The organism is Streptomyces sp. NPDC107528 (genome assembly GCF_055639295.1).
This window is the reverse complement of sequence record NZ_JBVKAV010000012.1, coordinates 358,592-416,262: the sequence shown is the minus strand read 5'-3', so window position 1 is coordinate 416,262 and position 57,671 is coordinate 358,592. Positions and strand designations below refer to the sequence as shown.

The 57,671-nt window shown below is 71.8% G+C and carries 42 protein-coding genes and 1 pseudogene (1 of these 43 cut by a window edge); 16 read left to right on the top strand and 27 right to left on the bottom strand.

What is annotated here, in order from left to right:
• The first annotated feature begins 179 nt into the window (after positions 1 to 179).
• Positions 180 to 1,535, top strand: coding sequence for an FAD-dependent oxidoreductase (locus ACZ7L5_RS35175; RefSeq protein WP_471522045.1), 1,356 nt, complete (start codon positions 180 to 182; stop codon positions 1,533 to 1,535).
• 35 nt (positions 1,536 to 1,570) lie between these two features.
• Positions 1,571 to 3,007, top strand: a complete 1,437-nt coding sequence (locus ACZ7L5_RS35170) for a nucleobase:cation symporter-2 family protein (protein ID WP_471522043.1) — start codon at positions 1,571 to 1,573, stop codon at positions 3,005 to 3,007.
• Here ACZ7L5_RS35170 and ACZ7L5_RS35165 read toward each other — a convergent pair.
• On the bottom strand, positions 2,930 to 3,280 hold the full coding sequence (locus ACZ7L5_RS35165; protein WP_471522042.1) for an ArsR/SmtB family transcription factor: 351 nt from the start codon (positions 3,278 to 3,280) through the stop codon (positions 2,930 to 2,932). The genes ACZ7L5_RS35170 and ACZ7L5_RS35165 overlap by 78 nt on opposite strands.
• 158 nt (positions 3,281 to 3,438) lie before the next feature.
• Between ACZ7L5_RS35165 and ACZ7L5_RS35160 the strand changes: the two genes are divergently transcribed.
• A complete protein-coding gene (locus ACZ7L5_RS35160; RefSeq protein WP_471522040.1) occupies positions 3,439 to 4,518 on the top strand; it encodes an NADH:flavin oxidoreductase/NADH oxidase in 1,080 nt (359 codons plus the stop codon).
• On the opposite strand, the gene ACZ7L5_RS35155 is transcribed toward ACZ7L5_RS35160, so the two are convergent.
• Positions 4,519 to 8,895, bottom strand: coding sequence for an HAD-IC family P-type ATPase (locus ACZ7L5_RS35155; protein WP_471522038.1), 4,377 nt, complete (start codon positions 8,893 to 8,895; stop codon positions 4,519 to 4,521). It lies immediately after the preceding gene.
• A gap of 124 nt (positions 8,896 to 9,019) precedes the next feature.
• Positions 9,020 to 9,574 (bottom strand): annotated as a pseudogene (locus ACZ7L5_RS35150) (cellulose binding domain-containing protein); the annotation flags it as partial.
• A gap of 352 nt (positions 9,575 to 9,926) precedes the next feature.
• Between ACZ7L5_RS35150 and ACZ7L5_RS35145 the strand changes: the two are divergent.
• Together ACZ7L5_RS35145 and ACZ7L5_RS35140 are read left to right on the top strand one after the other, a co-directional pair.
• Positions 9,927 to 10,907 carry a pectate lyase family protein gene (locus ACZ7L5_RS35145; RefSeq protein ID WP_471522036.1) on the top strand — a complete coding sequence of 327 codons (981 nt, stop codon included), beginning with the start codon at positions 9,927 to 9,929 and terminating at the stop codon, positions 10,905 to 10,907.
• A 69-nt stretch (positions 10,908 to 10,976) separates the two neighbouring features.
• The gene (locus ACZ7L5_RS35140; RefSeq protein WP_471522035.1) at positions 10,977 to 11,759 is read left to right on the top strand and encodes a pectate lyase; all 783 of its coding nucleotides are present in this window, start codon (positions 10,977 to 10,979) and stop codon (positions 11,757 to 11,759) included.
• 87 nt (positions 11,760 to 11,846) lie between these two features.
• On the opposite strand, the gene ACZ7L5_RS35135 is transcribed toward ACZ7L5_RS35140, so the two are convergent.
• Positions 11,847 to 12,638, bottom strand: coding sequence for a PaaX family transcriptional regulator C-terminal domain-containing protein (locus ACZ7L5_RS35135; protein ID WP_471522033.1), 792 nt, complete (start codon positions 12,636 to 12,638; stop codon positions 11,847 to 11,849).
• Positions 12,639 to 12,712: 74 nt separating this feature from the next.
• Between ACZ7L5_RS35135 and ACZ7L5_RS35130 the strand changes: the two genes are divergently transcribed.
• Complete coding sequence (locus tag ACZ7L5_RS35130; RefSeq protein WP_471522031.1) at positions 12,713 to 14,410, top strand: DNA alkylation response protein; 1,698 nt, start codon at positions 12,713 to 12,715, stop codon at positions 14,408 to 14,410.
• Positions 14,411 to 14,682: 272 nt separating this feature from the next.
• Here ACZ7L5_RS35130 and ACZ7L5_RS35125 read toward each other — a convergent pair whose 3' ends face one another.
• Positions 14,683 to 15,270 carry an Rv1733c family protein gene (locus ACZ7L5_RS35125; protein WP_471522029.1) on the bottom strand — a complete coding sequence of 196 codons (588 nt, stop codon included), beginning with the start codon at positions 15,268 to 15,270 and terminating at the stop codon, positions 14,683 to 14,685.
• A gap of 278 nt (positions 15,271 to 15,548) precedes the next feature.
• Here ACZ7L5_RS35125 and ACZ7L5_RS35120 point away from each other — a divergent pair, with 278 nt between their 5' ends.
• From ACZ7L5_RS35120 to ACZ7L5_RS35105, 4 genes are all read left to right on the top strand, one after another.
• Positions 15,549 to 16,634 carry a WD40/YVTN/BNR-like repeat-containing protein gene (locus ACZ7L5_RS35120; RefSeq protein ID WP_471522027.1) on the top strand — a complete coding sequence of 362 codons (1,086 nt, stop codon included), beginning with the start codon at positions 15,549 to 15,551 and terminating at the stop codon, positions 16,632 to 16,634.
• Between the two features lie 72 nt (positions 16,635 to 16,706).
• Positions 16,707 to 17,384 carry a uracil-DNA glycosylase gene (locus tag ACZ7L5_RS35115; RefSeq protein ID WP_471522026.1) on the top strand — a complete coding sequence of 226 codons (678 nt, stop codon included), beginning with the start codon at positions 16,707 to 16,709 and terminating at the stop codon, positions 17,382 to 17,384.
• Positions 17,381 to 18,358: an N-acetylglucosamine kinase gene (locus tag ACZ7L5_RS35110; RefSeq protein ID WP_471522025.1), complete on the top strand. Its 978-nt coding sequence runs from the start codon at positions 17,381 to 17,383 to the stop codon at positions 18,356 to 18,358. Before ACZ7L5_RS35115 ends, ACZ7L5_RS35110 begins: the two co-directional genes overlap by 4 nt.
• Positions 18,359 to 18,478: 120 nt before the next feature.
• Complete coding sequence (locus ACZ7L5_RS35105; protein ID WP_471021644.1) at positions 18,479 to 19,402, top strand: sirohydrochlorin chelatase; 924 nt, start codon at positions 18,479 to 18,481, stop codon at positions 19,400 to 19,402.
• 95 nt (positions 19,403 to 19,497) lie between these two features.
• Here ACZ7L5_RS35105 and ACZ7L5_RS35100 read toward each other — a convergent pair whose 3' ends face one another.
• A complete protein-coding gene (locus ACZ7L5_RS35100; RefSeq protein ID WP_471522023.1) occupies positions 19,498 to 20,550 on the bottom strand; it encodes a lactonase family protein in 1,053 nt (350 codons plus the stop codon).
• Between the two features lie 408 nt (positions 20,551 to 20,958).
• On the bottom strand, positions 20,959 to 22,449 hold the full coding sequence (locus ACZ7L5_RS35095) for an FUSC family protein (RefSeq protein ID WP_365055153.1): 1,491 nt from the start codon (positions 22,447 to 22,449) through the stop codon (positions 20,959 to 20,961).
• A gap of 244 nt (positions 22,450 to 22,693) precedes the next feature.
• On the opposite strand from ACZ7L5_RS35095, the gene ACZ7L5_RS35090 reads away from it, so the two are divergent.
• The 4 genes from ACZ7L5_RS35090 to ACZ7L5_RS35075 all read left to right on the top strand — a co-directional run bounded on the left by ACZ7L5_RS35090 (position 22,694) and on the right by ACZ7L5_RS35075 (position 27,412).
• Positions 22,694 to 23,173 (top strand): Lrp/AsnC family transcriptional regulator, encoded by a 480-nt coding sequence (locus ACZ7L5_RS35090; RefSeq protein WP_328429426.1) that lies wholly within the window; start codon positions 22,694 to 22,696, stop codon positions 23,171 to 23,173.
• A gap of 19 nt (positions 23,174 to 23,192) precedes the next feature.
• Positions 23,193 to 23,879, top strand: coding sequence for an HAD family hydrolase (locus tag ACZ7L5_RS35085; protein ID WP_471522020.1), 687 nt, complete (start codon positions 23,193 to 23,195; stop codon positions 23,877 to 23,879).
• 193 nt (positions 23,880 to 24,072) lie between these two features.
• The gene (locus ACZ7L5_RS35080) at positions 24,073 to 26,901 is read left to right on the top strand and encodes a beta-L-arabinofuranosidase domain-containing protein (RefSeq protein ID WP_471522019.1); all 2,829 of its coding nucleotides are present in this window, start codon (positions 24,073 to 24,075) and stop codon (positions 26,899 to 26,901) included.
• Between the two features lie 58 nt (positions 26,902 to 26,959).
• Positions 26,960 to 27,412: an SRPBCC family protein gene (locus ACZ7L5_RS35075; RefSeq protein WP_471522017.1), complete on the top strand. Its 453-nt coding sequence runs from the start codon at positions 26,960 to 26,962 to the stop codon at positions 27,410 to 27,412.
• 27 nt (positions 27,413 to 27,439) lie between these two features.
• On the opposite strand, the gene ACZ7L5_RS35070 is transcribed toward ACZ7L5_RS35075, so the two are convergent.
• Positions 27,440 to 28,228: a LysR substrate-binding domain-containing protein gene (locus tag ACZ7L5_RS35070; protein WP_471522015.1), complete on the bottom strand. Its 789-nt coding sequence runs from the start codon at positions 28,226 to 28,228 to the stop codon at positions 27,440 to 27,442.
• A 58-nt stretch (positions 28,229 to 28,286) separates the two neighbouring features.
• Between ACZ7L5_RS35070 and ACZ7L5_RS35065 the strand changes: the two genes are divergently transcribed.
• Complete coding sequence (locus ACZ7L5_RS35065) at positions 28,287 to 28,679, top strand: DUF5997 family protein (protein WP_328883360.1); 393 nt, start codon at positions 28,287 to 28,289, stop codon at positions 28,677 to 28,679.
• 123 nt (positions 28,680 to 28,802) lie between these two features.
• Here the strand turns inward: ACZ7L5_RS35065 and ACZ7L5_RS35060 are convergent, their stop codons facing one another.
• Positions 28,803 to 29,756 carry a Dyp-type peroxidase gene (locus tag ACZ7L5_RS35060; RefSeq protein ID WP_363031896.1) on the bottom strand — a complete coding sequence of 318 codons (954 nt, stop codon included), beginning with the start codon at positions 29,754 to 29,756 and terminating at the stop codon, positions 28,803 to 28,805.
• A 168-nt stretch (positions 29,757 to 29,924) separates the two neighbouring features.
• On the opposite strand from ACZ7L5_RS35060, the gene ACZ7L5_RS35055 reads away from it, so the two are divergent.
• The gene (locus ACZ7L5_RS35055; protein ID WP_471522119.1) at positions 29,925 to 32,090 is read left to right on the top strand and encodes a TerD family protein; all 2,166 of its coding nucleotides are present in this window, start codon (positions 29,925 to 29,927) and stop codon (positions 32,088 to 32,090) included.
• A 96-nt stretch (positions 32,091 to 32,186) separates the two neighbouring features.
• Here the strand turns inward: ACZ7L5_RS35055 and paaE are convergent, their stop codons facing one another.
• The 18 genes from paaE to ACZ7L5_RS34965 form a co-directional block, all read right to left on the bottom strand.
• Positions 32,187 to 33,302, bottom strand: a complete 1,116-nt coding sequence (paaE, locus tag ACZ7L5_RS35050) for a 1,2-phenylacetyl-CoA epoxidase subunit PaaE (protein ID WP_471522014.1) — start codon at positions 33,300 to 33,302, stop codon at positions 32,187 to 32,189.
• Positions 33,303 to 33,815: a 1,2-phenylacetyl-CoA epoxidase subunit PaaD gene (paaD, locus tag ACZ7L5_RS35045; RefSeq protein ID WP_471522012.1), complete on the bottom strand. Its 513-nt coding sequence runs from the start codon at positions 33,813 to 33,815 to the stop codon at positions 33,303 to 33,305. It abuts the gene before it with no gap.
• Positions 33,809 to 34,636 carry a 1,2-phenylacetyl-CoA epoxidase subunit PaaC gene (gene paaC / locus ACZ7L5_RS35040; protein WP_471522010.1) on the bottom strand — a complete coding sequence of 276 codons (828 nt, stop codon included), beginning with the start codon at positions 34,634 to 34,636 and terminating at the stop codon, positions 33,809 to 33,811. Before paaC ends, paaD begins: the two co-directional genes overlap by 7 nt.
• A gap of 10 nt (positions 34,637 to 34,646) precedes the next feature.
• Positions 34,647 to 34,940 carry a 1,2-phenylacetyl-CoA epoxidase subunit PaaB gene (gene paaB / locus ACZ7L5_RS35035; RefSeq protein WP_383598858.1) on the bottom strand — a complete coding sequence of 98 codons (294 nt, stop codon included), beginning with the start codon at positions 34,938 to 34,940 and terminating at the stop codon, positions 34,647 to 34,649.
• Entirely contained in the window at positions 34,937 to 35,914 is a 978-nt protein-coding gene (gene paaA / locus ACZ7L5_RS35030; RefSeq protein WP_471522008.1) for a 1,2-phenylacetyl-CoA epoxidase subunit PaaA, read from the bottom strand. Before paaA ends, paaB begins: the two co-directional genes overlap by 4 nt.
• A gap of 144 nt (positions 35,915 to 36,058) precedes the next feature.
• A complete protein-coding gene (locus ACZ7L5_RS35025) occupies positions 36,059 to 36,943 on the bottom strand; it encodes a peptidoglycan-binding protein (RefSeq protein ID WP_471522007.1) in 885 nt (294 codons plus the stop codon).
• Positions 36,943 to 38,490: a DUF6519 domain-containing protein gene (locus tag ACZ7L5_RS35020; RefSeq protein ID WP_471522005.1), complete on the bottom strand. Its 1,548-nt coding sequence runs from the start codon at positions 38,488 to 38,490 to the stop codon at positions 36,943 to 36,945. Before ACZ7L5_RS35020 ends, ACZ7L5_RS35025 begins: the two co-directional genes overlap by 1 nt.
• Positions 38,491 to 38,592: 102 nt before the next feature.
• Entirely contained in the window at positions 38,593 to 40,779 is a 2,187-nt protein-coding gene (locus ACZ7L5_RS35015; protein ID WP_471522003.1) for a hypothetical protein, read from the bottom strand.
• Positions 40,779 to 44,567: a putative baseplate assembly protein gene (locus ACZ7L5_RS35010; RefSeq protein WP_471522002.1), complete on the bottom strand. Its 3,789-nt coding sequence runs from the start codon at positions 44,565 to 44,567 to the stop codon at positions 40,779 to 40,781. Before ACZ7L5_RS35010 ends, ACZ7L5_RS35015 begins: the two co-directional genes overlap by 1 nt.
• Complete coding sequence (locus ACZ7L5_RS35005; RefSeq protein ID WP_471522001.1) at positions 44,564 to 47,680, bottom strand: putative baseplate assembly protein; 3,117 nt, start codon at positions 47,678 to 47,680, stop codon at positions 44,564 to 44,566. Before ACZ7L5_RS35005 ends, ACZ7L5_RS35010 begins: the two co-directional genes overlap by 4 nt.
• Positions 47,677 to 48,072 (bottom strand): GPW/gp25 family protein, encoded by a 396-nt coding sequence (locus tag ACZ7L5_RS35000; RefSeq protein WP_471521999.1) that lies wholly within the window; start codon positions 48,070 to 48,072, stop codon positions 47,677 to 47,679. Before ACZ7L5_RS35000 ends, ACZ7L5_RS35005 begins: the two co-directional genes overlap by 4 nt.
• On the bottom strand, positions 48,069 to 48,404 hold the full coding sequence (locus ACZ7L5_RS34995; protein WP_328883348.1) for a hypothetical protein: 336 nt from the start codon (positions 48,402 to 48,404) through the stop codon (positions 48,069 to 48,071). The genes ACZ7L5_RS35000 and ACZ7L5_RS34995 overlap by 4 nt, the downstream gene beginning before the upstream one ends.
• A gap of 122 nt (positions 48,405 to 48,526) precedes the next feature.
• Positions 48,527 to 49,063 (bottom strand): phage baseplate assembly protein V, encoded by a 537-nt coding sequence (locus ACZ7L5_RS34990; protein WP_471521997.1) that lies wholly within the window; start codon positions 49,061 to 49,063, stop codon positions 48,527 to 48,529.
• Between the two features lie 81 nt (positions 49,064 to 49,144).
• Positions 49,145 to 50,284, bottom strand: a complete 1,140-nt coding sequence (locus ACZ7L5_RS34985; protein ID WP_328883346.1) for a hypothetical protein — start codon at positions 50,282 to 50,284, stop codon at positions 49,145 to 49,147.
• Complete coding sequence (locus ACZ7L5_RS34980; RefSeq protein WP_471521996.1) at positions 50,277 to 50,660, bottom strand: hypothetical protein; 384 nt, start codon at positions 50,658 to 50,660, stop codon at positions 50,277 to 50,279. The genes ACZ7L5_RS34985 and ACZ7L5_RS34980 overlap by 8 nt, the downstream gene beginning before the upstream one ends.
• A gap of 11 nt (positions 50,661 to 50,671) precedes the next feature.
• Complete coding sequence (locus ACZ7L5_RS34975; protein ID WP_471521994.1) at positions 50,672 to 51,388, bottom strand: hypothetical protein; 717 nt, start codon at positions 51,386 to 51,388, stop codon at positions 50,672 to 50,674.
• Positions 51,385 to 52,086, bottom strand: coding sequence for a hypothetical protein (locus tag ACZ7L5_RS34970; RefSeq protein WP_471521992.1), 702 nt, complete (start codon positions 52,084 to 52,086; stop codon positions 51,385 to 51,387). The genes ACZ7L5_RS34975 and ACZ7L5_RS34970 overlap by 4 nt, the downstream gene beginning before the upstream one ends.
• Positions 52,083 to 57,671: the 3' portion of an eCIS core domain-containing protein gene (locus tag ACZ7L5_RS34965; RefSeq protein ID WP_471521990.1), read on the bottom strand. 1,305 nt of this gene lie beyond the right edge of the window; only the last 5,589 of its 6,894 coding nucleotides appear in the window; the start codon falls outside the window, past its right edge — the gene reads right to left on this strand; the stop codon is at positions 52,083 to 52,085. Before ACZ7L5_RS34965 ends, ACZ7L5_RS34970 begins: the two co-directional genes overlap by 4 nt.

Here is a 57,671-nt window from a genome sequence, read left to right as displayed (position 1 = left end):
GATTAAGAAAGGATGCTTCCAGCACACACGCAACGTAACCGCATGATCACATTCCATACGAACGAACACGCGTCCCGTACGGCGCACAGCACCCTGTCAGCGGAGCGGAAGCGGTGCGATGCTGGAGTCGAGAGCGACTCCTGAAGACCCCGAAGGTCCCCCTGACAAGGAGTTCCGCCGTGCTGCATGTCGCCGTGGTCGGCTCCGGGCCGAGCGGGTGCTACACCGCCCAGGGCCTTGTACAGCAGGACCCCGACGTGGTCGTCGACGTCCTGGACCGGTTGCCGTGCCCGTACGGCCTGGTGCGCTACGGGGTGGCACCGGACCACGAGAAGATCAAGTCCCTGCAGAACAATCTGCGGACCGTCCTGGAGCACGAGCGGGTGCGGTTCCTCGGCGGCGTCCAGATCGGCCCGGACGGGGTGCCGACGGCCCGGTTGCGGGAGCTGTACCACGCCGTCGTGTACTGCGTGGGCGCCGCCACCGACCGGCACCTCGGGATTCCCGGCGAGGACCTGCCGGGCAGCTGGTCGGCGACCGAGTTCGTGTCCTGGTACAGCGCCCACCCGGACGCCATCGACGACGGTTTCGTCCTCGGCGCGCGCTCGGCGGTGGTCATCGGCGTCGGGAACGTCGCGGTCGACGTCACGCGGATGCTCGCGCGGGGCACGGCGGAGCTGAGCCCCACCGACATGCCGCAGGCCGCACTCACCGCCCTCGCCGCGAGCCGGGTGGCCGACATCAGCATGGTGGGCCGACGCGGCCCTTCGCAGGCCCGCTTCACCACCAAGGAGCTCCGCGAGCTGGGCACCCTGCCGGACACCGAAGTGACCGTGGATCCGCAGGAGCTGGCGTTGGATCCCGACTACGCCGACCCCTCCGCACTGCCCGCCGCGCAGCGCCGCAACGTCGAGGCGCTGCGCGCCTGGGCCGAGGCCCCGGCACAGGGCGCCGGCCATCGGATCGCGCTGCGCTTCTTCCTGCGCCCCGTCGAACTCCTCGCCGACGCCGGACGCGTGGGCGCGGTCCGTTTCGAGCGGACGGCGCCGGACGGACAGGGCGGGGTGACCGGCACGGGCCGGTACGAGGACATCGAGGCCCAGTTGGTGCTGCGTTCCGTCGGCTATCGCGGAGTCCCCCTGGAGGGCCTGCCGTTCGACCCCGCGACCGGCACGGTCCCGCATCTCGCGGGCCGCGTCCTGCGCGAGGGCCTCGTCGCGCAGGGCGAGTACGTCGCGGGCTGGATCAAGCGCGGTCCGACGGGCGTCATCGGCACGAACCGTCCGTGCGCGAAGGAGACGGTGACGTCGCTGCTGGAGGACGCCTCCGTGCTCGTACAGCGGGAGTTGCCCGAGGATCCGCTCACGGCACTGCGCGCCGAGGGGATCGACCCGGTCGAGTGGCAGGGCTGGTGCGCGATCGAGCGGGCGGAGGTGGCGCTGGGTGCGTCGCTGGGCAGGGGTGTGGTGAAGCTCCCCGACTGGGAGTCGCTGATGAACGCCGCGCACAGCAACGAAGCAGCAACACCACCGTAATCAACACTCTGTTCAAGGAGCCTACGGTCTCGCCCATGACAGCAACCGCACCCGCACCCGTGCACCCCGTCGACGAGATCCCGCCCAAGCGCCAGCTGGCCGCCTTCGGCCTCCAACACGTCCTCGCGATGTACGCCGGTGCCGTCGCCGTCCCCCTCATCGTCGGCGGCGCGATGAAGCTCCCGCCGGCGGACCTGGCGTATCTGATCACCGCCGACCTTCTGGTGTGCGGCATCGCGACGCTGATCCAGTGCATCGGCTTCTGGCGCTTCGGTGTGCGGTTGCCGATCATGCAGGGCTGCACGTTCGCCGCCGTGTCGCCGATGGTGCTCATCGGCACCACGGGTGGCGGACTCCCCGCGATCTACGGTTCGGTGATCGTCGCGGGCCTCGCGATCGTGCTGCTGGCCCCGGTCTTCGGAAGGCTGCTCCGATTCTTCCCGCCCCTCGTCACCGGCACCGTGATCCTGATCATCGGTCTGTCGCTGCTGCCGGTCGCGGGCAACTGGGCCGCGGGCGGGGCCGGTTCGGCGGACTTCGGGGAGCCGAAGAACCTCGCGCTGGCAGCATTCGTCCTGGCGGTGGTGCTCGGGGTGCAGCGGTTCGCGCCGGCGTTCCTGAGCCGGATCGCGGTACTGATCGGGATCGTGGTCGGGCTCGCGGTGGCGGTGCCGTTCGGGTTCACGGACTTCGGCGGAGTCGGGGACGCCGACTGGGTCGGGATCAGCACGCCGTTCCATTTCGGGGCGCCCACCTTCGAGTTCTCGGCCATCGTGTCGATGCTGGTGGTGGCGCTGGTGACGATGACCGAGACGACCGGTGACCTGATCGCGGTCGGCGAGATGACGGACCGCAAGGTCGAGCCGCGCTCCCTTGCGGACGGCCTGCGCGCCGACGGCCTGTCGACCGTGCTGGGCGGCGTCTTCAACACCTTCCCGTACACGGCGTACGCGCAGAACGTAGGCCTCGTCGGCCTGACCCGCGTGCGCAGCCGCTGGGTGGTCGCGACCGCGGGTGGGATCCTCGTGCTGCTCGGTCTGCTGCCCAAGCTGGGCGCGGTGGTGGCGGCGATACCGGCTCCGGTGCTGGGCGGTGCGGGCCTGGTGATGTTCGGGACCGTGGCCGCCAGCGGCCTCAGGACGCTCACCCAGGTGGACTTCAAGGGCAACAACAACCTGACGGTGGTGGCCGTTTCCGTGGCCATGGGCATGCTGCCGGTCGGTGTGCCGACGGTCTACGAGAAGTTCCCGGACTGGTTCCAGACGGTGATGAACAGTGGGATCAGCGCTGGCTGTCTGACGGCGATCGTGCTGAACCTGCTCTTCAACCACCTGCACGCGAAGGCCGATTCAGGCCGTGCGGATGGTTCAGTTGGTTCAGGTGGTTCAGCGGATTCAGGCGCCGAGCCGGACGGCCTGTCTGGCGGCGGCGTCGAGAAGGGCGTCGAGAAGTCCCGGGAAGAGGCCGTCTAGGTCGTCCTTGCGCAGGCCGTTCATCTTGGCCGTGCCCCGGTAGACCTGTTGGATCACACCGCTCTCGCGCAGCACCCGGAAGTGGTGCGTGGTGGTGGACTTGGTCACCGGCAGATCGAACTGCGAACAGGAGAGCTCGTCGCCGACGGCGGCGAGCTCTCGCACGATCTGCAGCCGCATCGGGTCGGACAGCGCATGCAGCACGCCTTCCAGGCGGATCTCCTGGCGCGCCGGGTGCGGGAGGTCACGGCTGCTCACAGCGGCGCTGGTCACGGCGGCTCCACTTCGTCGGGTTCCCGCACTCGGGATTCCCCGTGCTCGGGTGCTCGGTTTCCTCCATTGTACGAGAGCTCTCGTAGTTTGACACATGCCGTACTACGATGCCTATCGTACGAGTCGACCGCTGGTCCCCGTGACGAATGGAGTCCGCCGTGAGTGCGCTCTTCGAGACCTACACCCTGCGCGATGTGACGATCCCGAACCGGGTGTGGATGCCCCCGATGTGCCAGTACTCGGCCGCACCGGAGGGCCCCGACGCGGGGGCCCCCAACGACTGGCACTTCGCGCACTACGCGGCCCGCGCGGCCGGCGGCGCAGGGCTCATCATCGTCGAGGCAACGGGCGTCAGCCCCGAGGGCCGGATCTCCCCGTACGACCTGGGGATCTGGAACGACACCCAGGTCGAGGCGTTTCGCCGGATCACACGCTTCCTTGTGTCGCAGGGCACAGTGCCGGCGATCCAGCTGGCCCACGCCGGCCGCAAGGCGTCGACCGACCAGCCTTGGAAGGGCGGCGCGCCGGTGGGACAGGACGCCCACGGGTGGCAGCCGGTGGCGCCGAGCGCGGTCCCGTTCGCCGACGGGCACCCCGTGCCGACCGAGCTGACGGTCGCCGAGATCCAGGAGGTCGTGGGGCAGTTCGCGGACGCCGCGCGCCGCGCCCTCGCCGCGGGTTTCGAGATCGCCGAGATCCACGGCGCCCACGGCTATCTGATCAACGAGTTCCTCTCCCCGTACTCCAACCACCGCATCGACGAGTACGGCGGCTCGTACGAGAACCGCACCCGTTTCGCGCTCCAGGTCGTGGACGCCGTACGGGAGGTGTGGCCGGACGACAAGCCGCTGTTCTTCCGCATCTCGGCGACCGACTGGCTGGAGGAGGACGGCTGGACCGCCGACGACACGGTCCGCTTCGCCGCCGACCTCAAGGCACACGGCATCGACCTGCTGGACGTCTCGACCGGCGGCAACGCCTCCGGCGCCCGGATCCCCGTCGGCCCGGGCTACCAGGTGCCGTTCGCCGCGCGGGTCAGGACGGAGACCACGTTGCCGGTCGCCGCGGTCGGGCTGATCACGGACGTCGAGCAGGCGGAGAAGATCATCGCGAACGGTGAGGCGGACGCCGTCCTGCTCGGCCGTGAGCTGCTGCGCAGCCCGTCGTGGGCGCGGCACGCGGCTCGGGAGCTCGGCGGGGACGTGCACGTGCCCGACCAGTACCACCGGTCCGTCTGATCACCCGGCGGACGCCGCCGACGCCGCGTCGCCGGAGGTGGTCGGCAGGTACCGGGCCACCATCCGCTCCAAGTGCGGCAGGGTGCGCTGGCCGAACACCGCGAGCGCGATCGACGCGGCGACGCCCGCCCAGGCGACCGGGCCGAGCGGCGTGCAGCCGAAGAGCTGGCTGAGGCCGGGGGTCTGGACCAGGACGGCGAGGGCCGCCGCCGAGCCGAGGGCGGTCACGCGGACCAGCGGGCTGCCCCGGCGGTCGGCCAGGGTCTGGGCGAGCTGCGTGCCGACCACCGCGCACAGGGCCATCGTGGTGGAGCGGCGGGCGGTGCCCGGGGTGAAGCGGCCGATCAGCCAGGCGGACGTGGCGCCCAGGGTGGTGGTCAGGGCGCGGTGGCGGATCTTGCGGATCAGGGGCGCGCCGAGGAGTGAGGTGCCCAGGGGTTCGGTTCCTGCGGGTGCCGCTTCGGAGGCCACGCCCTGCTTCTCCGCATCCGCGTCATCCGTCGCGGATTCCGCATCGGCTCCCTCCGCCTCCTTCGGCGTCACGGCCACGGCCATGGCCGGGAACAGGTCCGTGAACAGGTTCACCAGCAGCATCTGACGGGTGGACAGGGGCGCGGCGCCCGACAGCAGCGTGCCGAGGAGGCCGAAGCCCACCTCTCCCGCGTTGCCGCCGATCAGGATGGCGATGGCGTCGGCGACGCTGTGCCACAGGGCCCGGCCCTCGGCGACCGCCTCGATCAGGACCGTCAGATCGCCGTCGGTGAGGACGAGGTCGGCGGCGTTGCGGGCGGCCGCCGAGCCGCGGGCGTCGATACCGACGCCGATGTCGGCGGCGCGGATGGCCGCGGCGTCGTTGGCTCCGTCGCCGACCATGCCGACCACGCACCCGGCGTCCCGCAGCGCCTCGACGACCTGGAGCTTCTGCTCGGGGGCGACGCGGGCCACGACGCCCATGTCACGCAGCATCCGGGCGCGTTCCTCCCGGTCCGCGGACGCCAGCTCGTCGCCCGTGACCACGCCGGTGTCCTCGGGCCAGCCCAGTTCGGCGGCGATCGCCCGCGCGGTCTGCGGATGATCACCGGTCAGCATGACGGGTCGTACGCCTGCCTCACGCAGGCCCTCGACCAGGGCCGTGGAGGTGGCTCGCGGTACGTCGGCGAGGGCGAGCAGCCCGGTGAACTCCAGGCCCTCCAGGGGCTGTTCCAGGACGTCCGCGGCCTGGTCCGCCGAGTCGAGCGGGCGCCGGGCCACCGCCAGGACCCGCAGTCCGCCGCCGGCCAGCTCGTGCGCCGCGTCCGATGCCGAGGAGGGCAGGTCGGCGCAGGCGGGCAGCACCGTCTCGGGGGCGCCCTTGACGACGAGTACCGCGGTGCCGTCCCCGGCCCGGCCGACTGCGGCGGCGTAGCCACGGTCGGCCGCGAAGGGCAGGCCCTCGCTCTGCGACCACTCGGCGTCGGGTCCGGCGGCGTCCAGGACGGCCTCGTCGGTGGCGTGCACCGGCCGGTCCGAGCCGCCGTTCAGCTGAGGGCAGGCGCGGGCCGCTGTCCGCAGCGTGTCGTCGTGTTCCTCCGGCCTGTGCACTTTGCCTTCGGCGTCCGTCACACGGACCAGGCGGAGCTTGTTCTCGGTGAGAGTGCCGGTCTTGTCGAAGCAGATGGTGTCCATCCGGCCGAGCGCCTCAAGGGTGCGCGGGGCGCGGACGAGGACTCCGCGGCGGCTGAGCCGACGGGCGGCGGCCAGTTGGGCGACGGTCGCCACCAGCGGCAGCCCTTCGGGGACGGCGGCGACGCCCACCGCCACCCCGCCGCTGACCGCCCGGTGGATCGGCGTGCCGCGCAGCAGCGACAGCGCGGTCACCCCGGCGCCGCCGGCGAGGGTCCACGGCAGGGCCTTGTCGGTGAGTTCCCGCAGCCTGGCCTGTACTCCGGCGGACGGCGGGGTGCGGGCGGCGAGGGCCACGGCCCGGGCGGCCTCCGTCCGGTCCCCGGTGTCCACCACGATGGCCCGGGCGTGTCCGGCGACCACCGTGGTGCCCTCGAAGACCATGGAGCTGCGGTCCGGCACGGCGGCGTCCGGCGTCGGCTCGGTCCCCTTGTCCGCGGCCAGGGACTCCCCCGTCAGCGAAGACTCGTCCACCTCCAGGCCGTCCTCCGACACCAGCCGGGCATCGGCGGGCACCACGTCGTCCGCCCGGAGTTCGATCAGGTCGCCGGGGCTGAGCTTGGCGGCGTCCACGACGTGCGGCTGGGACTCGGGGTCCTCGGTGGTGACGCGCGCCTTCTGCTTCTGCTTCGCCAGCAGTCCGGACAGGGCCCGCTCGGCCCGCATCCGCTGGACGCCGCCGACCAGGGCGTTCAGGTCGAGCGCGCCGATGACCAGCAGGGCGTCCACCACGGAGCCGAGGATCGCCTCGGCGGCCGAGCCGACGGCCAGCACCGGGGTGAGGGGGTCGTCGAGCTCGCCGCGCACGGCCCGGGCGAGCTGGACCGGACCGCTCAGCGGTGCGAACAGGGGATGCCGGCCCATCCTGCGGATCGCCTTGCGCGCGCCGCCGCCGACCTGCTCGGGGACGGTCGGCTCCGGGCCCGTCTCGTGCTCCAGCCGTTCGCGGACCTCGGTGGGCTCCAGTTCGTGCCAGGACACGCGCGGCCGGGGGTGCGGTGCGCGGGCGGTCGCGACCCCGAACGCCGCGCGCCCACCGGTCAGCAGGGCCCATGCCGCGCTCGCGTCGACAGGGGTGTGCCGCAGCCCGGGCCACGGCGTGGGGCGCCCGCGCGCGGACTTGCCGATCGCTACGAGGAGCCCGGACAGGGCGGCACCGGAGCGGGCGAGCACCTGCGACCTACGACCCACGCCGCGCGCGGCCGGGACCGCCCGCAACAGCCGCCACACGTCCGCGAGCCCGTGCAGGGCCAGCACGTCGGCGCTCCAGACGACGGCTCCGTCACGGTCGGTGAGAGCGACGGCCACATCGCCGGCGAGCAGTCCGGCGAGGATGTCCTCGTCGTCCTGCGCCGGCCGCGCGACCGTGACGACGACGCTGTCCTTCTCGGCGCGCAGCGCGTTCACCACGTCGCTCAGCGACCGCTCGTCGCGGACCACCTGGTCGGCGAGGTTGGTGAAGTCGGCCAGCGCGGGGTCGTCCACCATCACGACCCGCAGACCCGCGCGCCGCGCCGCGTCCAGTACGGTCTCCGCCCACGGGTCGGCGTCGGCGCCCGGGGTCCGCAGGGCGCTCGGATGCAGGACGACCGTGTCGGCCATCTCCAGCTGCCGCAGCCGCTCCGGGTCCCGCACCAGGACGCCGTCGCGGGACAGCGCGGAACTCAGTACGGCGTGGAAGGCGGCGGGTCCGTAGCGGGCGGCCTTGGGCGAGCCGGCGAGCACCGCCTCCGCCGCCTCGGTGCCGTCGTGCTTGACCAGCAGCATGGCAGCCGCACCCACCAGGCTGCCGGTCTCGGCGTGCGCGGCGTACTCCTGGGCCGGGGAGGTACGCAGCGGCGGGCGCGGGAAGTGGGCCCCGGCCACGCTGGGCCGGTCCGGGGCGGAGACCTCGTCGTGGACCTTTTCGAACGCGGCCACGCGGGCCACCGTCTCCGCCAGCTGGAGCGAGCGCAGTGTGCCGTCGAGCACGAGAGCGGTCGGGGTCCGGCCGGCCCCGTGGACAGCCGCGTTCGCCATGGCCAGCACCAGGTCCATGCGGGAGCGGCCGATCCTGGCACGCAGCCAGCCCCGGAAACGGGGGTTCTCCCGCAGCAGCGTCACCAGCGCGGTCACCGACCGGGGCGTGGTCGGCAGGCGCAGCGCGTAGCCGGCGAACGCCGCGGCGATGCCCACCCCGTCGGCGGCGAGCGTCGTGGCGGCGGCCCGCACCCCGGCGGGGTCTGCGGGGTGCGTGATCTCGTCGACCGAATTGTCCGTACGGGCCAGGCCGTGACGTGCCGCGATCTCGACCGCCCTGTCCACCACCTGGTCGCCGGCCGCCTCCTCGACGGCGGTCACCACGAGCCGGCTCAGCCCGCCGTCCCAGTAGGCGAGCGCCACGTCGGGCCGCTCCATCAGCGTCTCGGCGACCTTGCGGGCGGCGTGCTCCATGCCGCCCTCAAGCCGTACCCGCTCCGGCGCCTCGGGCCGCAGGGCGAGATGAGTCCGGGCGCCTGACCGCCAGGGTTGCGGGCGAAGGGAAAGGGAGTTTCGCGCGACGCGCGCCGCACGTGCAGCGCTGTCGGCACCCCGTACCCCGGCCCGGGCCGTCCCGGCGACCGCCCCGGCGGCGATTCCCACCGCGGGGGCGGCTCCTCGGGCGAGCAGCCGGGGCCCGGCCGCGACCATCTCGGCCGCGGCGGCTGTCGGACGTGTGAGCAGTCCCAGAACCATCGCTCGCCCTCGCTCAGCTCGTCGACGTCGGCTTCTGTGCCGCCGGGTTCCCGCAAAACGGCATGTCATCCGCGCACAGGCGGCGCGAAGGATCTCCCCGGCCCTGCCTCGTCGTCGAGGTCGATCACCCTGAGGCGCAAGCCGTCCCTGAGCGTGAAAGTGCCCGGCGCCGCGCTGTTCCCGGTGTAGTTCGCCTGGTCGTCGATGCTGACGCTCGCCCCGGGCGCGAGCGCCGCGTCGTACGAGGCGCTGCTCCCCGTCACGGGCCGGAGGCCGGGGCGTACGTGGCTCCCCATCCGTTGGTGATGGACTGCCCGGCGGGCAGGGTGAAGCCGAGCCGCCAGCCGTTGATCGCCGTCGGGCCCGTGTTGCTGATCGTCACGGAGGCGGTCAGGCCCGTGTTCCAGGCGTTGGTGGTCGCGGTCACCTTGCAGGCGCCGGGCTGCGGCTGGGGTACTGGGCCACCGCTGTCGAGGCCGAAGAAGGTGAGCACCCGGGCAGCCATGCCGTAGCCGTACAGGTTGTGGCCGACGCCTTGGAGGCTGATCGCCTCGACGGGGGCCCGGTCCCCGGTGCCGCCGTAGCGGGTGCGGGTCCAGCCCGACTGGGGCGTGTCCGTGGCGGCCGGGGTCTGGCCGACGCCCTGGACATTCGTCCACTGCTTGATCGTCTCCCGGAAGGTGGACACGTCCTTGTCCCTTCTGGTCGCGGGTGTGGCTTGTCCGGGCGCGGAAGTGGCTGCTCTGCGCGCGGGGAGGCCTCACAGATAGGGCATCGTGACATGGACACAGTCACCATGGAAGCGCTCCCACACCTCAGACATGAGAGCCCTTACCCCCACCAGAACTGACCGAATTCTTCTGCGCGAAGCGTTGACCAGAAAGCGCTTGCCCTCTACGTTCCGTTCAGCAGTGTGACCGACCCGCTTCGCAGCACCCCCACATGGCCACACCGCCGGCGCGCGGCGTTCTACATGACGTTCAAGATTCACGTACATGATCGTGTCGCGACTCCCGAAGGGACGCACCCGCATGCGAACTCTCCCCCCACGTGCACGCCCGCAAAGAACCGCACTGGCGACGGCCGCGGCAGCCGTCCTCGCCACCGCGGCCGTCATCGCCCTGCCGCAGCCGGCCGGGGCGGCCGAGACCTCGCCGGTCGGCTTCGGTGCCGGGACGACCGGCGGCGGCAACGCCTCGGCGGTCACCGTCTCGACGCTGGACGCCTTCAGAACGGCGGTGACCGGCAACTCCGCCAAGGTCGTCCGGGTCAACGGCCTCATTTCGCTGAGCGGTCAGGTCGACGTCGGTTCCAACACCACGGTGCTGGGCGCCGGTTCGTCGTCCGGCTTCACCGGCGGCGGGCTGCGACTGAAGGAGGTCACCAACGTCGTCATCCGGAACCTGAACATCAGCAAGCCGGTGGCGCCTGCCGACGGCGTCACGGTCCAGGAGTCGACGAAGGTGTGGATCGACCACAACTCCTTCTCGGCCGACCGCGATCACGACAAGGACCACTACGACGGCCTGCTGGACATCAATCACGGCTCGGACAACGTCACGGTGTCCTGGAACGCCTTCAAGGACCACTTCAAGGGCTCGCTCGTCGGACACAGCGACAACAACGCGAGCGAGGACACCGGGCACCTGAAGGTGACGTACCACCACAACCAGTTCACCAATGTCTACTCGCGCATCCCCAGCCTGCGCTTCGGCACCGGGCACTTCTACAACAACTACGTGGCCGGCGCCGACACCGCCTGCCACTCGCGCATGGGCGCCCAACTGCTCGTGGAGAACAACGTCTTCCGCGACACCAAGATCGCCGTCACCACGAACCGCAGCAGCGACGTGGACGGCTACGCCAACCTCCGCGGCAACGATCTTGGCGGGGCCGCGACCGAGATCTCCCGGGTCGGCACCTTCACCACGCCGCCCTACGGCTACACCGCGGAGTCCGCGTCCACCGTCGCCGCCTCGGTGACGTCCGGCGCGGGCGCCGGGAAGCTCTGACCACCCACCAGGAAGAAGATCCGGCACCCCCATCCGACACCCCCACAACCGGAAGAAGGCATACGGGACATGACTTCACCCGCAAAGCCCCGCGCCCGTCGGCGCGCACTGACCGGCGGCCTGGCCGCCCTCGGCCTCTCGTCTGTCATGATCACGACAATCAGCGCACCGCCCGCGAACGCCGCCACCTGGCCGACGCCGAGCAGCAGCCAGCCGGTGAGCTCCACCATCTCCGTGTCCGGCGTCCGCGACGGCGGCATGGTCCGCTACTACGGCAGCGGCGACCTGGCCGGCGACGGTCAGGAGGAGGGCCAGGACCCGATCTTCAAGCTCGCGGCCGGCGCGACGCTGAAGAACGTCATCATCGGCGCGCCGGGCGCCGACGGCATCCACTGCGAGGGCAACTGCACGCTGCAGAACGTGTGGTGGGAGGACGTCGGCGAGGACGCGGCCACCTTCCGGGGCGGCTCCACCTACACAGTCACCGGCGGTGGCGCCAAGAAGGCCGCCGACAAGGTCTTCCAGCACAACGGGCCCGGCACCCTGAACATCTCCAACTTCGCCGTCAGCGACTTCAAGACGCTGTACCGCTCGTGCGGCGACTGCTCCACGCAGTACACGCGCAAGGTCAACCTCAGCAACATCGAGGTGACCGGCACGGGGTCCACCGCACGCCTCGTCGGCATCAACGTCAACCGCAACGACGTGGCGACGCTGCGCGGAATCACGATCCTCAACGACTCCGGCCGCAAGGTCGTCCCGTGCCAGAAGTACAACAACAACACGGCCGTCGGTACCGGGCCGGACAGCACGAACTGCCTGTACTCCAGCTCGGACATCACCTACCGGTAGCACCCGCTCGTCAGGCCCCCCACGGCGAAGGCGGCCGTCCGAAGCGTCCCCGCACGGCGCTTCGGGCGGCCGTCGTGTCGTGTGCGGTCAGTTGCGGGCACGCGCGTGTGCGCTGTCGGTGGCGTCGTGCCCGTCACCGGCGCGTACGTCGTCCGCGAGCTCCCGTCGGTAGTCCGCGTACGCGGCGCGCAGCCGGTCGCCCGGCCAGTGGGCCGGGAGGAGCTCAGGGGGCAGTACCGGGTCGGCGAGCAGGTGCCGTACGACGGCCGCGAAGGCGGTGAAACGGTCGGACGGCCGCCGCGCGTGGGCGACCCGGGCGAGCAGGGCGCGTCCGGTGTCGGCCCAGGCGTCCAGCGGCCACAGGCTCGCGGCGAGCTCGGGTGCGGGGCGGCCGGGGCGGGCCGTGTAGCGCTGGGCCACCTGGGCGATGTCGCCCGGCAGGGGCCGGAGCAGGTTGGCCGGGCGCAGCCAGACGCCCTCGCGGAGCTCGGCGAGCCGGAGCCGGGTCAGCTCGGTGCGCAGTTCAGCGCGTTCGGCGGGGCCGCGGCCCGTGGCGGTGACGACGACCATCTCCCAGTCGCCGTCCCAGGGCAGGGTCTCGGGGTGGACGGCGTCGTCCTGGCGTCGCTGGCGCTCCAGCAGCCGGTCGCTGAGCCGGTAGACCGTGTCGGCGCGCCGCAGGTCACCGGCCGCAACCATCCGGCTGAGCGCGGCCCGCACGGTGGACCCCGCGATCCCGAACGGTTCCACGCTGCGCACCAGTTCCTTCACCGGCAGCTCGGGCGGATGCAGACCCAGCAGCAGGCTCAGGACGACCGACCGGGCGGACAGCGGGCGCAGGTCCGCCTCCCCGGTCGACGGTGACGCGTTGTTCGGCATGACCAGGACCCTACGTGCCGGCTCGGTGTATTACAGGATTGCTGCAACCGCAGCGACAGTGCAACACTGACGGCATGGTCTCGATACTCGCGCAGGAGCAGTCCGGAGCCGCGCCGGAGCGGTCCGGGCAGCACGGCACCCACGACGTCACCAACCAGCCTCCTCCCCTGGCGCCGTACGACGCGTCCGAGGACACGGCCCTGATCGAGGGGCTGCGCCGCGAGGGGGCCGCGTGGGCCGAGGAGGACATCCGGCGGCTGGGCCTGCGGGCCGGGAGCGCCGAGGCGCAGGAGTGGGGTGAGCAGGCCAACCGCCACGAGCCCGAGCTGCGTACGCACGACCGGTACGGGCATCGCGTCGACGAGGTCGAGTTCCATCCGAGCTGGCACCACCTGATGCGGGTCGCGGTCGGCGAGGGGCTGGCGGCGGCGCCCTGGGCGGACGAGCGGCCCGGAGCACATGTCGCGCGGACCGCGGGCGGGCTGGTGTGGGGGCACACGGAGGCGGGGCACGGCTGCCCGACGTCGATGACGTACGCCGCCGTCCCCGTGCTGCGCCGGCAGCCCGAGCTGGCGAAGGTCTACGAACCGCTGCTGACCAGCCGGGAGTACGACCCGGAGCTGCGCGTGCCCACCGAGAAGCGGGGGCTGCTCGCGGGCATGGGGATGACCGAGAAGCAGGGCGGCTCCGACGTCCGCACGAACACCACCACCGCGTCGCCGACGGCGGAGCCCGGGGTGTACACCCTGCGCGGGCACAAGTGGTTCACCTCGGCGCCCATGTGTGACGTCTTCCTGGTCCTGGCGCAGGCGCCGGGCGGGCTGTCCTGCTTCCTCGTGCCGCGTGTCCTGCCCGACGGCAGCCGCAACACGTTCCGCATCCAGCGCCTGAAGGACAAGCTGGGCAACCGCTCCAACGCCTCCTCCGAGCCCGAGTTCGACGGCACCGTCGCCTGGCTGGTCGGGCCCGAGGGGCGGGGCGTCAAGACGATCATCGAAATGGTCAACTGCACCCGGCTGGACTGCGTGATGTCGTCGGCGGTGCTGATGCGCAAGACGCTCGTCGAGGCGGGCCACCATGTGCGCCACCGCAGCGCGTTCGGGGCTCGGCTGCTCGACCAGCCGCTGATGCGCAACGTCCTGGCCGACCTGGCCCTGGAGTCCGAGGCCGCCACCACACTCACGCTGCGGCTGGCCGGCGCGGCCGACCGGGTGGTGCGCGGGGACGACGCGGACGGGACCGAGGGGGCATTCCGCCGGATCGCCACCGCCGTCGGGAAGTACTGGGTCACCAAGCGCGGTCCGGCCTTCACCGCGGAGGCCCTGGAATGCCTCGGCGGCAACGGCTACGTCGAGGAGTCGGGCATGCCCCGCCACTACCGCGAGGCTCCGCTCCTGTCGATCTGGGAGGGCTCGGGGAACGTCAACGCCCTTGACGTCCTGCGGGCGTTGAGCCGGGAGCCGGACACGGCCGAGGCCCTCTTCGCCGAACTCGCCCTGGCGCAGGGGGCGGACGCGCGTCTGGACGCGTCGGTGGCACGTCTGAAGAACCTGCTCGCCACGGGCTCCGAGGCCGCGGCCCGCCGCCTGGTCGAGCTGATGGCCCTCACCCTCCAGGCCTCCCTCCTGATCCGCCACGCCCCCACACCGATCGCCGACGCCTTCTGCGCCACCCGGCTGGGCGGCGACTGGGGCCACGCCTTCGGCACACTGCCGGACACGGCGGACGTGGACGGGATTCTGGGGCGGGCGCTGCCGGGCGTTGCGGGCTGAGGGCTGAGCACTGAGGTGCGGCCCGGGGGCGGGCCTTGGCACCGCAGAGGTGGCTGGGAGAAGGCGGGACTGACCGGCTGGGCGCCGCCCACGGGATACGGGCAAGCCCACCCGTGTGGCGGCGCCATCGATGGCTCACGGCGCCGGCGTCAGCAGCCTGACGGACGCGGCGCGCCGCCCGAGGGACGTGGGCCGGCGGACAGGCGTGAGCCGCCCGAGCCTGTCGCCGGGCCGCCGCCGGGGCAGGCATGGGCCCGGCTCCCCTTCGGCCGTCACCCCGTCGTCCGTCCACCCCACAGTGGCCCGAAGCGTGCCCACTCGTAGCCCCAGGCGTCGATGCGGTTGCTCTCCAGGCGGTTGCGGAGGGCCCGGCCTGCGACGAAGGGGACGGACGCGGCGCAGAAGCCTGCGAGGCCGCCGACCAGGGTGGCTCGCGTGCGGGCCTCGGAGGGGGTGGCGGGCCGGGTGACCAAGCGGCCCTGCGGGTCCGTCCAGACGGTGACCGGCGTGCCTACGCCACTGCCGGGGCGGACGCGGGCCTGGCCGGTGTGCGGGGAACCGTCCCGCGCGCTCCAGCGGACCTTCGCCCACACGTACTCGCTGGTCGACGTGCCGGAGCGCGGGTCGGCCGTGCCCGGCGCCTGCTCGGTGAGCAGGGCCACGACGGGCCGCCACTCGACGCGCTCCCGGGCCATTCCCCGCTCCACCGTGCCGGCCGTCGCCAGGCCGGCGAGCACTCCGCACAGGACAGTCAGTACCCAGGCGGCGAGGAGCACCCAGGACTCCACCGCGTCGGCCCGGCGTTTGAGCGGATTGCGCCGCCAGCGCCACAGCCACACCTTCGGACCACGGAACGCCATCGAGGGCTTCCTCCTCATGAGGGCACGAACGTGCCTGCCGGACCGGCCTCCATCCCATACGGGAGACGGGAGGCGGATGCTCACTGCACGTACCGGGATCGACCGTGGCACGGGTCACGCGACCCTCGCGGGCGTCTTCGCGAAAGTGCCCGCAGCGCCCGCCGGAGGGCTATCATCGCCGCGCTGACCTGCGACGTCATCCTTTCCAGAGGTGACTGTCAGTGCCGGGGTGCAGACTGGCCGGTACCTGAGACAAAGACGTCGCGGAGGTGGTCGGCATGACCGAGACAATGCTCGCCGTGGGCACGCGCAAGGGCCTGTTCATCGGGCGGAGGCGCGGTGGCACCTGGGAGTTCGACGAGAGTCCCTACTTCAACGCCCAGGCCGTGTACTCGGTCGCCATCGACACCCGCGGCGAGCGTCCGCGCCTTCTGGCGGGCGGCGACAGCGCCCACTGGGGCCCGTCCGTGTTCCACTCCGACGACCTGGGCCGCACCTGGACCGAACCGGCCCGGCCGGCCGTCAAATTCCCCAAGGACACCGACGCTTCCCTGGAGCGCGTGTGGCAGCTGCACCCGGCGGCAGCGGAGCCCGACGTGGTGTACGCGGGCACGGAACCGGCGGCGCTGTACCGCTCGGAGGACCGCGGCGAGACCTTCGAGCTGGTCCGCCCGCTGTGGGAGCACCCGACCCGGTCGAAGTGGGTGCCGGGCGGCGGCGGTGAGGGCCTGCACACCGTGATCACCGACAAGCGCGACCCCCGGGCCGTGACGGTTGCCGTCTCGACGGCGGGGGTGTTCAAGACGGCCGACGGCGGTGCGAGCTGGGCGCCGTCCAACTCCGGTGTATCCGCGGTGTTTTTGCCGGACCCGAACCCGGAGTTCGGCCAGTGCGTCCACAAGATCGCGCAGGACGCGGCGACGCCGGACCGGCTGTATCTGCAGAACCACTGGGGCGTCTACCGAAGCGACGACGCGGGCGCGACCTGGACGGACATCGGCGAGGGCCTGCCGTCCACGTTCGGCTTCTCCGTGGCCGCGCACCCCCACCGCGGCGATACGGCGTTCGTGTTCCCGATCAACGCCGACTCGGACCGCGTCCCGGCCGACCACCGCTGTCGCGTCTTCCGTACGGCGGACGCGGGCAAGACCTGGGAGCCGCTGTCGGCGGGACTGCCGCAGGACGACCACTACGGCACGGTGCTGCGCGACGCGATGTGCACGGACGACGCGGACCCGGCGGGCGTGTACTTCGGCAATCGGAACGGCGAGGTGTTCGCGTCGGCCGACGACGGCGACAGCTGGCAGCAGTTGGCCTCTCATCTGCCGGACGTGCTGTGCGTCAGGGCCGCGGTGGTCGGATGAGCCGTCAGGCTTGGGGGCCGGCCTTGGCCACTGGTTGATCACCGCCGCCCGCGCGGCAGTAGGGTGACGCCCGTGGCACCACGACCCTTGCATGAAATCGTCGAGGCGGGCTGGGCGAAAGCCCTGGAACCCGTTGCCGAACGGATCGCCGGGATGGGCGACTTCCTGCGCGCGGAGATCGCCGCGGGACGCACCTATCTACCGGCCGGGCCGAACGTCCTGAGGGCCTTCCAGCAGCCCTTCGACGACATACGGGTCCTGATCGTCGGACAGGACCCGTATCCGACCCCAGGACATGCCGTGGGCCATTCATTCTCGGTGGCGCCCGACGTACGTCCCCTGCCCGGCAGCCTCATCAACATCTACCGGGAGCTCAACACCGACCTGGGTCTGCCGCAGCCGTCGAACGGCGATCTGACGCCCTGGACCGAGCAGGGCGTGCTGCTGCTCAACCGGGCGCTCACCACGGCCCCGCGCAAACCGGCCGCGCACCGCGGCAAGGGCTGGGAGGAGGTCACCGAGCAAGCCATCCGCGCGCTCGCCGGACGCGGCAAGCCGCTCGTCTCCATCCTCTGGGGCCGCGACGCCCGCAACCTCCGTCCCCTCCTCGGCAGCCTCCCGTCCGTGGAGTCCGCTCACCCCTCCCCCATGTCCGCCGACCGCGGCTTCTTCGGCTCCCGCCCGTTCAGCCGCGCCAACGACCTGCTGATCCGGCAGGGCGGACAACCGGTGGACTGGCGCCTGCCGTGACCGACCCCTCCGGGTTCCTCGCCGTCGACTCAGGAGGGTCCGGCCTGCGGGTCGTCGTGGGCACCGTCGGCCGTGGGGCGACGGCCCGGCGGGAGTCCCGCGAACCGGTACGTACCGGGGACATGGGCATCGACCCCGGGCACTTCATGGAGCAACTCGTGCCCATGGTCCGGGCGCTGATGGCCGAGGCCGGTGTGGACCGGCTGGACGCGGCCGCCGTCGGAGCTGCCGGGATGGCCAGCCTGGGCGATGCCCTGCGTGCCGAACTGCCGGACGCGCTGGGGCGGGAGTTCGGCATCGGGCGGGTCGCGCTCGCCGCGGACGCCGTCACCGCGTATGTCGGTGCCCTCGGGCCGCGGCCCGGAGCCGTGGTCGCCGCCGGTACGGGACTCATCGCGATCGGCACCGACCTGACGAACTGGCGCCGTGCGGACGGCTGGGGGCATCTGCTCGGCGACTGCGGCAGCGGCGCCTGGATCGGACGGGCCGGGCTCGAGGCGGCGTTGCGCGCGTACGACGGGCGGCCCGGCGGGTCGGCCGGACTGCTGGCCCGCGCCGAGGAACTGTTCGGCCCGGTGCGGAGCCTGCCCGGGAAGCTGTATCCACGGCCGGACCGCCCTGCCGTCCTGGCCTCCTTCGCCCCCCAGGTGGCCGTCTGCGCCGACGGCGACCCGGTGGCCGCCGACATCCTGCGGGCCGCCGCACGGCACATGGCCGACTCCGCGGCAGCCGTCTGCCCCACGACGGGGGAGCCTCAAGTCGCGCTCACCGGCGGTCTGTTCAAGATGGGCGCCCCTCTCGTCGTACCTCTGCAAGAGGAGTTGGCGAAGCGGCTGCCGGCCGCGCGGACGGTGCCGGCCGCCGGGGATCCGCTCGACGGGTCCGTGCGCATCGCGACCGATCTCGCGATGGACGCGCTCACTCTGCCGAGTGACGAGGCGATGCTCTGCGTGGTGAACGGAAAGGAGGACTGATCCACTTAAGCCGCCCGGTTCCACTCTGCAGGTAACTCAATCAGACAAAAGCGGACGGATACCGCTCACCTGCACCCTCCCCGAACAGGGGAGCCCAAGAAGCCAGTAACATGCGTCGCCATGAGCTCCCCCACTGGGCCCGCGTCCGGCCTGCCAGTACGAATGCCGCGACCTCGTCAGCCCGGGCGGCACCGCCGACCCGAGCCCTTGGCGGCTCCCGAGGGCGCGCCCGCGCTCGTCCTCGCGGTGCCGGGCACGCCTAGCGCCGCGACCCGCGGACTCGCCGAGGAGGTCGTGAGCATCGCCCGCTCCGAGCTCCCCGGCCTCGACGCCCGGATCGGGTACGTCGACGGCGATGACGTGGAGTTCCCCACTCTCCAGTCGGTGCTCGTGCACGCGGCCGAGGAGCGCGCCGCCCGTTATGAGCAGGCGATCGCCGCAGGGGTGGAGGCCAAGGAGCCGGAGGGCCCCGTCGCCGTCGTCGTGCCGCTGCTCGCCGGCCCGGACAGCGCGCTGCTGCGCGTCATCCGCCAGGCCGTGATGGACAGCCGCGTCGCGGCCGACCTGACCGATGTGCTGGGCCCGCACCCGCTGCTCGCCGAGGCGCTGCACGTGCGCCTGTCCGAGGCCGGTCTGGCGCGCGCCGACCGTGCCCGCCTGTTCACCGTGGCCACGGCCGCGGACGGCATCATCCTCGCCTCCGTCGGCGGCGAGGAGGCCGTGCAGGCGGCCGGGATCACCGGCATGCTGCTCGCCGCGCGGCTGGCCGTGCCGGTGATGGCGGCGGCCCTGGACCAGGACGGCGCGATCTCGGCGGTCGCCGAGCAGCTGCGTTCCTCGGGCTCCCAGCAGCTGGCGCTGGCGCCGTACCTCATAGGGCCGGAGATCGACCCCAGCGTGGTCGCGGAGGCCGCTCACGAGGCGGGCTGCTCCGCCGCCGAAGCGCTCGGCCCGTACCCGGCGATCGGCAAGCTCGCCCTGTCGAAGTACACGACGGCGCTGGGCATCGCCCCGCAGCAGGCGCAGGGCACGCCGGTCCGCTGACGCCGCCCGATGTGCAGGTGACCGCGCGTCTCGTGGGCGTCGCAGTCACACCGAAGGGCCCGCTCCACATCCGGAGCGGGCCCTTCGGCATGCGGTCACACGCTGCCGACGTCCGGGCCGATGACCACGCAGGACGCCGCGGGCACCGCGATCGAGCCCTCGTAGCGCGGGAGCCCGCTGTCGGGGTCCAGGGCGAACCAGGTGACGTCACCGGAGCGCTCGTTCGCGACGTACAGGAACCCGTCCGCCTCGGTGAGCGCGCGCGGCCAGTGGCCGGCGCAGATCACCGTCCCGACGAGCCGTAGTTCCTCGCCCTCGACAGCGAACGTGGACAGCACGTCCTCGCCGCGGGTCGCGGTCCATACGAAGCGGCCGTCGGGCGAGGCGACGATGCCGGACGGATAGGCGTCGCCGGCCGGGCCGCCCGGCAGGACCGGTGTCTCCGTCATCGGCTTGAGCGTGCCGTCGTCGGCGTCCCAGTGACAGACGGTGACGGTGGGGGTGAGTTCATTGACGACGTACGCGTACGGGCTGTGCGGGTGGAAGGCCAGGTGGCGCGGGCCCGAGCCCGGCCGCAGGGCGATCTCCCGGTGCACATCGAGTGCGCCGCCGGCCAGCGTGCACACCCGCACCGAGTCGGTGCCGAGGTCCACGCTGACGGCCCAGCGGCCGCTCGGGTCGGGTTGCACGTGGTGGGCGTGCGGGCCCTGCTGGCGTGGCGTGTGCGGGCCCGAGCCGGTGTGCTGGAGGACGGCGGACCGGGCGCCCGCGAGGGTGCCGTCGGCGCGGACGGGCACGGCGGTGACGCTGCCGGAGCCGTAGTTCGCGGTCAGTACGTGGCCGGCGAAGAGGCTGAGGTGAGTGGGTCCGCCGGCGCCGACCGGGACCGGTGATCCGATGAGCTCCGGCTTGTCCCCGGTCACGCGATACGCGGCCACCGCGCCCTCGGCCGTCTCGCTGACCGCGTAGAGCGTGTCGCCGCCCGGCGACAGGGCCAGGTATGCCGGGTCGGGCACGTCGTCCGCGCCTCCCAGGACGGTGAGCGCGCCGCTGCCCGCGGCCACGGACGCCGTCACGATCCCGGGGCCGCCGGCCGCCGTGAACGACCCGATGTAGGCCCGCCGTGCCCGCCTGCCACCATCTGCCACCGCTGTCCCCTTCCGGTCGGGTGCCGTCCGGGCTGACGGTAGCAGCGGATCATCATCGGTCTAGACCAAGAGCCGTTCAAAACGTCGGCGCGTGCGGTCGTCTCCCGCCGCCGGCCCGGGCTCTGGCCTCGGGGTGTTGCAGGTGGGCGGGATGCCGCTGCACCGCCTCGCAGGTCCGGTGGCGGACGGGCGTGGCGCTCCCGGAGGCCACGCGGGGGCACACCCCGTCAGGCTCACCCGCGGGCCGCTCCCGCACGGCTCGCGGGCTCCTTGCGTCCGATGGCGCGTGGGTATCCGGAGGATCTTCTGGTCCACCCTCCTGTGGCCGATGAAGCGACTTCGCGGAGCGGGCGCGGTTCGAGGGGCCGGCGTGTGGATCGCGGAGGATCTCCCACACGTCCGGCGTTCTCACGCTCCGACGAGTCGGGACCCGGACGGCGTACGCAGGGGCTGGGACAGTTCGGCCAGGGCTCGTTCCAGGCCGTGCAGATGGGTCAGCGCGGGATCCGACTCCGTCGGGTGCGTGAGGGGGGCGGTGACATCCGCACCGCCGGTCAGCGCCTCGACAGCGGCCTCGACGCGCCAGCACGCGGCGGCCAGGCGGGCGTCGTGCGAGGCCTCGGGGTCGGCGGCGACGGCAGCAAGGCCGCGGATCTCGCGGGCGCAGTCGTCGAGCAGGTCCAGGACGTGGCGGGCGCGGCGCTTGCGGGCCGACATCGGATTCAGCGGATGCACCAGCGGTGCGAGGGCAAGGCGCACCCGGCCGAGCAACTGCTCCAGCTCGGCGAGCCGCGAGGACGGGTCGGCGCTTTCGTCCCCGGCCAGGCGTGCGGCGGCCTCGGCGGTGGCGGCGTGGACGCAGCGCAGGGCGCGCTGGATCCAGGCGTCATTGACGGCATGCGTGGTCACGGGCAGGACGAACAGCACGGCCAGCACGGCGCCGAGCGCCCCGACGCCGGTCTCGGCGAGCCGCAGCGCCAGCAGGGCGGGATCGAGGACGCCCAGCATGCCGTAGAGGAGCTCGGCGAGCACCGTGACGCAGAGCATCATCCAGGTGTAGGAGACGGCGGCCGTGTAGAAGATGCCGAAGACGCAGACGGCGAGGAGCGCGGCCGTCGGGATCGTCTCGCCGGCCACCGGGACGGCTACGAGCAGGCCGAGGCCGATGCCGATCACCGTGCCGAGGACGCGGCGGAAGCCGCGGACCATGGTCTCGCCGCGCGAGGTGGTGTTGACGAAGATCCACCAGGTGGCGCCCACGGCCCAGTACCAGCGGTGCCCGGACACCAGCTGGCCCACGACGAGCGCGAAGCCCGCGCCCGCGGTGGCCTGGATGGCCTGCCGTGTGGTCACGCGGGCCAAGCCGGTGCCGCCCGGCGGTGCGGGTACCGGCGCAGGGGGCAGACGGCGTTCGTAGCACCACAGCCCGAAGCGCACTGCGGACGCGGTGAGCAGGGAGAGCAGTACGGCGGCGTAGAGCTCGGGCAGCCGGTCGGGGGTCGCCTGGAGGAACTGCGCCACGAAGAAGGTCATGAACGCGAACACACCGAGGCTGTGCCCGCGTGGCCCCCAGCGGCGCGCGTACACGCCCGCGCCGACGACGGCGAGGAAGGTGAGGTCGCGGGCGACCGGCTGGTCGTGCAGTTCGGCAGCCGCCGCGAGGACGGGCAGACCGACGAACGGCAGCAGAGCGGTGGTGACCGCCTGTCCGCGGACCGTGGCATCGGTGACGGTGAACAGCGCGAGCAGCGCGGCGAGCCCGCCGGTGACGGCACCGACGAGGGAGTGTCCGGCCAGTCCGCAGACGACGACCGCGAGCCCGATGCCGAGCACGGCCCGCACGGCGAAGCGCAGCCGCGCCCGCCCCGGGTCCGGCGCCACGAACACCCTCTTCAGCACTACGTCCCGCCCCTTTGCTCGGTTTGCTCCGGCATGAAAAAGGCGCCGCGGGATCCGCAGCGCCATCGACGGGCCCATTGCAGCATCAAGGGGCAGTCTGGCTCAAGCGGCGCCTAGACTGCTGAGCCATTGGCACAGGTACAACGGTCCCCGTACGTCCATCGGCGAGCCAACGGACCATGACGGACCAGGACGGTCCATGGCGGACGCGGATGCGGGCACGGGGCGAAGGAGGCCGGACGGCATGGCCGTGGACGAGCTCGACACCCGCATCCTGCGGCTGCTGCTGGAGCAGCCCCGTACCAGCGTGCGCGAGTACGCCCGCATCCTCGGCGTCGCGCGGGGCACCTTGCAGGCTCGCCTCGACCGGCTGGAGCGGGACGGCGTGATCACCGGCACGGGGCCGGCACTCTCCGCTGCCGCGCTGGGTCATCCGGTGCTGGCGTTCGTACACATCGAGGTCACCCAGGGCCACCTCGACGACGTGGGCGACGAGCTCGCCGCCGTGCCGGAGATCGTGGAGGCGTTCTCGATCACGGGCGGGGGCGATCTGCTGACCCGGGTGGTGGCCCGCGACAACGCTCATCTGGAGGACGTGATCCAGAAGCTGATCAGCCTGCCCGGCGTGGTCCGCACCCGCAGCGAGGTCGCCCTGCGTGAGCGCGTCCCGCACCGGTTGCTGCCGCTGGTGGAGTCGATCGGGCGGGCGGCGGCCCGGAAATGACCTTTGACATCCTGGGCCCATGAGCGATCTCGGCAACACTTCGGTCATCTTCGATCTCGACGGAACACTCGTGGACAGCGAGCCCAACTACTACGAGGCGGGGCGGCAGGTTCTCGCCGAGCACGGGGTCAACGACTTCACGTGGTCGGACCACGAGCGTTACGTCGGCATCAGCACGCTGGAGACGGTCACGCTCTGGAAGCGGGAGTACGGCCTGCGGGCGTCCGTCGACGAGCTGCTCGCGGCCAAGAACCGCCGCTATCTGGATCTCGCCCGCGTGTCCACGCGCGCATACCCCGAGATGCGCAAGTTCGTGGAGTTCCTTGCGTCCGAGGGCGTCCCGCTGGCCGTCGCCTCGGGTTCGTCCCTGGAGGCCATCACGGCGATCCTGTCGGGCACCGGCCTGGACGCCCATCTGCGCACCGTCGTCTCCGCCGACGAGGTCGACCGCGGCAAGCCCGCCCCCGACGTCTTCCTGGAGGCGGCCCGCCGGCTCGGCGCGACACCGGCCGACTGCGTGGTCGTCGAGGACGCCGCCCCCGGCGCGGCCTCCGCACACGCGGCCGGCATGCGCTGCATCGCCGTCCCGTACGTGGCCGCCCAGGCGGACGCCCCGGAGTTCGCGACGGCAGGTCTGCTGCTGCGGGGCGGGCAGGAGGAGTTTACGGCGCGGACGGCGTACGACTGGCTGCGCCGCACGAGGTAGGGCCCTGCCGACCGACGAGCCGAACGGCCGGAACGGCGACGGGAATTAAAACGCTCCGGACCCGTTGACCCTCGCCCGCCTCCTCCCTATCGTCTGGTCGACTATTCGTACGTCGTTCGCAATATCGAACGTCTGGCTACCCCCACCCGCTGTCTCCACCCACCGCCCCCACCCCCCTCATGGAGGAGCACACATGGCCCGGCCCCTCTCCAGACGATCCCTCCTCCAGGCCGCGGCCCTCGCCGCTGCGGTTCCCGCGATCAGCCACTCGGCAATCGGCCGGGCCTCGACCGCCCCGGCCGCCGTTCAGGAGGCGCAGTCCGTGGCCGTCACACCTTCCACTTGGACCGTCCAGCCCTTCGCCCTCGACGACGTGGCCCTCAGGCCCGGACTCTTCGCCGACAAGCGGCAGTTGATACTGGACCACGCCCGCGGCTACGACGTGAACCGGCTGCTGCAGGTCTTCCGTGCCAACGCCGGCCTCTCCACCGGCGGTGCGGTGGCGCCCGGGGGCTGGGAGGGGCTCGACGGCGAGGCCAACGGCAATCTGCGCGGGCACTACACCGGGCACTTCCTGACCATGCTGTCGCAGGCGTACGCCGGCACCGGCGAGCAGGTGTTCGTCGAGAAGATCCGCACCATGGTCGGCGCGCTGACCGACGTGCGTGCGGCGCTGCGCAAGGACCCCGCGGTGCTGAGCGTGAGCGGAAGGTTCGGCACCGCCGCCGAGCACGTCCGCGGCTCCTACCAGTACGTCGATCTGCCCGCAGCCGTCCTCGGGGGCGCGTCCGCGATCACCCTGTCCACCTGGGTGAAGCCCACTCACGATGCCGACTGGACGCGGGTCTTCGACTTCGGGAACAACAACACCCGGTACCTGTACCTGGCCGCCCGCAACGCCGCCGGCGTGCCGCGCTTCGCCATCACGACCAACGGGCCGGGCGGCGAGCAGGGACTCGACGGGACCGCCGCGCTGCCCCTCGATCAGTGGAGCCACCTCGCAGTCACGATCGCGGGCGGCACCGGGACGCTGTACGTCAACGGCACCGCCGTGGCCCGCAACTCGGCGATGTCCCTCACCCCGGCCGCCCTCGGCACCCTCACCAACAACTGGCTGGGCCGCTCCAACTTCGCCACCGACCCGGTCTTCGCGGGCGCCTACGACGAGTTCAACATCTGGTCGCGCGCCCTCACCGTCACCGAGATCACGCAGTTGCAGAGCAGGCGGGCCGCCGACGCCCCCGCCGGCCGCGGCGACCTGGCGTCGTACGCCTTCGACGAGACCTCCGGCGGGACGTTCGCCGATGCCTCCGGCCGCGGCCTCACCGCCACCCTGCGCCGCACCTGGGGCGGGCCCAGCCACCCCGGGTTCCTGGCCGCGTACCCGGAGACGCAGTTCATCGACCTGGAGTCGAGGACCGCCAGCGACTACACGAAGGTGTGGGCGCCGTACTACACCGCGCACAAGATCCTCAGGGGTGTCCTGGACGCCTACCTCACCACGGACGACGCCCGGGCCCTCGACCTCGCGTCCGGCATGTGCGACTGGATGTACTCCCGGCTGGCCAAGCTGCCGGAGGCCACGCTGCAGCGTATGTGGGGGCTGTTCTCCAGCGGTGAGTTCGGCGGCATCGTCGAGGCGATCTGCGACCTGCACACGATCACCGGAAAGGCCGAACACCTCGCGCTGGCCCAGCTGTTCGACCTGGACCGGCTCATCGACAACTCCGCCGCGAACACCGACATCCTCGACGGGCTGCACGCCAACCAGCACATACCGATCTTCACCGGGTACCTGCGGCTGTACGACGCGACGGGCGAGGCCCGTTATCTCGACGCCGCCCGCAACTTCTGGGGCATGGTCGTCCCCCACCGTATGTACGGCATCGGCGGCACCAGCACCGCCGAGTTCTGGAAGGCGCGCGACGTGATCGCGGGCACGATCAGTGACACGACCGCCGAGACGTGCTGTGCCTACAACATGCTGAAGCTGAGCCGGACGCTGTTCTTCCACGAGCAGCAGCCGAAGTACATGGACTACTACGAGCGTGCGCTCTACAACCAGGTCCTCGGCTCCAAGCAGGACAAGGCAGACGCCGAGAAGCCGCTGGTCACGTACTTCATCGGGCTGACGCCGGGTCATGTGCGGGACTACACGCCCAAGCAGGGCACGACCTGCTGCGAGGGCACCGGCATGGAGAGCGCCACCAAGTACCAGGACTCGGTGTACTTCAAGGCCGCCGACGGCGGCGCGCTGTACGTGAACCTCTACAGCCCGTCCCAACTGAACTGGTCTGAGAGGGGTGTGACGGTCACTCAGGCGACCGGGTTTCCCCGCGAGCAGGGCACCACGCTCACCATCGGCGGCGGCGCGGCCTTCGCGCTGCGGCTGCGCGTGCCGTCGTGGGCGACCGCCGGCTTCCGGGTGACGGTCAACGGCAGTGCGGTGAGCGGCTCTCCGACACCGGGGAGCTACTTCACCGTGTCGCGGACGTGGCGCAGCGGCGACACGGTGCGGATCTCGATGCCCTTCCGCCTCCGGGTGGAGAAGGCGCTCGACGACCCTGCGTTGCAGACGCTGCTCTACGGCCCCGTCAATCTCGTCGGCCGCAACTCCTCCACCAGCCACCTGCAGTTGGGCCTGTACCGCAACGCGGGTCTGTCGGGCGATCTGCTGCCGTCGCTCGCGCCCGTGTCCGGCAAGCCGCTCCACTACACCCTCGCCGGAACCGAGTTCACCCCCTTCTTCGAAGGCACCGAGGCCCCGACCCACGCCTACTTCCGGCGCTCGGAACCCCGGGTGATCTTCGGCAACTCCGACTCCGGCGTCGCCAACCCCGCGAAGTCCGACGGCACCACGCTGCTGGACGAGATCTGGGCCGGGGCCCCCTTCGGCACCAAGGGTGCGCTGGTCTCGCGCGTGCGGTCCACCGTGAACGCCTGGGTCACCGCCGGTCTGCTGAGCCAGGCAAGAGGGCAGACGGTCGTCCGTACGTCCGAACAGGCGACGTACGCCTCCTGACCCGTCGACCTGATCCCCGCGCCGAGCGCTCGACTCCCGGCGCGGGGATGCTGGAGCCATGACGATCGACGTGTCGGCGGAGCGGGTGATCCCCTTCCCTCCCGAGCGGGTTGCCGCGTATGCCATGGACTGGCGCCACGACACCGACTGGACCCAGGGCATCCGCAGGGCGGAGCTGACCCGCGAGGCCGACGACGGCGGATTCGGGGTCGGCGCCGAGGTCAAGCGGACGGCTCACTTCCTCGGCCGGCACATCGACTACGTGCTCCGCGTGGCGACGTACGACTTCCCCCGGCTGCTCGACATGGTGTCCGTGGCCGGCCCGGTGCCGATGCAGGTCACCTATGCCTTCGACCCGCACGCGAACGGCACCCTCGCGCGTATCCGCGTCCGGGGCGGCCCGGGCGGCGTCTACCGGCCGGCGGCGCCGATCATGGCCCGCCATGTCCGCTCCAACATCGGCAAGGACCTGCGCGACCTGGAACGCAGGCTCACGGAACACACCGGGTAGCCGGCCCCCGGGCGCTTCGACCGTCAGCTACGACTTGCGGCGGGGCTTGCCGCGCCGGGGACTCTTGGCGCCCTTCGTGCCCTTGGCGCCGCCGGAGCCGGTGCGGCCGCTCCGGCCCCCTGCCGCGGACTGGCGCCGCGGGGTGCCGCCGGCTTCGGGGCGCTTGCGCTTCGGCTGTTCCGTCGCGGCCGGAGCCTGGGACGTCGTACGGCCCCGGGTGCTGTTGACCGTGCGGCCGCGGACGACGCCGATGAAGTCCTCGACCAGGTCGGTGGTCGCATCCTGAGGCCAGGACAGCGCGACGCTCGACTGGGGGGCGTCGACCAGCGGCCGGTAGGTGAGGTCCTTGCGGTGGTGGAGCCGGGCCAGCGACTGGGGCACGACAAGCAGGCCGACGCCCGCCGCGACCAGCTCGACGGCGTCCGCGGTGGTGGCGGGGCGCTCGAAGGCCGGCTGACCAGGCGGGTGCTCCCAGTCGAGGACGTCGTCGAGGGGGTGGAAGACGACCTCGTCGGCCAGGTCCTCGGCAGTCACCTCGTCGACCGCCGAGACGACGTGGTCCTGGGGGACGACGACGACCGTGGTCTCGGTGTAGAGGGGGATCGCGCTGAGGACCGTACGGTCGACCGGCAGCCGTACGAAACCGGCGTCGGCCCCGCCGTCCCGGAGCACGTCGGGGGCCTGCGCGGCGGGCACCGAGTGGAGGGTGAGGGGTACGTCGGGGAAGCGCTCGTTCCAGGTCCGCACCCACTTGGCGGGGGTCACGCCCGGGACGTAGGCGAGCCGGAACGACGGGGGTACTTCCGAGCCTGTCACCAGGCCAGGTTACCGGCCGTGGTCAGCGGCGGTTCACCCAGTCGATACCCTGGGGACCATGACGTCGCACCAAAGCACCCAGACCATGAAGCCCGCGACCGCGGCCAAGAAGCTGGGTGTGTACCTCGAAGCCACCCCCGCCGAGTTCCGGGAGGGTGTCGTCACGCGCGCCGAGCTGAACGCGCTCCAGGCAGACCCGCCCGCGTGGCTCCAGGAGCTGCGGGCGAACGGCCCGCACCCGCGTCCGGTCGTCGCGCAGAAGCTGGGCATCTCCATCGCGGGGCTCGCCCGCGGCGGCGTCACGGAGGCCCTCACCACCGAGCAGATCGAGGCCGTGAAGCAGGAGCAGCCCGAGTGGCTGGTCAAGGAGCGCGCGACCCAGGCCGAGGTCCGCAAGGAGGCGGCCCGTCTGAAGCAGCGGGACGCGGAGCGGGCGGCGGAGCAGTCCTGACCTCGCCGGTGCCGGCGCCTGCCTGCCGCTGCCGCCTCGCCGCCATCGCCGTCGCCGTCGCCGTCGCCGGGTGAGGCGAGCCGCCCCCGTGGAGGCTTGCAGCCCGCCTCCGGCCGGCCGGGATCAGTCCGCGGCGGGCCGTTCCGGTATCGCCTCCAGGAACGTCGCCGAGGGGACGAAGAAGAGGGTTCCGGTGACCGCCTCCGAGTAGTCGAGGATCGGGTCCGGGCCTGATTCCGGGCCGCCGAGATACATCTTCCGCAGCATGGTCTCCGGTATTTCGGGGGTACGCGCGTAGGCGATGAAGTAGGTGCCGAACTCTCCGTGCCCCGGCCTGCCGAACGGCATCGCGCCCCGCAGTATCTCCAGCTCCTCCCCGTCCGGGCCGGTGATGGTGTTCACGTCCTTGTGGGAGCCGGGCATGTCGAGTTCGATGTTGGTCAGCTTGGAGCGGCCTATCACCTTCTCCTGGGCCTCGACCGCGAGGGCTTCCCAGGCGTCGACGTCGTGCACGTACTTCTGGACCATCGCGTAGCTTCCGCCGCGGAACGCGGGGTCCTCGTCACCGACGACCGCCGCGTCGGCCGCCGCCTGGCCGACGGGGTTCTCGGTGCCGTCGACGAAGCCGAGCAGGTTGCGCGAGTCGAAGTAGGCGAAGGCCTGGACCTCGTCCTGGACGGTGACCGCGCCGCGCAGCCGCTTCATGATCTCGGCGGCCAGGGCGAAGCACACATCGGTGCGGGCGGCCCTGATGTGGAAGAGCAGGTCACCGGGGGTCGACACGGCGCGGTGCCGCGTCCCCTCCAACTCCCTGAAGGCATGCAGCTCCTGGGGACGCGGGTCCCCGAACAGCCGGTTCCACGCGGCGGATCCCACTCCGGTGGCGCAGCACAGACCGCTGTCGGGACTCGGGAACCCGACGGCCCGTATGAGCCCTGCGAGACCGGCGAGCAGGTCGTGCACGGCGGGCTCGCCGCCCGGCTCGATCGTCACCACCAGGAAGACGGCGACGGGCGCCGGCGGACTGAGTACCGGTTGTGGCTGTGCATCGACCGACCGCATCGACGACGACGGCATGTTTCCCCTCTCTCACCCTCAAACCCCGCCAACTAACGATGCCCGGCCGAACCGGGAACGATACCCGCCAAATTTCCGCACTCCTGGCGCGTGCGCGGGGTGTGGATGCCCGCCTCGCAGACGAAAACCCGAGTGCGCCCGCTCGCCCTGCTCTGGGACGATCCCGGGATGGTCCACCGCCTCGAACCCCTGGTCATCCGGCACGTCCACCGTCTCCCCTCCCTCGCGGGTCCCGCCGGGGAAGGCGCCGTCGCGACACGGCAGTTCGACGCCGCGCTCATGTCCGTGGGCTTCAAGCTGTCGGCAGAGCTGCTGGCGCGGCTGTCGGGGCTGTCCGAGGGCACGGTCGTCGACACCGCCGTGCGGACCCTGGGCACGGTCCGCGAGATGGTCGGCGACCATATGCGGCACAACGTGTACTTCGTCGACTTCCCGGCCAACGTGCCGGACACGTACGACTTCTGGATGCGCTGCGTGGCCGAGGCGCTGGCCGACGATGGCGCACGCCCCGTGGTTCTGGAGCAGCTGAGCGAGGGGCTCGTCAACCTTCTCACTCTGCCGTCGTACGGCCGCTACCAGCACACCTACACCGAGATGCTCGGCCACCACGAGGAGCTGATCGCGGCGGCGGGCGACCGTCTGACGGTCCTGCACCTCGGCGGCGACGCGGACGCCGAAGTGGCGTCCCTGTACATGGCGTTGGCGGGCAGCAGCACGCCCCTGGGCGAGGAGGACCTGCGCGATCTGCGGGTCCTCGCCGGGCACTGCGTGGACGCTCCGCAGCCCGCGGCGATCCCCGTGCGGGAGAACCGTGCCGTCGTGAACGAGGCCCGGTTGAAGGCCGGTGGGCAGCTGCTCCTGGACACGGTCACCGATGTGCTGCGGCTGGCCTGCGCCCTGTCGGGCGGCGACGTGACGCTGCAGGCGCCGACCCGGTTCCGGGCGCTGTCCCGTCCGGTGCGCCGCGCGCTGCTCGCTGGCCTGGACGCGGTCGTCGCCGCGTCCCCCGCCAAGCTGGCCGACGTGCACGCGCACCGCGAGGCGTGGAAGCGGCTCGGCGAGCGGCTGCACCCGCACGAGTACCCGCGGTGGCCGCACGCCGCCGACGTGTTCGCGGTCGCCCGGCGCGAGAAGGAGGCCCGCTCCTTCGACAGCCGGGTCGAGGAGCTGCTCGGCATGAACGACATCATGGGCGCCGCGAAGCTGCTGAAGTCCGCGCCGGGCAAGCTGTTCCGCTCCCTGGACCGGCTGCTGCGGCTGGCCCTCGACCAGGACGAGCGCCTCGCGGTGGCGTCCGCCGCCGAGGAGGTCGTGGGCGAGGTGTCCGGCCGGGTGGTGCTGTCGGTGCGCGAACACCTCGCCAACCGTGCGCAGGACACCGGCGAGCGCCGGGTCTTCGTGAACCGGCTCGGCCGCGCCTGGGTCACCGAGGACGACCGTCCGCCCGTACTGCCGCCCGAGCGGGAGCGCCTGATTGCGGCGCTGGACGCCGAGATACGGCGGCGGCTGCCGGCCCCGGGCCATCTGCTGATCGACCCAGACGTCCTGGATGTGGCGCTGCCGCTCAGCGGCCGGGCGAGCGCGGCCGGGCTCGGCGTGCTGCCGCGTGGCTCGCTGTCTCCGGTGGACGGTGAGCTGCTGCGGTTCTTCGTGTACTGGAAGGAGGCCGACCGGCGCACCGACTACGACCTGTCGGCGTTGATGCTGGACGCCGAATTCGCGACGGTCTGCTGGCTGGCGTACACCAACCTCAAGGGCCTGGAGGGCGAGCACTCCGGTGACATCACCGAAGCACCCGACGGCGCCTCGGAGTTCATCAATCTGCGCCTGGGGGCCGTGCGCGGCGACTTCATCGTGCCGCAGGTGAACATCTTCGCCGGGGAGGGCTTCGAGGAGGTCGACGAGTCGTTCTTCGGGTTCATGCTGCGTGAGGCCGAGCAGCAGGGCCGCCCGTTCGAGCCGCGTACCGTGCGCATGAAGTCGGAGCTGCGCGGGCCGGGCCGGGCCGCGCTGCCGCTGGCGTTCCTGCGGGGGCCCGATGGCCGGTGGCGTGCCAAGTGGCTGCATCTGTACCTGCGGGGGACGCCGGCCGCCAACCGGGTCGAGGAGAACCGGGTGTCGGTCGCGACGCTGCTGCGGGGCATCGTGGAGCGCGAGCAGCTGACGGTGCGCTATCTGACGGGTCTGATGGACGCGACGACCACGACCCTGTGGGACGGCGAGAAGGTCCCCGACGGTCCGGTCACCTACATCGGGCTCCAGCGCCCCGACGGGCTGCACCCGGACTCGCGCGTCCTGACCCCCGAAAATCTGCGCGACCTGATCCCCGCGTGACTGTTAGAGTCGGCCGTGGCGAGGCCATGAAGGGACTTCCTTCTCAACTCCTTCTTGCAATAGTCCTTTCGCTTTCCTCGCCACTCAACTCTTCCGTCAGCTGTCGTAGTCCACGGTCAGTGTCTCGGAGACCGGGTACGACTGGCAGGTCAGGACGTAGCCCGCGTCCACCTCGGCCGTCTCCAGCGCGAAGTTGCGGCGCATGTCCGCCTTGCCGTCGGTGACCAGCGCACGGCAGGTGCCGCAGACGCCGCCCTTGCAGGCGAACGGCAGGTCGGGGCGGGTCCGTTGGGCGCCGTCGAGGATGGACCGCTCCCTCGGCAGGGCAGCGGTGGTCGACCGGCCGTCGAGGGTGATCGTGACCTGGCTGACGGGCCCCTGCGGGCCGCTCTCCTCGTGGACCGCCTCCCGTACGGGCTCGTCGTCGGCGTAGAACAGCTCCTGATGCACCCGCTCGGTCGGCACCCCGAGGCCGGCCAGCACCCCCTGCGCATCCCGGACCATGCCGTGCGGGCCGCACAGCCACCAGTGGTCGGCGCTCTCCACGTCGACCAGCGCGTCGATGAGCGTCGAGAGCCGTTCGGCGTCGATACGTCCCGACAGCACCTCGGCCTCGCGCGGCTCGCGGGACAGCACATGGGCGAGCTGGAACCGGGCCGGGTACAGGTCCTTCAGGTCCGCGAGCTCGTCGGCGAACATCACCGTGTCGGTACGGCGGTTGCCGTAGAGGAGGGTGACCGTCGAGCGGTCGTCGGCGGCCAGGACGGACTCCGCGATGGACATCATGGGCGTGATGCCGGAGCCCGCCGCGATCAGCACGTGATGGCCGTGCGCGGTGAGGTCGGGGGTGAAGGCGCCGGTGGGGGCCATCACCTCGACGGTGTCGCCGGGGCGTACCTCGCTGACGAGCCAGGACGAGAACAGGCCGCCGGTCACGACCCGGACGCCGATGCGCGGAATCGACCCGACGGGCGAGCAGATCGAGTACGACCGCCGCTCGTCCCGCCCCTCGATCTCGCGCCGCAACGTCAGTGACTGACCGGGCGCGAACGCGAACTCCTCGGCGAGCTCAGCCGGGATGTCGAAGCCGACGGCGACCGCGTCCGCGCACAGGGGCGTCACGGCGGCGACGCGCAGGGCGTGGAAGGCCGGACGGCGGCGGGGGCGCGGGCGTACCGACGCAGCCGTCGGTTCTTCCCTCAGGCCTTCCATTCAGATCTCCTTGACGTACTCGAACGGCTCGCGGCAGGCGCGGCAGCGCCACAGCGCCTTGCAGGACGTGGCGGCGAAGCGGGAGGTCTCCTCGGTGTCCGCCGAGCCGCAGCGCGGGCAGGTCACCGCGTGCCGGGTGGGTGACAGCACGAGGGCGACGGGACCGGCGCCGCGCGGGGCGGGGCCGGGCGGCGCGATGCCGTGTTCGGTGAGCTTGCGGCGGCCGGAGGGGGTGATCCAGTCGCTGGTCCACGGCGGGTCGAGGACGGTGCGGATCTCGACGCGCTCGTACCCCGCCTCGCGCAGGCGCGCCGCGACGTCCGCCCGCATCTCCGCCATCGCCGGGCACCCCGAGTAGGTCGGGGTCAGGCTGGCGACCACCGTGCCGTCCTCGGTCAGCTCGACGTCCCGCAGGACGCCCAGCTCGGCCAGAGTCAGCATGGGCAGCTCGGGGTCCGGCACCTGGTCGGCGATGTGCCGGGCGCGCCGGGCGTCGAGCAGGGTGGTCACCATGTCGCCTCCGGGTGGGCGCGCGCGACGCCCTGCAACTCGGCGAGCAGGGGGGCGAGATGCTCGGTGTGCTCGCCGTCGCGGCCGGATCCGGGCAGCGGCCGGTACACCGGCATGGGCAGGCCGGCGGCCTGGGTGACCTGGCGCAGGACGGTCACGACCTCGTCGCGGACGTCGTACCCCGTGAACAACTCGCCGAGGTAGGGGGCCACTTGCTCCTGTGCGCGGCGCATCCGGCGGTGCGACTCCTCGGTGCCGTCGCCCAGGCGTACCGCCCACTCCGCCGCGTACTGCCGGTGGTAGGCCAGCTCCTTGACGCCCTTCGTGGCGATCGCCGCCAGGACGGGGTCCGGGTGCGACGCCAGCCCTTCGAAGTGTGCGAGGCGCCAGCTGGAGAACATCAGCAGCCGGACGATGGAGAACGCGAAGTCACCGTTGGGCAGTTCGGCCAGGCGTACGTTGCGAAAGTCGCCGGCGTCGCGGAAGTAGGCGTAGGCGTCCTCGTCTCGTCCGGTGCCGTCGGCCTGGCCGGCGCGGGCGTAGAGCAGGCGGGCCTGGCCGAGGAGGTCGAGGCCGATGTTGGCCAGCGCCACCTCCTCCTCCAGCTCGGGGGCGCGGGTGACCCACTCGCCCAGGCGCTGGGCCGCGACCAGGGCGTCGTCGGCCAACGCGACGCAGACGGCGGCGAGTTCACCGGCGTCGATGCCCTCGGGCACGGTGGTGTCGACGCCGTGCAGCGGGTCCTCGAAGCCGGTGCCGTACGCCCAGCGGGTGTCGTCGTCGTGTCCCTCGGCGAGGGTCATGTAGACGTGGTCGTCACTCATGCCCTCTCCTTCAGATGTGCGGGACGTCGTCGGGGATGTCGTAGAACGTCGGGTGGCGGTAGACCTTGTCGGCGCTGGGCTCGAAGAACGGGTCCTTCTCGTCGCGGGTCGAGGCGGTGATGTGCTCGGACTTCACCACCCAGATGCTGACGCCCTCGTTGCGTCGCGTGTACAGGTCGCGCGCGTGGGTGAGGGCCATCCGGTCGTCGGCGGCGTGGAGCGAGCCCACGTGGACGTGGTTCAGTCCGCGCTTGCCGCGCACGAACACCTCGTACAGCGGCCAGCCCTGCTTGTCGGCGCTCATGCCACCGCTCCCTTCTCCGCACGGGCGGCCTGCTTGGCCGCGTGGGCGCTGGCCGCCTCGCGGACCCAGGTGCCCTCGTCATGGGCGCTTCTGCGCCGCTCCATACGCTGGTCGTTGCACGGCCCGTCGCCCTTGATGACTCGCATCAGCTCGTCCCAGTCGGGGGTGCCGAAGTCGTGGTGACCACTCTCGGCGTTCCAGCGCAGCTCCGGGTCCGGCAGGGTCACGCCGAGCTTCTCGGCCTGGGGGACGGTCATGTCGACGAAGCGCCGGCGCAGCTCGTCGTTGCTGTGCCGCTTGATCTTCCAGGCCATCGACTGCGCGGAGTTCGGCGAGGCGTCGTCGGGCGGGCCGAACATCATCAGCGACGGCCACCACCAGCGGTTCACGGCGTCCTGCACCATCTCGCGCTGGGCGTCGGTGCCGCGCATCATCGTCATCAGCAGCTCGTAGCCCTGCCGCTGGTGGAAGGACTCCTCCTTGCAGATCCGCACCATCGCGCGCGCGTAAGGCCCGTACGAACTCCGGCACAGCGGCACCTGGTTGCAGATCGCGGCGCCGTCCACGAACCAGCCGATCACGCCGACGTCGGCGAAGCTCAAGGTCGGATAGTTGAAGATCGACGAGTACTTCTGGCGGCCCTCGATGAGCCGGTCGGTCAGGTCCGCGCGGTCGGCGCCGAGGGTCTCCGCCGCCGAGTACAGGTACAGGCCGTGGCCGGCCTCGTCCTGGACCTTGGCGAAGAGGATCGCCTTGCGGCGCAGCGACGGGGCGCGCGTGATCCACTCGCCCTCGGGCTGCATGCCGATGATCTCCGAGTGGGCGTGCTGCGCGATCTGCCGGATCAGCGTCTTGCGGTAGCCGTCCGGCATCCAGTCGCGCGGCTCGATCCGCTGGTCGCGCGAGATCGTCGCATCGAAGTGCTCCTGGAGCGGCTCTTCGGGGGGCGCCTCGGCGGAGTGTGAAGTCGTCATCGATTCCCGCTTCCCAACCGACCATTCGTTCGGTATCCAGTGTGACCTGTTTCCGCCAGGGGAGCAAGACCCTTCGGGCGTGCGAAAACGGCCCAGGACACCCCCGAGGGGTACCTGGGCCGTATCAACGCCGGTCGCGGACCGTCACACGTTGGGCACCTTCAGCTTGTCCCAGCTGACCTTGCCGGGGATGCCGTCGGCGTCCTTGCCCTTGAAGCCGAGCTTCTGCTGCCAGGCGGCGTAGGAGCGGCGGTCGGCCTCGGTCCACTCGGGGCTCGGGCCCTCCTCGTAGCGGCCGCATCCCTCGGCGACCAGCCGGCGGCCCATGGCCGTGATGATCGGGGACTTCTGGCCGACGTGGAAGAAGCCACTGCCCGGGAACGGCTCCAGCTTCGGCTTGGGCGCCGGTTTCGGGTCCGGGTCCGGCTTTCCTCCGCCACCCTTCAGCCGCTCCGCGATGCGCTTGCGCATACCATCCATCGTGAAACCGCGCGGATCGGTCTTGCCCGGCTGCCATTCCTTGTGGCCGATGACCGAGCGCTCGCTCCAGCCGTGGTGGCGGCAGATCGCGGCCGAGACCTTCTCGATGGCCTCCTTCTGCGCCTCGGGCCAGGGATCCCTGCCGTCGCCGAGGTTGATGCACTCGAAGCCGTAGAAGTGCGCGTTGCCGTCGGTGTCGGCCTCGTTGTCGTGCGGCAGCTTCGACTCGTTGATCACGGCGCGCAGGACGTCGCTGTCGCCGAGGCCTGCGTGGTTGGCGCGGCCGTTGCCGACGAGGTGGATCTCGCCCTTCTTGTCGATCACGCCGTGGCACAGCGGGCCGGGCAGGCCGGAGTAGCCGTTGTAGCAGATGCTGACCGACGCATCGGTGCCCTTGGTGACGGTGTGGTGGATCATCACGCCGTTCACCGGGCCCCAGGGGCCCTTGCTGTTGCGGTTGTGGGTGCGCCAGCTGCGGACCTCGTGGACCTTGAGGCCCTCCGCACGCAGTATCTCGACCATCTTCGACGCGCTCAGGGGCTTGGCCATTACTCGTCTCCTTCCGCCGCGGCCTCTGCTTCCGCCGTGGTCTGCGACCTGCCGCCCGACGGGTCCTCCGCCCGCTGCTCCTCGCGGCGTGCCTGCTCCTCGGCCGCGAGCGTCGCCTCGTCGGCGGCCGGGATGCTGCTGGCCAGCGGGTTGAAGGCGAGGCGCAGATCGACGGTGCCGCCCTCGCCCTTCACCAGGGCCAGCGGCGCGAAACCGCGGACGATGCCGGAGGGGCCCCGGAGCAGCGGGCGCCGGCTCGCGTCGGTGGGCCATTCGACGCCGCCGGTGGCGGTGCGGGCGGGGAGAATCCAGTGGTCGCCGGTGCGGTAGGTCGCGCCCTTGGCGAAGTACACCTCGACGCCGTCCTCCAGCGGCAGCCACTCCCCCTCCGACACGGGGACCGCCCCGCCCTTCAGGGCAGTCGTACGGCCCTTGCGCCTGGGTCCCCCGTGGTGGTCCCAGCGGCGCAGGAACGGGTTGAGGTGGGGCAGCCGCCCGACGGCCGGGTCGGGCTCGGCGGACAAGCGGACCCGGCGGCCCGGCAGGTCCAGCTCCTCGACCCGCAGCAGGGGCAGCGGTTCGAGGCGGGAGGCGTACGCCGTGTCCGTGAGCTCCACGTGGTCGCCGACATCGAGGTCCAGCTTGTCGTCGTGACCGAGGGAGGCCAACTGCACCCAGGTGCCGTCGAGTTCGTCGACCGGGAACACCACCGAGCCGTTCTCGCGGGACCACTTGAAGGTGGCGTCCTTCGCCTCGCCGCCCACGTGCACCTCGACGCGGTACAGCTGGTTCTCCTGGCCCCGATAACGGGCGTCCGGCTTGACCAGACAGGGGTCCTCGTCGGCGTGGTCGGGCCGCTCGCTGCGGGCGGCGAGCCGTGCGGTGGACGAGGCCTGCTTCTGCGCCCACTTGTCGAAGGCGGCCCGCACGACCTCCTTGGACGGGTCGGTCTCCTCGATGTCGAGGGCGGCCAGCGACAGCGGCAGCACCTGCCAGACGACCTTGACGCGGGCCGCGGTGTCCGGCATCGCCGCGCCGAGCGCGACCTCGCGCAGGGCGGGGTCCTCGGCGGCGGAGACGGTGCGCTCCCAGACCTGCAGATGGACCACGAAGGGTGTCTGGGCCGGCGAGGGCAGCCGGTCGCCGGGCTTCTCCGGGTCGCGGAAGCCGTCGGGCTGGTCCCAGTAGGTCCAGTGCGTGGGCGGCGCGGCGGTGTCCTGTTCCTCGGCGTCGTCCTCCGGGACCGGCACGCCGGGCGCCGGGCGGGTCGCGTCCACCAGGATGCCGTCGACGTAGTAGCGACCGCCGTGGATGTGGAGCGTATCGATGTCGTGCTTGCCGCCCACGTAGTCGATCTTGAAGCCCGCGGCGTCGCGCGGCCCGCCGTGCCGGCCGATCAGGTCGGCGGCGAGGGTGCGGGCCTGGTGGAGCTGGATCGCGGTCTGCTCGTTGATGTCGGCGTCGAGCTGGACGCGGCCCTGCTGGGCGACGACCGCCGAGTAACGCCGCTCCGGGCGGAACGTGAGGCGGGAGAGGTCAGCGTGCATGAAGGGGGTCCCCCTGGTTCAGGAAAGTGCGGGTAGGGCTTGGGGCGGCGGCGCGCGCGTCGCCATGCATGTCCGGAGTCACGCCACGGGTCATGTCTCGCCTCACGTCACGAAGAAGATCCCGGCGTCCGTGCCCGCCGGGGTGTACTCCGCGAGCCGTGCCCTGAGGCCGTCCTCGCGCTGCGGCCGGTACAGGTCGTGGAAGGCGCCCATCTCGGCGCCGTCGTCCGAGCCGCGCCGGACCTCCGGCGCGCACCGGTCTGCGAGCAGCCCGTACCAGGGCGTCCCGTAGCGCTCGGAGGTGAACAACGGCCGTACCCGACCGGCCTGTTCGGGCCCGGCGAGGTCGGGCTGGCAGCGGTACCGGCGCGGGGTGCGCGACCCGGCGGGCACGGACGAGTACCGCAGGCAGCCGATGCCGCGCCGGGCCACGTGGAGCCTGCCCGTGAAGATCGAGTTCTCGGCGATCTGCACGGCGTGCGTGAAGATCTCGCCGATCACGGTGGTGCGGTGCAGATGCAGCACCGCATGCGCGTGGCGGCAGTCCGGCGCGGACAGGGCCTCGCGGCCGGGCCCTGTGGCGTCGAGGATGCTGTCCCTCAGATGGATGTCGAGGGGGTCCTCGCTGACCTCGTCGCCGATGACCTCGATGGTGCCGAGGATGCTGTGCTCGATCTGGAGGCACGCCGTGGTGCGCTCCAGGACGATGCTGGGCTCCTCCGGCGAGTGCGGATCGCACTCCGGCTCCAGCGACCAGCCGGGCACGAGCGTGGAGTGCCGTACGACGACCGCGCCCATGGGGCCGGTGACGTTGATGCCGCGTCCGGCGACCAGCAGGCCGTCGAGGACGATGCGCGGTCGCTCGTGCGGGGCGCAGTCGTCGGACACCGCACGGATGTTGAGGGCGTCCGGGCGGTTGCTGTACCAGTCGAGGAGCCGTATCACCGGCCGGGTGCCCTCGGCCGCGCGGACCTCCAGGCGGTCGCCGGGGTCGAGGTCGAAGTCCAGCTGCTCCTGGTAGGCGCCGCTGTGCGTGATCTCGATGACGCCGGCGGAGCCGGTGCGGTCGGCGCGGCGGTCGTGCTGCCAGGCCCGGTAGGCGTCCATGATCTGGCGGTACGGCTGCCCGGGGCCGACCCGGTAGGTCTCGGCGTCGGGACGCGGCTCGCGGTCCGGGCGGTCGTACTCGCCGCCGCCCATGTCGGCGCCGGACGCGTAGTGGTAGTCCACCCACACGCCCTGCCGGGGCGCCGACCTGGACCCGAAGGCGATCCGCCCGAGCTCCGGGTCGACGGCCACCTGGCCGCGCTTTGGCCGATACCGCCACTCGGACAGGTCGGCGACCACGATGTCGGACGGCGGTACCGGCTGGTCCTCGCCGTCGCGCCGGATGACGAGGCTCTTGCCCGGGCCGTAGTAGTCGGCGAGCCGGTCGTGGAGCCGGCGGCGCGTGACGAACGCCGGGACGTTGTCGACGGTCGCGATGTGCGTGGGCGACGGCTCCGGGAACGGCTTGGTGACGAGCGGGGTGTCGTTGCCCAGGATCGAGAAGGTGTAGAGGTTGCGGGCGCGGTCGATGCAGTACGCCGGGGACTGCGTGAGCGAGTGCGCCTTCAACCGCCACACGAACAGGGCGACCCCGGCCGGAGTCCAACCCCCTTGTCGGTGGCGTGAGTTGGCGCGGCGGACGTCGACCGTGCGCGCCGTAGCACCGAAGGGGCCGCCCGCGAGGTCGAGGGCCGCGTTGTCGCGCAGGTCGACGAGACGCCCGCGCTCGCCGCGGTGGACGCCTGTGTCGCCGTGGAGCTTCACGGGCTGGGTGTGGGAGACCTGCCGGGACAGCTCGACGGCGCGAGCGGGCCAGCCGGTGACGCGCTCGGAGAGTTCCTCCAGGAGGTGGAGGGTGCCCTTGCGGCGGCGGTTGGCGACGGTCGCGGCCACGTCGGCGCGCGGGGCGACCGCCTCGGCGAGCGCGGCGCGGCCGCCGTCGTGCAGGCCGGTCGTGAGAACCCGTTCGTAGCCGGGCAGGGTGCGATAGCCGACCAGATCGCCGAGGTACGGCAGCACCCAGGGCGCCGCCGTCTCCACGAACAGGTCCTCGTAGCCCTGCTCGACGCCGTCGCGCACCCGGTCGATCTGCTCGGCGATCACCGCCAGCAGCGCCCGCAGCGCCTCGCCCTCCTCGGCGTCGCGCAGCAGGTGCCAGCGGGGCAGCAGGGCGGCGAGCCCGTCCGGCTCCCTGGACGTGGTCGCCGGGGTCGTCGTCTCGAACTGGACGTCCGGGGACATCACTTGACCTCCGTCAGAATCAGGGTGTCCGCGGCCTTCGGCGACAGCAGCGCGAGCTGGGCCGGGCGGATACCGCGGAAGACGAACACCGAACGGCCCTTCGCCAGGCGCCGGGTGTCGGTGATGTCGGGGTTGAGGCGCAGGAGTTCGGCGAGCGGGACGGCGTACTTGGCGCAGATCTCCGACAGCGTCTCGCCGCTCTCGGCGCGGACCGTGTGAACCTTCTCGTCGTACGTCGCCGGGTACGCCGGGACCGATGCCCTGGGCGGTCCGGGCTCGGTGAGGATCTCGGTGAGCTCCTCGGGGGTGGCCGACGCGGGGACGCCGGTGAAGACGTCCACGTCGACATAGTCGACGCCGGGCACGGAGTGGGCCGCGGCCAGGACGTCCGAGAGCCGGACCGGTCGGCCCAACTCCCGTCCCTCGTAGCCGAGTCGGCCGAGCAGTGCTTGGCGAAGGCGCGGCTCCACGACCTGCCAGGCGTGGTCGGGGGCCACCTTCACCTTGGCGGCGACGAGCAGCAGGACCAGCTCGCGTGCGTCCACCCGGACCGGGAGGCTGCCGTCCCCGTACTCGGTCAGCGCGCCGCGCAGGGCCCTGAGCGTGTCCGAGTCGCCGTCGATCGGCACGTCGTCCGTGCCCGCGACCGTCACGTGCAGCACACGCCGCCGCCCGTCGAAGAGCTCGCGTGCCGAGGCCCGGCCGATGCCGGCGCGGGAGCGGGCGAAGTCCTCGTAGTCGGACGCGGAGACCAGGCGGTCCAGCGCGGAGACGGCGAGCGGGATCGTGCGGCGGGTGAGGCCGGGGCCGTCCGCGTCCGCGCCGCCCTTGGCCGGCCGCGGGTTGGTCACCTGGGTGACGCCGAGCGGCCGGGTGAGGGGCTGGCTGATGCGGTCGGCGGCGACGTTGGCGGCCTTGCCGGTGCCGAAGCGGTAGCGGGCCCGGATGTTCTCGTGGCCGGACGGCAGCCGGGCGCCGTTGACGCCGTCGCCGAAGGTCACCGTCGTACGGCCGTCGGAGGTGGAGCCGGTGAAGTAGACACGCTCGCCCGGTCCGCGCCCGGCGAGGCTGTCGACCTCGTGCCAGAGGACGCCGTCGACGCGGACCTCCAGCACCGGGGTGGCGCCGAGGGGGTTGTCGTCGGCGAGCCAGGTCAGCGGGGACTGCCACAGCGCGAACGTCTGGTTCACGCGGCCGGAGTCACCGCTTCCGATGGCCTCCTCGCGGCTCTCGCCGTGGGTGGCCTCGACGACGTTGCCGAGGATCTTGACGGTCTCGCGGCGGTAGCGGTGAGCGAGGCCGGCGGTCAGGGTCAGCCGGGTGTGGACGTGGTCGCCGGGCAGTTGCGGGTCGACGGCCGGGTCCGCGGCGGCGACGGTGACCACCTCGGTGGCCTGCACGCCCGCCGTGCCGGGGATGTCGCTGCGTTCGCCGGCCACGACGAGCGTACGTCCGGCCCTCAACCCGTCGTACAGCTGGGCGAGTTCGATCTCGTTGCCGTGGACGTCCTCGCCCAGCGGTTCGTCGGCGAGGCGGAGCGGCTCACCGGCCGCGTGGACGGTGGTGTCGCGGATGTGGGACAGCAGGACGTCGAACTCGTCCAACCACGGTGCGGCGAGGGTGAGTTCGGTGCCGCGGCCGGTGATGCCGTAGTTGGTGTACGCGGCCGTACGTGCCGCGACGACCTGGGTGGTGACGAACGCGAGCCCGGTGTCGCCGGGTACGCCGTCCTGGGTGCCCTTGGCGGGGCGCTGGATGGCGACCCAGCTGCCGACCGTGATGCCGGTGTGGACCGTGTCCAGCTGGAGGACGCGGCGGTTGAGGGGCTCGGGCTTGCTGGCGATCACGACCTCGACGTTGGGCTCGGTGGTGCCCACCGTGTACTTGAGGCTGACCTCGTACTCGCCGTGGGTGAACTGCTCGTTCGTGTTCGGCCGCAGGGCGATCTGCTCGGATGTGCCGTTGTGGACGCCGACGTGGACCAGGCCCTCGTCGTCCGGCCGGGACACGAAGAGCGTGCGCTCGGGCAGGCCCGAGTGGAGGCGTGCCGTGACGCCGGGCTCCTGGGTGTCGGCGGGCCGCCGGTTGAGCCAGTTGAGATCGCGGTCCTGGCCGGAGCGCACGGACAGCTCGACCTGGCCCGTGCCGAGGGGGAACCTGACCGGCTGGACGACCGGCAGGTTCTCGGCACGCTGGTCGGAGCTGCTGCCCTCGACGTACTGGAACTCCGCCCGGACCGGCGTCCGGCCCGCCGTGTCGTACACGACCCGCATGCTCGCCAGCACGGCGCCCGTGAGCGGCCAGTCGGCGGTGCGGATGACCCGGCCGCGGTCGTCCTGGACGGGCTTGAGCGGGGCCGTCGCGCCGAAGGGGGCGGCCGTGACGCGCATGGCGAGCAGTTCGCGAAGGAGCTGCGGGGTGCCGGGAGCGGCGGCCGTCCGCCAGGCCGGGTAGAGGGTACCGAGTCCGGGGTTCAGGGCGGAGAGCAGCCGCGCGGTGTCGCTGCCGGGGCGCTGGATGCCGGTGCCGGCACCCCGCGGGGCGGGGGTCGCCGCGCGCAGGGCGGGCAGGACGGCGCCGAGGGTTCGGAGCGCGGCGGCGCGGGGTTCCACGCTGCTCTTCAGAGTCGGCGTCCGCTCTTCCTCGGCGGGTTGGGCCGGCGCCAACTCCATGGCCCGTTCGGCCAGTTCGGCGAGCACAGCCTCCAGCTGGTCGAACCAGGCCGCCACGTCCTCGTGGGGCTCGGCCAGCACCTGTGCCTCGCCGAGCCGTGCGACGGGCTCGGCGAGACGGGCCGCGAGGCGCTCGGGTGTCTTGATGCCGTCCAGGTCGTCCCGCAGCGGCGCGAGGACCTGGTCCTCGAAGTCCTCGATCAGCCGGCTGACCGGCCGGGGGTTGGGGACCTCGGGCGTGGGCGGCTCGTCCCCCGGCTCACCCGGGGTCTGTGGGGCCGCCGTCCAGCGCCGTACCTCGTCGACGAGTTCCTTCAGGGTCGGCGGGGCCGACTTCGGCAGGGAGATCGCCGTGATCTCGTCGTCCCGGTCGACGCGCGCCTTGGCGACCGGGAGCAACCTGCGCTCACCGCCCGCCTGTTCACCGAAGACGAAGAGCAACTGGTCACCGGTCTGGAGGGAGTTCGCCGTGCCCTCGACGAACAGCTGCGAGCGGCGCTCCAGGTCCTCGGGCGTGACGAGGGAGGGGCGCCGGCGGCGTACCTTCAGCTCGTTCCAGTCCCAGCGGGCCGTCAGGTCCCGGCTCGTCTCGAAGGTGAGGGACTGCTCGTCGGCCGAGGCGGGCACGCTGTGGCTGCGGGCGCCGCGCGGGATCAGCACGGGCAGGGCCTCGGCGCGCGGGTCGCGTTCCAGGGTGTACGCCAGATGCGTGGCGGCGGCGACGCCGGGGCGTGGGCGGTGGCCGACGAGGCGGCCGAGCAGGACCAGGGAACGGTGTTCGTTGGCCGTGCGGATGTAGGCCTCGTCCGCGATGCGCTCGGAGTGGAAGGTGAGCAGATCGCCGAGGACCGCGGTGGCGTCCAGCAGGCCGATCGCCGGGTCGTCCGGGGTGCGCACGGTCAGGCCGTTGAGGGCCGGGTACGCCGGTGAGGCGAGGCGGTCCAGCAGGGCGGCCAGGAAGGAGCCGTACTCGCCGACGCGGTAGTCGAGGGCGGTGCGGCCGGGCGGGTTGTGCACGGGGGCCGGGGCGAGGCGCTCGTCGTGGCCGCCTCGGCAGGCACCGCCGCAGGTGCACTCGTCCGTGATCGTGCCCTCGGTCATCCTGGTCTCGCTCATCGGGCACCTCCCAGAGAAATCGCCAGCCGGCCGTTCTCCGGCCGGTCCGGGTCGTTGTCGCAGATGGCGATCTCCAGCGGGCCGAGCCGCAGCACGCCGTCCTCCTTCTCTCCTCGGTCCGGCTCGAACAGCCGTTGCAGCCGGGTGACCTGGACGCTCTCCACGCCGGACACGGCCGCCGCGACGGCGACCAGGCGGCTCAGCCGCACCGGCTCGCCGAAGGTCAGCGCGTCCGGGTGGAAGAAGCCCCGCACACCGCGGCCGAGCACGCGGTACAGCTCGGCCAGGATCTGCCCGTGCTGATGGCCCGGCTTCGCGCACACGGTCAGCTCGATGTCCAGCGGGACCGGGCGGGCGGCACCGACGACGACGTCGTGGCCGATGCGCCGGTACGACTCCAGGGACTGGGCGACCGAAGTGAGCAGCTCGGCCGACGGGGCGCCGGTGCCGTAGGCGTCGACGGCGACATGTGCCTCCTGGACACTGCCGGTCCAGCGCAGCTCCGCCGCCGCGCGCTGGACGCCGGGCAGGGCGGAGGCGAGGGCCGCGTAGTCCTCGGCGGTGACCGCGCGCAGCCGGGTGCGGCGCAGGTCGAGGGGGGCCAACTGGCGTACTTGCTCGACGGGTTCGGGTTCCGTGCCGCCGACGGCCGGCAGCGGATTGCGGACCACGGCGGCGGGCGGCGGCTCGCAGTCGGCCTGGACGACGAGGTGGTTGATGGCCTCCGCGCCGACGTTGCCGGCCTTGCCGCCGCCGAGACGGTAGTGCAGGGCGAGCCGGGATCCGGGCGTCGGCCTCGCGCCGTGCCGCCCGTCACCGAAGCGCAGGCCGAGGCGGCCGTCGTCCTCCAGCTCGCCGACGAAGTGCCGGTCGCGGGGGCCGCTGTCCAGCAGGTCGCGGCGCGGCTGCCACACGGCGCCGCCATCACCGTAGCCGCCCTCGTGGGCGCGTACGGCGGGCAGGGCGTGACGCGGATCCTGCGCGAGCGCGTCGGTCGCGGAGCCGCGCAACACCTTCTCGTCGGGGTGCAGCCCGGTCGCGTAGGCGGGGCCCCAGCTGTGTGCGATCTCCCAGGCGATGTGCCCGTCGAGCACGGTGCCCGCGCGGGCACGTGCCGTGAGGACCTCGACGCGGCGCACCTTGGCGTCGAGCAACTGGTCGCTGCGGTACAGGAGTTCACGCAGGGCGCGGACGGGGTGGCGGTGGAGTTCGATGTGCTCCAGGATCCTGAGGCCGAAGATCACCGTGAGTTCGTCGATCTCCCGCTCGGAGAGTCCGTCCCGGTCGCGGGCGCTGCGCCACAGCTCGACGAGGCGCTGCCGGACCCGTTCCGGGATCGCCGCGATCCGCTCGGCCTGCCCGGCCGCGACGGTGGCCGGCTCGGGGAACGGCACCGTCTGCGCGATGGGCGCGCGACCGAGAACGGGACGGAAGCGGGGCTGGATCCCCGGGTAGACGGACTGGGCGAGGAGGGTGCGCAGGGCGGCTGCCTGGGCGTACGCCGTGCCGGGCACGACGCGTTCGTGGCGCTGGCCGGCGCGTTCCAGGCCGAGTCCGGCGCGGTTGGTGACCGACTCGCCGACAACCTCGAAGAGCTCGCAGATGTCGTCGGGGGTGAGGGCGTCACCGGATTCCGTGCGATCCGTGAGGGAGTTGATGAGCCGGGCGGGGGCGTTGCCCTCGTCGCGGTCGTGGCAGCCGAAGGCGGGCAGGTCGCAGGGGGCGACCTCGGCGGGGACCTGCGGGACGGTGAACGTCTCGGGGAGCCCGTGCAGGGTGCGGCCGTGGTCGACGAGGACGACGTTGCCGCGCGCCAGGGCCACGTCCTCGACGGGCAGGCAGTCGCGGCCGCCGCGGGTGGTGAGGCAGAGCGGGAAGCGCAGGGCGTCCGCGGCGGCCCAGGTCACCTCCAGCACCGGCTGGTCCTCGATGCGGTCCACGGCCGGGGTGACGGACGTCAGACGGACGGCTTGGCGATGGCTCGGGTCGGCGTCACCCGGGGTGCCGGTGCGCGGGCCCTTGACCTCTTCCAGGACGAGCACGTCGCCGGGCCTGAGGTCGAGTCGGCGGTCCCGGCAGGTCTCCGGGTCCACCCACGCGTCGCGCAGGGTCGCGGAGGTGGCGCCCTTGGACAGGGTGCACACCTCGCCGCCCCAGCTCCACAGGCGGATCGCGTTGTGTGCGACGCGCAGCTCCAGCGGATCGGCGGTGACGACCGGTTCGAAGACCTCCACCGAGCCGCGCTCGTCGAGGTCGCCGAGGTCGGTCTCGTCGATGACCGTGCCCGGCTCGGGCCGGTCGTGCGGGTCGAGGGTGCGTACGTCGACGGAGGCGAAGCGGTACGTGCCCGGTGCGAGGGTGTGATCCCCGGCGGTCTCGACGGCGACGTACGCGCGCGCCGCACACCCGTCGTGCATCGCGTAGTCGATGAGCCGGACGTGCCGCCGTACGGAGACGCGGCGGCGTGCGGTGTCGAGGTAGGCCTCGGTGGCGACGGCGTCCTGCTGGTAGCTGATCAGGTCGCCGGTGTGCGCGAGCAGTTCGACGAGGGTCACGCCCAGGTCGGCGGGGTTGCGTTCGACCCAGTCCGGTGTGGTGAGTGCGAGCCGGTCCAGGAGCAGCTTGCGGATGGTGTCGTAGTCGCGGGCGGTGTAGTCCACGACGGGAGCTGCCGGAAAGTCCTGGGCGTGCTGCTCGTCCTCCTTGCAGTCGAAGGGAGTCGGGCAGTCCGGCCGGAACGCGAAGGTCGCGCTGTGGTAGCGCTGGTCGAAGCCGCGGTACGGCTCTGTGCCGGGCCGTCCGTACGGGTCGGTCTCGACGAGGGAGAGCCGGTAGCGGGAGGTGTCGCCGGCCCGGTCGAGGGTGACGTAGAAGCGGTCGTCGAGCTCGGGGTCCTCCTCGCGCTCCACGCTGACGTCCACGGCGGTGATGCCGGTGATTCGGCGGCCGCCGTCGATGCGGACGTTCTCGGGGCCGAGGCCGTGCGGGGCCTTGCCGAGGAAGGTGACGGTGAGCAGCAGGCCGTCGTCGCCGACCTCGACGGCGTCGATGCCGCCCAGTTGGGCGGCGCGTACCTTCGACCGGCGGGAGGTGGTCGTGGTCGTCCCGGTCATGCCGTGGCCCTCCCTTCGAAGACGTCGTCGCGCCGGGCGCCGTCGGCGCGTATCGCGTACGACAGGTACACGCGGACGACGTTGTCCTCGCTGACCACGTCGAGGGCCTCCACGTCGATGAGGTCGCCGAGCCAGCGCTGGAGCGAGGCCTGGACGGAGAGTTCGAGGGTGCTGATGAGTTCCGGGCTGGTCGGGGCGAAGACCAGGTCGAGGAGCCCGCAGCCGAAGTCGGGGCGCATGACGCGCTCGCCGGGGCTGGTGAACAGCAGTTGCTCGATGAGGTCGTGGACGTGCTCGCCGCGCGTGGCGTGCGCGGTACGGCCCCGGCGGTCGGCGCGGAAGGGGAAGGCGATGTCGGAACGGGGCCTGGCTACCCGGCTGGTGGGGCTCATCGGACAGTGACCTTTCGCTGCGCGACCTGGACGACGGGCGGTCCCTGCGGCACGAGGGCCGCCGAGAAGCACTGGGCCGCGGAGGTGTCGAGCAGCACGGGCGCGCCGTCGACGGTGATACCGGAGCCGTCGGCGGTCCAGCGGACCGTCACGCACGGCGAGGGCACCCGGTTCACGGTGTGCGGACAGCCGGTCACCACGTAGCTGTGCGCGGCGGTGGCAGCGGCGGCGCCCGCGAGGCGTACGCCGCCGGAGGATGTGGTGGCGGGCGCGACGCGGCCGCCGTGCGGACAGCCGATCACGGCGCCGGCGTCGAGCAGAGTCCCGGGCATGGTTCGTGGTCCCCCGTATTCCTTCGTCGCTTTCATGGCTCTCGTCGCGTGCATCGCGGTCACAGCTGTGATCGCTGTCATCGCTGTCATCGCTGTCATCGCTGTCATCGCTGTCATCACGGTCATCGCTTGGAGAGCACGGTCAACTGGCCTTCGTTGATGGTCACTTCGTTGCCGCGCAGCAGGATCTCGGCGCCTGCGCCGGTCGAGATGACCACGGCCTCCTTGGTGATGCGGATGTACGCGCCGCCCTGGGCCTGGAGGAGAATCCCCTGCTCCACGCCGGGCGTGTCGTTCATGACGAGCTTGTGCGCCTGCGGCGTCTGTACGACCACGGGCTTGTTGGGCGAGCCGGCCTGGAGCTCGCGGCGCGCGTCGGGCGGGAGCTCGTCCGCGGCCCCGTACCAACACCCGGTCCACACGGGGAAGCTGGGATCGCCCTGCTCGAACTCCACCCACACGCCCGCCCCCGGCGGCGGCACCACGAACTGCCCCGACTGGGGCCCGGTGAACGGCAGACAGGGCAGCGCCCACGTCGACGGCTCGTCGCCGAGGACGTCCGGGACCTCGACGGTGACACGGCCGATGCGCAGCGGGTCGTCGTTGCTGACGACCCGGCCGCGGAACTTGCCGAGGTAGCGATTGCTGGGTGCCGCCATGGTGGAGGTGCTCCTGGTCGATGGGTTGTGTGGATGCGGGTGGGCGTGTGGGGTGTGTTCGGTCGGTCCGGTGTGTGCGGCCTACGGTCGGACGTAGTCGCTGCGAGCTTCGAGTCCCTCTCTGGAGAGGGTGAAGTTCTGCTGGTACGAGCCCGGACGCAGGTTGTGCGTCACGGACTTGACGTAGTAGTCGCCGTCGTACGCCCGTCCCGCACCACGTACGCCGACGAGCTGGCGGGGCTGGAGGATGTAGCCGTGCCGGTTGACGTCGAGCGAGCCGGAGCCGGAGACGACATCGGCGGACACGGCGGCGCGGGCGAGGAGTTCGGCCTCGGCCTGCTCGCGCTGCTGCTTGGCGGTGCCGGAGAGCGTCCTGCGCTTGAGGGCCGGGGTGGGCCGCTTGCCCAGGGGCGGGCGCAGCGGGCTGATCGACGGCTGCGGAAGCAGGGCGGACTGCCGGGTCTCGGGGTTCTGCCAGCGGGCCTGCGGCTCTTCCCGGGCCGTTCCGTCGTACGCGAACGTCAGCTGGTCGACGGTCGAGTTGGCGTCCATGTTGACGTTCAGGGCGTGCTGACGGATGCCGAGGCGGACTTCCGGCCCCCAACGGGCCGAGGACTGGCCGGGGTTGGGGCCGGGCTCCAGGTAGAAGGTGTACCCATTGGCACGGGCCAGCTCGGTGACGTACTGGAGGTCGGTGCCGGTCTGGTAATGCACGCGGAGGTCCTGGTGCGGGGGCTGGGCGACCTTCTCGGTGTAGACGTCGGGCCGGATGCCGTAGTCGGAGTAGCGGCGCAGGATGTTCAGCACGCGCTCGGACGGCGGGAGATTCGGATACCGGGCGGTGCGCTCCTCCAGGTCCATGAGCAGCGTCAGATCCTCCCCGGTGACGGTGAGGGTGGAGTGACCGGGCTGGTTGCTGGCGCCGACCTCGTGGCGGACGACGAGCCCGTCGAAGAGGACGTCCGGGGTGCCCTTGACGCTGACGGTGACAATGATCCGGGTCTTGGGATCGAAGAACCCCTCGGGCAGCAGCCGTCGGCTGATGATCCCGTTCTTGGTGAGGTCGAAGGCGATCTGAAAACCGCTGCGCTCCCCCGCCGTGGCGGTGATCTGCGCGGAGAGCAGCGCCTCGGTCACCTCGGCCGGGACGGGCCGGGCGAGCTTAGGCCCCATGAGGAGCGTGATGTGAACGGGGCCCTGCCCCACGGGCAGATCAAACACGCCGGTCTCCCCTGCCGCCGGGGAACCCACCGGCCAGCGGGATGTCGATGACGCGCCCGGCCTCGTCGGTCAACTCGCGTGGATCCAGTACGGGGTTGGCGTCGGCGATCTGCCACCACTGGCCGACGTCACCGAAGTAGTGCTGGGCGAGCAGGTCAGGACGTTCGCCTGCGCCGACGGTGTGGGGCTGGGTCAGGTCACTGTCCGGGGCCGGGTCCAGCTGGGGCAGCAAGCGGCGCTTGGTGTAACGGACTTCGGTGCCGTCGGGACGACGGTGGATGCCGATCTCGGCGTCGTGGTAGCGGCTGGTGCGTGGATAGGGATGTGCGCCCGGTATGGCGTCCAGGGCGTTCTCGTACGGTTCGATCTCGGCCATGGTTGTCCTCCTCAGCCCCTTCCGAACGCGGCGTTGGTTCCGATTCCGGTGCCCATCACGCCTCCGCCTCCGCCGAGCCCCATCGAGCCGAGGCTGCCGCCGCGTGCGGCTGCGGCGAGCCGCTCCTTCTGCGCGAGGTGGGCCATGTACAGGTCGGCGCCTCGGTGGCCGGCGGGGAGGTCGCTGACGGTGAGGATCTTCATTCCGATGCTGAGGGAGGCGCGAATGGGGTTGAGGTTCACGTCGAAAGCGGACTCATTGACGGACAGCTCGGTGAGCCGGACCGGCATCACCCTCTTGCTCCCCCAGGTGAACAGGGTGAGCGGCATCTCGATCGGGCTGATCTCGATGGCACCCTTCTGGGACAGCTTCATCGCTGCGCGCAGTTGGGCGGTGGTGGGCTGCACCAGCATTTCGAGCGTGGCGAGCTGCGGGTGGATGCCGTCGGGCGCCGCGATCTCGAACTGGTCGGTGGCGTCGATCTCGGCGGTGAACTTCCAGGTCTCCTGGGCGGGGCCCTTGAGCCGGAGCGCCTCGTTGCGGTCCCCACTCCCGGCACCACCACTGCCGCTGTCGCCGCTGTCCCCGGCGGACTGGGGGGAGACGCTGCGCTCCAGGGTGTCCGGGTTGAACTGCAGGACGATGATCCGCTGGGGGGTGCCGGTGTCGGGGTTGACTACGACGATGCCGGAGCGGATGGGTTTGGGGATGTCGGCGTAGCGGGTCACAGGCGTTCCTCGAGTCGGGTCCGCAGGTCCGTGTAGTCGTGGGAGGGGAAGAGGCGGGGGAAGACGTCGAGCATTTCCTTCAGGCCGTCCTCCAGCGGGAAGAAGCCCTCACCGCACAGATCCGGCTCGCAGTACAGGTACTGCCAGCCGATCACGCCCTTGGTGACCATCAAGGTCTCCACATAGGCTGGGTAGTCCAGTTCCATGGGCATGGCGCCCTGACGCATGTCGAAGAACCAGACCTCGGGGTCGGTGGCACCCGGGGTGGCGCGCAGCAGGGACATACGGCCGGAGCCGGTCTGGGGGGTGTCGTCGATGATGCGGAGGTCTTGGTAGAGGGCTCGCTCCTCGTCGTCCTCACCCTTCCAGTACCTCGTCATCCGCATATTGCCGACCGCGCTCATGATGTGGTGGAGCTTGAACTCGCCGACAAGTGCCGTGTCAGGCCGCCGGGACCGCCAGGCCGCCTCGACCGCGCCGTAGCGGAAGAAGTACTCCTGGATTCGGCGGCTCAGCGGCAGGTCGTCTTCCTCCGCGAGTTCCTCGAAGACCGTCTCGGCGACGTCGAACAGGGAGACGATCTCGCCGAACTGCGCCAGGTGCACATCGAATTCGGCGGTCTCCCTGATCTCGCGGAGGAGCTTGGCGCAGCGCTCTTCAAAGGGGTACCGGAATTCTTCCTCATTGTTCGCCGTCATGACACCGTCCAGCTCACTTCGCTCTCGTCCATCAACTTTTCGTAGTTGGCCACCATGAGGTCCAGACCCTCCAGAGAGATATTGGTTCCCTTGGCGTAGTCCTTCACCATCTTCCTCAGCTCACGCCCGCCGCCTGCCTTCGTCAGCTTGCCGCCCGATCCCAGCAACTTGGTGCGGGCCTTGACGAAGTGCTCCGCGAGGCGCGGGTGCTTGCCCCCGAGCAGCCTGACCTGGACGGTGGGGCCGCCGACGACGTTGATGGACAGGCGGGTCTTCTCGTTCGCGGCAATCGGATCGGGGTTCTGGGACCAGGGCTTCGTCAGGCCCTTCTCCCGCCAGTCGTCCGGGCTCTTGCCGGTTCCGCCGACCTTTTCGTAACCGCCGAATTTCGCATAGATGTGGCTCGGGAGATGAGGCCAGTCAGCGTGGTTGAACTCAGCGCCGGAGTGATACCAGATGAGGGTTTCCGAGTCCCCGATCGCCTTGTACGCCTGATCCTCGATTTCCTCCCGGGCTTTGATGTTCGTCTCCGGACCGCGTGCCGGCACCAGGTTGTTCCCGGTGGCCTGACCGCCGATCCGCTCGGGCAGCAGATGCATACGGACCCAGCGAGATCCTTCGCTCAGCCCTCGGTTCACCACATCGAGCCAGCCGGGCGGCTGTCCCCAGGCGGCCTTGTTGGCGTCCTGCCCGCCGCCCCCGAAGACCGTCTTCGATGGCGTGCCGATGAATTTGGACTCATGGGCCTCGTCCGATCGCCGCTGCTTGGGGCCGAGCGAAAGGTCGGCAAAGGTCTGGAGTTGTTCCTCGGGGATGTCGAAGTAGAGCCGGTTGCGGGCCTGGTTGGCGAACTGCTTCAGCTGCCGCGCCAGATCCCGCTTGTTCTTGTCGACCTCCCGTTCCCGCTTCTTCTTGTCGGTCTCCGCCGGGATCCGCGCCTGGATCTTCAGCGCCTCTTGGTATTCGTTCTCGGCCGAGTCCACGTATTCCTGCTGCTTCACCCTGTCCTTCTCGGCTTCCGGCTTCTGAAGGTCCTTGCGCCACTCCGCCATGAACGGCGGCACTTCCTTCGGCGTGCTGTGGATGTACAGGGGTGCGCGCGGGCCCCGGCCGTGGAAGCGCAGCGTGTGCCGCTCACCGTCGTCGGCGTCGGCGTACCGCACCTGCGGCAGGTCCACCGGTTCCTTGGTGTCGTCGCGCCGGTCCCGGCGACGGTCCCGGGCCGGACGGCGCCCCCGGCCGTCGCGCATCCGGTCCCTGCGCCTGCGCCACCGGTCCCGCAGACGCCGCAACCGGTCGTTCAGGCGGCTACCGAGTCGACGGCGGGCCTTGCCGTAGAGCTTGCGGGCAGCTCGACGCGCCCGGTTCGCCGCCGACTTGACGGTCTGACGAGCACGGCGCATGCGGCGGGGCCGGCCGTCGGGACGACGGTCGCGGTCGTGGCCCTTGTCACGGTCCCGGTCCTTGCCGTCGGCGCGACGGCGATCGTCCGTGCGGTGGTCATCGGGGCGCTTGTTCCTGGGATCGCCGTCCCGGTCGCGGTTGCGGTCGTCCTTGCGCAGCGTGTCCCGGGCCGGGCCCCTGCGTGCGGGGCGAGCCGTGGCGTCGTCGCGGTCCTTGTCGCGCGTCCTGCGTTCAGCATCCCGCGCCCGCTTCCTGGCCGCGTTCACCTCTCGTCCCTCCTCCCGGCGCTCGTCCTCGTCGCGGCGCTTCTTCGGGCGAGTGGTCTGTGAGGGGCGTGGCTTCTTCTCCGGGGAAGAGCGCTTGCCGGGGCGGGGCTTGGACGGTGGGCGGGAGGTCTTGTCGGGTGAGGGCTTGCGCGGGGCCGGGCGGTCGTCCTGCCTGTCCGGGGTGGAGGGCTCGTCGTCCCTGCGGTCGTCGTCCTTCGGTCTCGTGTCCTTCGGCTTGTTCGGCGCGGGCGGCTGCCCCGGCGCGTCCGGCTCCCCCGGCTTGTCCTTCTTCGTGCGGATCTTCTTCAGCATGTCGCCGAGCCGGTCCGCGACCTTGCCCATGAACCGGCCGACGCCCTCGATCAGGAACGTGTAGACCAGCTCCAGCAGCGCCACGACACCGGCCGCGACCGCCTTCGCGAACGGCAGCGCGCCGTTTCCGCTCTTGACGGACTTGAGGAAGTCCATGAAGAGGCCGAACGCGGCGAGGATCTCGCTCAGGGCGCCCCAGGCGGTCTGCAGGGCGTCGATGATCGCCATGACCCAGCCGGCGCCGGGAATGAGCTTGGCGACGACCTTCTCGACGACCATCACTCCGATGATGACGGGGAGTTGGGGCAGTGCCTCGTCCCACGCCATCTGGGCCATCTGGTCCACCGTGACGCCGCCGTCGAGCAGCGCCTGGAAGTCCTCCATCGGGATACCGATGATCTCCTGGATCTTCTGGTTGAACCAGGCTCTGACCGCGGTCTTGACCTCGTTGAAGAGATGTTCCTTGGCGCCGGTCTCGGCGGCGGCGCCCGCCTTGCTGATCCAGTCGCCGGGGTCGGAGACGATGTCGTTGAAGATGGCCGCCCACTCGCCCAGGGCAGCGACGGCGGCGGCACCGAACTCCAGCGCGCCGACGGTGACGGACTCGGCGACGTCGACGGCCGCCAGCAGCCCGGTCTCCAGGACGTCGAGGCCGGCGAGCAGCGCCCCGCACAGCCCGTCGAGCAGCTTCCCGGCGACCTCCTTGAGGGCGTCGGCGAACTCGTTGACCTTCTGTACGGCCCAGTCGCGCGCACCGTCGATGGTCCGGCGCCACTTGTCGCGCATCGCCGGGTAGTCGGCGAGAAGTTCGTCGCCGAGGGCGATCAGGGCGTCGGCGAAGGTGTTGATCTGATCGATGACCCAGTTGCGGGCGTCGTCGATGAGCTTGAAGACCTGCTGCTTGAACTTGTCGATGACGTCGGTGACGACCTGCCGGGCCTTCTCGAAGATGCCCTTGATCGCGTTCTTGAGGCCCTCGAAGAACTCCTTCAGCTTCTCGATGGCCTCTTCGAGCCAGTTGTCGGCGTCGTCCTTGCCCTCGTTCTGCTTCTTCTCCGCGTCCTGCTCTGCGTTGGTCTGTTCCGTCTCGATCTTCTTGTTGTCGTCCTCGGTGCGCTTGTCGACGTCCTTGTCGGTGTCTTCTTCCTTCTTCGTGATGTCCTTGCGGACCTGGTCGTACTTCTTGCCCTTCTTGCCGTCGATCTCCGAGACCTTGTCGTCCTGCTCCTTGCGCCACTGGTCGCGGGAGTCGGAGATGTCGGAGCGGCCCTTGTCACGGGCGTCGGCCTGCTTCTTGCCGCTGGCATCGACCTCGCGCCTGAGGTCCTCGTCGTACTGCCTGCGGTCGTCCGTGGACTTCTTGTCCTTGGCCTGGCGTTCCTGGCCCATCTGTTGCCGGCCCTGGGCGAAGCCTGCCTGGATCTGGGGGCCGCGGTCGTGTTCGGCCACGGCGGAGGCGGACTCGATGGGCACGCCGCCGGACACGGAGCGCGGGCCGCTCGCCTTCGCCCCGCCCTTCCCGCCTGCGACCTTGCCGGTCAGGGTCTCCTTGGGGACGTCCGGATAGAGCTGGTCCTCACCCATCGGCAGCCCGGCGTCGGCGCGGCCCGACTGGTGCAGCTCGTTCTTCCGCTCGTCGAGCTTCTGGCCCTGTTCGTCCGTGCGCTGCGGATCGGAGTCGTTCTCCAGCGGTAGCCGCGGGGCGTCGCCCACGCGGGTGTTCCGGAGGCCGTCGTCCTTGGTCGGAAGGCCGAGGATGGAGTCGATCAGGTCGTCGAGCGGCAGGATCTCCTTGAGCAGCTTGCCGAACAGCTGGGCGCCGATGGTGAGGGCGATGTCCCACCAGCTCGGCTCCGGGACGTTCGCGCCCGGCACCTCGCCTTCCGGCTTCTGCTCGCCGGTGATCTCGGGTGTCCTGCCCGCTGCGGCCTCGGTGCGGGCGACCTTCGCGTTGGTGTAGGTGCCGGGGGCCGCCGGGGTCGGGCCGCCGGGGACGGTGCGCGGTGACCCGGACGGCCGTTGCGTGGTCGGCGGCGCCTTGCGCAGCGCGGTGCGCTCCTTGTCGACGGAACGGCCGACGGCGGAGTCGACGCCCTTGAGGGTCTCCAGGGCCTGGTGGGGCTTCAGCGAGCCGGCCGTGGCCAGGCCCGACTCGGGTGTGGCGTTGGAGACGTCCGGGGCCGGGGCCTCCTTCTTCGGCTTCGCACCGCCGGCGGGTGCGGTGCGGCCGCCGGCACCGCGGCCACCGGACCGAACGGGTGCGGGTGCGGAAGCCGTACGGCCGCCGCCCCCGCCGCTCTTGCGGGCGGTCTTGGCGGCCTGCCGTGCCGCCTGCCGCTTGCTGCCCGTGGGCCTGGTACGTGAGCCGGTCGAGCTTGCAGTGCCACCGCCGGATGCCGGGGCTTCGGTGGCCTTCGGGGCGTTGGTCCTCGCCTCCGGTCCGGCGGCCATGGGGGAAGGACCGTTGCCCGGAGCCAGTCTCGGCGCGGCGACAGGTCCTGGCGTGGAGACCTTGTCGGGGCCGGTGACGGGGCCGGGGGAGGTGGCGTTGCCGTTGCCTTCGGTGACGTCCTGGTCGCCTGCGGAGGGCGTGTTCGGAGCGGGCTGTGTGCTGTCCTTGCCCTGGTCCGCGCCTTTCCCGTCCTGACCGGACGCATTCTCTGCCTGGCCGGACGCATTGCCTGCCTGGCCGTCTGCGTTCCCGGCCCGGTCCGCGCCCTTGCCGGCCTGGCCGCCCTGGTCCTTCCCGCCGCCTTCGGCCGTCTGCGTCCCGCTTCGGGCCGAGGTGGCCGCTTCGGCTCCCGTCTTACCCGCGCCCGCGCCTGCGCTTGCGCCGTCCGACGCCCCCTGGGCCCCGGAGGGCGAACCCGCCGTCTGCGTACGGGCGTCCTCGTCCGCCTTGGCCAACTGGTCGGGCCCGGCCGCCTCACCGGGAGCGGGCACAGCGTCCTGTCCGGCGCCGTCGGCGGCGCGTGCCTCCTCGTCGCGCCGCGCGGCTTCAGCATCCTGCCGGCGCTCGTCCATGCGCGCCTTGTCCGCGTCCGTCCCCGTGACCGACGTCGACGTCCCTACCGCTGCGGCTCCCGGGGACAGACCGAATCCGGCCGGCGCGTCCCCGCCCGAGGCGGAGCCCTGGTCCGCGGACATGCCGTCCATGAGCTCCTGGACGGCCCGGTCCTCGGCGTCGTCCTCGTCCGTGCGCTCGCCGCTGTCCGGGGCGGTCCCTGGTTCTGCCGTGTCCTGGGCCTCGTCCTCGGGAGATGGGCCGTCGGAGAAGGTGAGAGCCGGGGCGCGGGGCGCTCCCCGCTTGCGCCGCTGGAACAGCCGGGGGTCGACCGCCGTGTCCTCGCCCGAGGGCGCGGTGTCCGCGTCGGCCGCGCGACCGTCGCCGGTGTCCTCGTCGGCGTCCGACTCGACGTCGCCCTCCGCAGGCTCCGCCTCCAGCCCCAACGGCTCGTCGTCGGCGTCCTGTTCGTTCTCCGGGTCCCCCGTCGTGCGGGCCGCCCGGGCGTCGCCGGCGGTGCGTGGTCTCTCGCCCGGCTCGGTTCCGCTGCGGTCCACCGCTGCCGGGGCTGCGGACTGTTGCGGGGCGGCGGCCTGCCG

What these genes read in the sequence shown, in the direction of transcription:
- ACZ7L5_RS35170 (WP_471522043.1), top strand. Translation starts at nt 1,571, where the DNA reads ATGACAGCAACCGCACCCGCACCCGTGCACCCCGTCGACGAGATCCCG.
- ACZ7L5_RS35155 (WP_471522038.1), bottom strand. Translation starts at nt 8,895, where the DNA reads ATGGTTCTGGGACTGCTCACACGTCCGACAGCCGCCGCGGCCGAGATG.
- ACZ7L5_RS35145 (WP_471522036.1), top strand. Translation starts at nt 9,927, where the DNA reads ATGCGAACTCTCCCCCCACGTGCACGCCCGCAAAGAACCGCACTGGCG.
- ACZ7L5_RS35140 (WP_471522035.1), top strand. Translation starts at nt 10,977, where the DNA reads ATGACTTCACCCGCAAAGCCCCGCGCCCGTCGGCGCGCACTGACCGGC.
- ACZ7L5_RS35135 (WP_471522033.1), bottom strand. Translation starts at nt 12,638, where the DNA reads ATGCCGAACAACGCGTCACCGTCGACCGGGGAGGCGGACCTGCGCCCG.
- ACZ7L5_RS35130 (WP_471522031.1), top strand. Translation starts at nt 12,713, where the DNA reads ATGGTCTCGATACTCGCGCAGGAGCAGTCCGGAGCCGCGCCGGAGCGG.
- ACZ7L5_RS35125 (WP_471522029.1), bottom strand. Translation starts at nt 15,270, where the DNA reads ATGGCGTTCCGTGGTCCGAAGGTGTGGCTGTGGCGCTGGCGGCGCAAT.
- ACZ7L5_RS35120 (WP_471522027.1), top strand. Translation starts at nt 15,549, where the DNA reads ATGACCGAGACAATGCTCGCCGTGGGCACGCGCAAGGGCCTGTTCATC.
- ACZ7L5_RS35105 (WP_471021644.1), top strand. Translation starts at nt 18,479, where the DNA reads ATGAGCTCCCCCACTGGGCCCGCGTCCGGCCTGCCAGTACGAATGCCG.
- ACZ7L5_RS35090 (WP_328429426.1), top strand. Translation starts at nt 22,694, where the DNA reads ATGGCCGTGGACGAGCTCGACACCCGCATCCTGCGGCTGCTGCTGGAG.
- ACZ7L5_RS35085 (WP_471522020.1), top strand. Translation starts at nt 23,193, where the DNA reads ATGAGCGATCTCGGCAACACTTCGGTCATCTTCGATCTCGACGGAACA.
- ACZ7L5_RS35080 (WP_471522019.1), top strand. Translation starts at nt 24,073, where the DNA reads ATGGCCCGGCCCCTCTCCAGACGATCCCTCCTCCAGGCCGCGGCCCTC.
- ACZ7L5_RS35075 (WP_471522017.1), top strand. Translation starts at nt 26,960, where the DNA reads ATGACGATCGACGTGTCGGCGGAGCGGGTGATCCCCTTCCCTCCCGAG.
- ACZ7L5_RS35065 (WP_328883360.1), top strand. Translation starts at nt 28,287, where the DNA reads ATGACGTCGCACCAAAGCACCCAGACCATGAAGCCCGCGACCGCGGCC.
- ACZ7L5_RS35060 (WP_363031896.1), bottom strand. Translation starts at nt 29,756, where the DNA reads ATGCCGTCGTCGTCGATGCGGTCGGTCGATGCACAGCCACAACCGGTA.
- ACZ7L5_RS35055 (WP_471522119.1), top strand. Translation starts at nt 29,925, where the DNA reads ATGGTCCACCGCCTCGAACCCCTGGTCATCCGGCACGTCCACCGTCTC.
- paaE (WP_471522014.1), bottom strand. Translation starts at nt 33,302, where the DNA reads ATGGAAGGCCTGAGGGAAGAACCGACGGCTGCGTCGGTACGCCCGCGC.
- paaD (WP_471522012.1), bottom strand. Translation starts at nt 33,815, where the DNA reads ATGGTGACCACCCTGCTCGACGCCCGGCGCGCCCGGCACATCGCCGAC.
- paaC (WP_471522010.1), bottom strand. Translation starts at nt 34,636, where the DNA reads ATGAGTGACGACCACGTCTACATGACCCTCGCCGAGGGACACGACGAC.
- paaB (WP_383598858.1), bottom strand. Translation starts at nt 34,940, where the DNA reads ATGAGCGCCGACAAGCAGGGCTGGCCGCTGTACGAGGTGTTCGTGCGC.
- paaA (WP_471522008.1), bottom strand. Translation starts at nt 35,914, where the DNA reads ATGACGACTTCACACTCCGCCGAGGCGCCCCCCGAAGAGCCGCTCCAG.
- ACZ7L5_RS35025 (WP_471522007.1), bottom strand. Translation starts at nt 36,943, where the DNA reads ATGGCCAAGCCCCTGAGCGCGTCGAAGATGGTCGAGATACTGCGTGCG.
- ACZ7L5_RS35020 (WP_471522005.1), bottom strand. Translation starts at nt 38,490, where the DNA reads ATGCACGCTGACCTCTCCCGCCTCACGTTCCGCCCGGAGCGGCGTTAC.
- ACZ7L5_RS35015 (WP_471522003.1), bottom strand. Translation starts at nt 40,779, where the DNA reads ATGTCCCCGGACGTCCAGTTCGAGACGACGACCCCGGCGACCACGTCC.
- ACZ7L5_RS35010 (WP_471522002.1), bottom strand. Translation starts at nt 44,567, where the DNA reads ATGAGCGAGACCAGGATGACCGAGGGCACGATCACGGACGAGTGCACC.
- ACZ7L5_RS35005 (WP_471522001.1), bottom strand. Translation starts at nt 47,680, where the DNA reads ATGACCGGGACGACCACGACCACCTCCCGCCGGTCGAAGGTACGCGCC.
- ACZ7L5_RS35000 (WP_471521999.1), bottom strand. Translation starts at nt 48,072, where the DNA reads ATGAGCCCCACCAGCCGGGTAGCCAGGCCCCGTTCCGACATCGCCTTC.
- ACZ7L5_RS34995 (WP_328883348.1), bottom strand. Translation starts at nt 48,404, where the DNA reads ATGCCCGGGACTCTGCTCGACGCCGGCGCCGTGATCGGCTGTCCGCAC.
- ACZ7L5_RS34990 (WP_471521997.1), bottom strand. Translation starts at nt 49,063, where the DNA reads ATGGCGGCACCCAGCAATCGCTACCTCGGCAAGTTCCGCGGCCGGGTC.
- ACZ7L5_RS34980 (WP_471521996.1), bottom strand. Translation starts at nt 50,660, where the DNA reads ATGGCCGAGATCGAACCGTACGAGAACGCCCTGGACGCCATACCGGGC.
- ACZ7L5_RS34970 (WP_471521992.1), bottom strand. Translation starts at nt 52,086, where the DNA reads ATGACGGCGAACAATGAGGAAGAATTCCGGTACCCCTTTGAAGAGCGC.